At 41.4% G+C, this 57,671-nt stretch carries 47 protein-coding genes (2 of these 47 running past the window's edge); 28 read left to right on the top strand and 19 right to left on the bottom strand.

Features of this window, described 5'->3' with window-relative positions; translation table 11 throughout:
- From EO130_RS15715 to mobB, 5 genes are all read left to right on the top strand, one after another.
- On the top strand, nucleotides 1-239 hold the 3' portion of the coding sequence (locus EO130_RS15715) for a ubiquitination-like system serine protease family protein (RefSeq protein ID WP_417935510.1). 97 nt of this gene lie to the left of the window's left edge; 239 of the gene's 336 nt are visible here — the last part of the coding sequence; its start codon lies off the left edge, out of view; its stop codon occupies nucleotides 237-239.
- Nucleotides 240-413: 174 nt separating this feature from the next.
- Nucleotides 414-1,097, top strand: a complete 684-nt coding sequence (locus EO130_RS04550) for a hypothetical protein (RefSeq protein ID WP_127140341.1) — start codon at nucleotides 414-416, stop codon at nucleotides 1,095-1,097.
- Nucleotides 1,098-1,251: 154 nt separating this feature from the next.
- Nucleotides 1,252-1,545: a helix-turn-helix transcriptional regulator gene (locus tag EO130_RS04545; RefSeq protein WP_164732873.1), complete on the top strand. Its 294-nt coding sequence runs from the start codon at nucleotides 1,252-1,254 to the stop codon at nucleotides 1,543-1,545.
- A 286-nt stretch (nucleotides 1,546-1,831) separates the two neighbouring features.
- The gene (locus EO130_RS04540) at nucleotides 1,832-2,416 is read left to right on the top strand and encodes a BfmA/BtgA family mobilization protein (RefSeq protein ID WP_127140339.1); all 585 of its coding nucleotides are present in this window, start codon (nucleotides 1,832-1,834) and stop codon (nucleotides 2,414-2,416) included.
- A gap of 5 nt (nucleotides 2,417-2,421) precedes the next feature.
- A complete protein-coding gene (gene mobB, locus EO130_RS04535; protein ID WP_127140338.1) occupies nucleotides 2,422-3,444 on the top strand; it encodes a MobB family relaxase in 1,023 nt (340 codons plus the stop codon).
- A gap of 474 nt (nucleotides 3,445-3,918) precedes the next feature.
- Here the strand turns inward: mobB and EO130_RS04530 are convergent, their stop codons facing one another.
- From EO130_RS04530 to EO130_RS04520, 3 genes are all read right to left on the bottom strand, one after another.
- Nucleotides 3,919-4,410 carry a hypothetical protein gene (locus EO130_RS04530; protein ID WP_127140337.1) on the bottom strand — a complete coding sequence of 164 codons (492 nt, stop codon included), beginning with the start codon at nucleotides 4,408-4,410 and terminating at the stop codon, nucleotides 3,919-3,921.
- Between the two features lie 78 nt (nucleotides 4,411-4,488).
- Nucleotides 4,489-5,073 carry a hypothetical protein gene (locus EO130_RS04525; RefSeq protein WP_127140336.1) on the bottom strand — a complete coding sequence of 195 codons (585 nt, stop codon included), beginning with the start codon at nucleotides 5,071-5,073 and terminating at the stop codon, nucleotides 4,489-4,491.
- Nucleotides 5,074-5,252: 179 nt separating this feature from the next.
- Nucleotides 5,253-5,654: a helix-turn-helix domain-containing protein gene (locus tag EO130_RS04520; RefSeq protein WP_127140335.1), complete on the bottom strand. Its 402-nt coding sequence runs from the start codon at nucleotides 5,652-5,654 to the stop codon at nucleotides 5,253-5,255.
- A gap of 144 nt (nucleotides 5,655-5,798) precedes the next feature.
- Here EO130_RS04520 and EO130_RS04515 point away from each other — a divergent pair, with 144 nt between their 5' ends.
- The 3 genes from EO130_RS04515 to EO130_RS04505 are packed head-to-tail and all read left to right on the top strand — an operon-like array spanning nucleotide 5,799 to nucleotide 7,715.
- Nucleotides 5,799-7,010, top strand: coding sequence for a HEPN domain-containing protein (locus EO130_RS04515; RefSeq protein WP_127140334.1), 1,212 nt, complete (start codon nucleotides 5,799-5,801; stop codon nucleotides 7,008-7,010).
- Nucleotides 7,011-7,020: 10 nt separating this feature from the next.
- Nucleotides 7,021-7,392, top strand: coding sequence for a hypothetical protein (locus EO130_RS04510; protein ID WP_127140333.1), 372 nt, complete (start codon nucleotides 7,021-7,023; stop codon nucleotides 7,390-7,392).
- Nucleotides 7,389-7,715, top strand: coding sequence for a hypothetical protein (locus tag EO130_RS04505; protein ID WP_127140332.1), 327 nt, complete (start codon nucleotides 7,389-7,391; stop codon nucleotides 7,713-7,715). Before EO130_RS04510 ends, EO130_RS04505 begins: the two co-directional genes overlap by 4 nt.
- 334 nt (nucleotides 7,716-8,049) lie before the next feature.
- On the opposite strand, the gene EO130_RS04500 is transcribed toward EO130_RS04505, so the two are convergent.
- Nucleotides 8,050-9,141 carry a Fic family protein gene (locus EO130_RS04500; protein WP_127140331.1) on the bottom strand — a complete coding sequence of 364 codons (1,092 nt, stop codon included), beginning with the start codon at nucleotides 9,139-9,141 and terminating at the stop codon, nucleotides 8,050-8,052.
- A 220-nt stretch (nucleotides 9,142-9,361) separates the two neighbouring features.
- Between EO130_RS04500 and hsdR the strand changes: the two genes are divergently transcribed.
- The 8 genes from hsdR (at nucleotide 9,362) to EO130_RS04460 (ending at nucleotide 22,414) form a co-directional block, all read left to right on the top strand.
- Complete coding sequence (gene hsdR / locus EO130_RS04495) at nucleotides 9,362-12,577, top strand: type I restriction-modification system endonuclease (protein ID WP_127140330.1); 3,216 nt, start codon at nucleotides 9,362-9,364, stop codon at nucleotides 12,575-12,577.
- Between the two features lie 15 nt (nucleotides 12,578-12,592).
- Complete coding sequence (locus tag EO130_RS04490; protein WP_127140329.1) at nucleotides 12,593-14,062, top strand: class I SAM-dependent DNA methyltransferase; 1,470 nt, start codon at nucleotides 12,593-12,595, stop codon at nucleotides 14,060-14,062.
- Nucleotides 14,055-15,479 (top strand): restriction endonuclease subunit S, encoded by a 1,425-nt coding sequence (locus tag EO130_RS04485; protein ID WP_127140328.1) that lies wholly within the window; start codon nucleotides 14,055-14,057, stop codon nucleotides 15,477-15,479. Before EO130_RS04490 ends, EO130_RS04485 begins: the two co-directional genes overlap by 8 nt.
- Complete coding sequence (locus EO130_RS15585; protein ID WP_241244296.1) at nucleotides 15,479-17,476, top strand: cytidine/deoxycytidylate deaminase family protein; 1,998 nt, start codon at nucleotides 15,479-15,481, stop codon at nucleotides 17,474-17,476. The genes EO130_RS04485 and EO130_RS15585 overlap by 1 nt, the downstream gene beginning before the upstream one ends.
- Nucleotides 17,477-17,691: 215 nt before the next feature.
- The gene (locus EO130_RS04475; protein WP_127140327.1) at nucleotides 17,692-19,638 is read left to right on the top strand and encodes an AAA family ATPase; all 1,947 of its coding nucleotides are present in this window, start codon (nucleotides 17,692-17,694) and stop codon (nucleotides 19,636-19,638) included.
- The gene (locus EO130_RS04470) at nucleotides 19,638-20,636 is read left to right on the top strand and encodes a hypothetical protein (RefSeq protein ID WP_127140326.1); all 999 of its coding nucleotides are present in this window, start codon (nucleotides 19,638-19,640) and stop codon (nucleotides 20,634-20,636) included. The genes EO130_RS04475 and EO130_RS04470 overlap by 1 nt, the downstream gene beginning before the upstream one ends.
- Before the next feature lie 4 nt (nucleotides 20,637-20,640).
- Nucleotides 20,641-21,096, top strand: a complete 456-nt coding sequence (locus EO130_RS04465; protein ID WP_127140325.1) for a DUF6998 domain-containing protein — start codon at nucleotides 20,641-20,643, stop codon at nucleotides 21,094-21,096.
- Between the two features lie 226 nt (nucleotides 21,097-21,322).
- A complete protein-coding gene (locus EO130_RS04460) occupies nucleotides 21,323-22,414 on the top strand; it encodes a hypothetical protein (RefSeq protein WP_127140324.1) in 1,092 nt (363 codons plus the stop codon).
- Here the strand turns inward: EO130_RS04460 and EO130_RS04455 are convergent.
- The 6 genes from EO130_RS04455 to EO130_RS04430 form a co-directional block, all read right to left on the bottom strand.
- Entirely contained in the window at nucleotides 22,406-23,617 is a 1,212-nt protein-coding gene (locus EO130_RS04455) for a site-specific integrase (RefSeq protein WP_164732872.1), read from the bottom strand. The two genes, EO130_RS04460 and EO130_RS04455, sit on opposite strands and share 9 nt — an antisense overlap.
- Nucleotides 23,618-23,876: 259 nt before the next feature.
- Nucleotides 23,877-27,125 carry a type I restriction endonuclease subunit R gene (locus tag EO130_RS04450; RefSeq protein ID WP_127140322.1) on the bottom strand — a complete coding sequence of 1,083 codons (3,249 nt, stop codon included), beginning with the start codon at nucleotides 27,123-27,125 and terminating at the stop codon, nucleotides 23,877-23,879.
- 184 nt (nucleotides 27,126-27,309) lie between these two features.
- Nucleotides 27,310-27,771, bottom strand: a complete 462-nt coding sequence (gene tnpA / locus EO130_RS04445; protein WP_127140321.1) for an IS200/IS605 family transposase — start codon at nucleotides 27,769-27,771, stop codon at nucleotides 27,310-27,312.
- Nucleotides 27,764-28,942, bottom strand: a complete 1,179-nt coding sequence (locus tag EO130_RS04440; protein ID WP_206513126.1) for a restriction endonuclease subunit S — start codon at nucleotides 28,940-28,942, stop codon at nucleotides 27,764-27,766. Before EO130_RS04440 ends, tnpA begins: the two co-directional genes overlap by 8 nt.
- Nucleotides 28,935-29,777 carry a KilA-N domain-containing protein gene (locus EO130_RS04435; protein ID WP_127140319.1) on the bottom strand — a complete coding sequence of 281 codons (843 nt, stop codon included), beginning with the start codon at nucleotides 29,775-29,777 and terminating at the stop codon, nucleotides 28,935-28,937. The genes EO130_RS04440 and EO130_RS04435 overlap by 8 nt, the downstream gene beginning before the upstream one ends.
- Nucleotides 29,770-31,329, bottom strand: a complete 1,560-nt coding sequence (locus EO130_RS04430) for a type I restriction-modification system subunit M (protein WP_127140318.1) — start codon at nucleotides 31,327-31,329, stop codon at nucleotides 29,770-29,772. Before EO130_RS04430 ends, EO130_RS04435 begins: the two co-directional genes overlap by 8 nt.
- A 205-nt stretch (nucleotides 31,330-31,534) precedes the next feature.
- On the opposite strand from EO130_RS04430, the gene EO130_RS04425 reads away from it, so the two are divergent.
- The 4 genes from EO130_RS04425 (at nucleotide 31,535) to EO130_RS04410 (ending at nucleotide 35,439) form a co-directional block, all read left to right on the top strand.
- On the top strand, nucleotides 31,535-32,626 hold the full coding sequence (locus tag EO130_RS04425) for a sensor histidine kinase (protein ID WP_127140317.1): 1,092 nt from the start codon (nucleotides 31,535-31,537) through the stop codon (nucleotides 32,624-32,626).
- The gene (locus EO130_RS04420; protein WP_127140316.1) at nucleotides 32,623-33,957 is read left to right on the top strand and encodes a sigma-54-dependent transcriptional regulator; all 1,335 of its coding nucleotides are present in this window, start codon (nucleotides 32,623-32,625) and stop codon (nucleotides 33,955-33,957) included. The genes EO130_RS04425 and EO130_RS04420 overlap by 4 nt, the downstream gene beginning before the upstream one ends.
- A 204-nt stretch (nucleotides 33,958-34,161) precedes the next feature.
- Nucleotides 34,162-34,578, top strand: a complete 417-nt coding sequence (locus tag EO130_RS04415) for a GreA/GreB family elongation factor (RefSeq protein ID WP_164732871.1) — start codon at nucleotides 34,162-34,164, stop codon at nucleotides 34,576-34,578.
- A 243-nt stretch (nucleotides 34,579-34,821) separates the two neighbouring features.
- A complete protein-coding gene (locus EO130_RS04410; RefSeq protein ID WP_127140314.1) occupies nucleotides 34,822-35,439 on the top strand; it encodes an MCP four helix bundle domain-containing protein in 618 nt (205 codons plus the stop codon).
- 7 nt (nucleotides 35,440-35,446) lie between these two features.
- Here the strand turns inward: EO130_RS04410 and EO130_RS04405 are convergent, their stop codons facing one another.
- The 3 genes from EO130_RS04405 to EO130_RS04395 are packed head-to-tail and all read right to left on the bottom strand — an operon-like array spanning nucleotide 35,447 to nucleotide 38,617.
- Nucleotides 35,447-35,890: a 3-oxoacyl-ACP synthase gene (locus EO130_RS04405; RefSeq protein WP_127140313.1), complete on the bottom strand. Its 444-nt coding sequence runs from the start codon at nucleotides 35,888-35,890 to the stop codon at nucleotides 35,447-35,449.
- 10 nt (nucleotides 35,891-35,900) lie between these two features.
- A complete protein-coding gene (locus tag EO130_RS04400) occupies nucleotides 35,901-37,253 on the bottom strand; it encodes a sensor histidine kinase (protein WP_127140312.1) in 1,353 nt (450 codons plus the stop codon).
- Nucleotides 37,253-38,617 carry a sigma-54-dependent transcriptional regulator gene (locus tag EO130_RS04395; protein ID WP_127140311.1) on the bottom strand — a complete coding sequence of 455 codons (1,365 nt, stop codon included), beginning with the start codon at nucleotides 38,615-38,617 and terminating at the stop codon, nucleotides 37,253-37,255. The genes EO130_RS04400 and EO130_RS04395 overlap by 1 nt, the downstream gene beginning before the upstream one ends.
- Before the next feature lie 173 nt (nucleotides 38,618-38,790).
- Between EO130_RS04395 and EO130_RS04390 the strand changes: the two genes are divergently transcribed.
- From EO130_RS04390 to EO130_RS04355, 8 genes are all read left to right on the top strand, one after another.
- On the top strand, nucleotides 38,791-40,164 hold the full coding sequence (locus EO130_RS04390) for a TolC family protein (RefSeq protein WP_241244295.1): 1,374 nt from the start codon (nucleotides 38,791-38,793) through the stop codon (nucleotides 40,162-40,164).
- A gap of 8 nt (nucleotides 40,165-40,172) precedes the next feature.
- Entirely contained in the window at nucleotides 40,173-41,423 is a 1,251-nt protein-coding gene (locus EO130_RS04385; RefSeq protein WP_127140310.1) for an efflux RND transporter periplasmic adaptor subunit, read from the top strand.
- A gap of 59 nt (nucleotides 41,424-41,482) precedes the next feature.
- Nucleotides 41,483-42,178, top strand: coding sequence for an ABC transporter ATP-binding protein (locus EO130_RS04380; RefSeq protein WP_127140309.1), 696 nt, complete (start codon nucleotides 41,483-41,485; stop codon nucleotides 42,176-42,178).
- Between the two features lie 102 nt (nucleotides 42,179-42,280).
- Nucleotides 42,281-44,698 carry an ABC transporter permease gene (locus EO130_RS04375; RefSeq protein ID WP_127140308.1) on the top strand — a complete coding sequence of 806 codons (2,418 nt, stop codon included), beginning with the start codon at nucleotides 42,281-42,283 and terminating at the stop codon, nucleotides 44,696-44,698.
- Nucleotides 44,699-44,721: 23 nt separating this feature from the next.
- Nucleotides 44,722-47,121 (top strand): ABC transporter permease, encoded by a 2,400-nt coding sequence (locus tag EO130_RS04370; protein WP_127140307.1) that lies wholly within the window; start codon nucleotides 44,722-44,724, stop codon nucleotides 47,119-47,121.
- Between the two features lie 22 nt (nucleotides 47,122-47,143).
- Complete coding sequence (locus EO130_RS04365) at nucleotides 47,144-49,579, top strand: ABC transporter permease (protein ID WP_127140306.1); 2,436 nt, start codon at nucleotides 47,144-47,146, stop codon at nucleotides 49,577-49,579.
- 32 nt (nucleotides 49,580-49,611) lie between these two features.
- Nucleotides 49,612-52,023: an ABC transporter permease gene (locus EO130_RS04360; protein ID WP_127140305.1), complete on the top strand. Its 2,412-nt coding sequence runs from the start codon at nucleotides 49,612-49,614 to the stop codon at nucleotides 52,021-52,023.
- Nucleotides 52,024-52,032: 9 nt separating this feature from the next.
- On the top strand, nucleotides 52,033-52,695 hold the full coding sequence (locus EO130_RS04355; protein ID WP_127140304.1) for an ABC transporter ATP-binding protein: 663 nt from the start codon (nucleotides 52,033-52,035) through the stop codon (nucleotides 52,693-52,695).
- Between the two features lie 54 nt (nucleotides 52,696-52,749).
- Here the strand turns inward: EO130_RS04355 and EO130_RS04350 are convergent, their stop codons facing one another.
- The 6 genes from EO130_RS04350 to EO130_RS04325 form a co-directional block, all read right to left on the bottom strand.
- Entirely contained in the window at nucleotides 52,750-53,865 is a 1,116-nt protein-coding gene (locus EO130_RS04350; RefSeq protein ID WP_127140303.1) for an NAD(P)/FAD-dependent oxidoreductase, read from the bottom strand.
- A 32-nt stretch (nucleotides 53,866-53,897) separates the two neighbouring features.
- Nucleotides 53,898-55,256, bottom strand: coding sequence for an acetyl-CoA carboxylase biotin carboxylase subunit (gene accC / locus EO130_RS04345; RefSeq protein ID WP_127140302.1), 1,359 nt, complete (start codon nucleotides 55,254-55,256; stop codon nucleotides 53,898-53,900).
- Between the two features lie 81 nt (nucleotides 55,257-55,337).
- The gene (gene accB / locus EO130_RS04340; RefSeq protein WP_127140301.1) at nucleotides 55,338-55,835 is read right to left on the bottom strand and encodes an acetyl-CoA carboxylase biotin carboxyl carrier protein; all 498 of its coding nucleotides are present in this window, start codon (nucleotides 55,833-55,835) and stop codon (nucleotides 55,338-55,340) included.
- Between the two features lie 26 nt (nucleotides 55,836-55,861).
- Nucleotides 55,862-56,857: a beta-ketoacyl-ACP synthase III gene (locus EO130_RS04335; protein ID WP_127140300.1), complete on the bottom strand. Its 996-nt coding sequence runs from the start codon at nucleotides 56,855-56,857 to the stop codon at nucleotides 55,862-55,864.
- A 174-nt stretch (nucleotides 56,858-57,031) separates the two neighbouring features.
- Nucleotides 57,032-57,232 carry a 50S ribosomal protein L32 gene (gene rpmF / locus EO130_RS04330; protein ID WP_014032589.1) on the bottom strand — a complete coding sequence of 67 codons (201 nt, stop codon included), beginning with the start codon at nucleotides 57,230-57,232 and terminating at the stop codon, nucleotides 57,032-57,034.
- A gap of 7 nt (nucleotides 57,233-57,239) precedes the next feature.
- A protein-coding gene (locus tag EO130_RS04325) for a YceD family protein (protein WP_127140299.1) crosses the window boundary here: on the bottom strand, nucleotides 57,240-57,671 show its 3' portion. The gene runs 102 nt beyond the window's last position; the window shows 432 of its 534 coding nt (coding positions 103-534); the start codon falls outside the window, past its right edge; it ends in the stop codon at nucleotides 57,240-57,242.

Raw genomic sequence — 57,671 nt, 5'->3', positions numbered from 1 at the left:
CACAGAACGACATAGTTTATATAGAAGGTAATGCTCATGTTGAAGATTATTGGTATGCGTTATTTAAGTGTCCCTGCGGTTGCGGGGGCACAATAATGCTAAACCTGATTGAAGATTGTAAGCCAAGTTGGAAAATATACTTTAATAAAAAGCGATTTTCGATTTATCCTTCAATCTGGAGAACAAAAAAATGCAGGAGTCATTTTTGGTTAAAAAATGGTAAAGTGGTCTGGGCGTGAAAACCTTACCATAGTTCTGACTATAAAGAACCTTACTAACCTAAATCGCTGTAGCTCCAGGGCAATGTTATCAGAAATGAGTATCTCAATCGATTTGAGGTTGTCTCCTTTTTTTAAACGAACACTAAATAGTGTGAAAAACCCAAAAAAATACATTTGTTCTTATCTTAGAATATGGAAAAGTTAGGGAATATGTTGGCAATGTGGATACACGGACAACGGTCCATGCTCAAAAGGACTAATTCCTGGCTCAACCACCTTTCTCTAAATCAACTCTCCTCCCTTGTCATAATCCTTTTTGGGTTATTACCACTGACCACCTTTTTTATCATTGCCCATGATGATTATTACTGGACACAGATTATTGCAAGCTATCTTTTAGTAGTACTGCTTTTTATCTTGGTCCTTGTGGTGGTAATTGGGTGGTTCAAGGCCAAAGAAATGGCAAATGCCGATGTAGAAGGCTTCTCATTTATAGAGCTATCATTTAAAAAAATCGACAAAGAATATTTTGGGTTTGATGAATCCGATATTGAAAATTTAGAGCTTTTGACAAATCATTTGCCTTCCAAACATAGGATAGTAATCAGAGAAGTGCCGAAGAATAAGCAATCTGGGAATCTTAGATTTCTTTTTTCATTTTTAGATCATATAATTGAAGGGGGTATTCAAGGTATGGGAATGAAATCGAGAGACTCACTTTCCAGATTGGTTCAAAAAAGATTTTCCTTCGATGGTTCCCAAATCAACGAGAACACATTTGCATCCAGTTACTCCAAATGGTCGCAGAAGACCAAAGAAGGGGGCTACGATGATACTCGAAAAACTATAGCCAAAGCACTGGGCCTTTCCAATTAATTATAGATTTTTTGCCCAAATCCCGAAAACAAAAGGCAATTAAAGCGCAATCATCATTTCTCTATTTTTCACTTGCATCAGGTGATATATGTTTGTCCCGTACAAAAAAGTAAGCGGCCGTTTACATATTCTCAAATTCCAAAAATCAGAAGTTATGGAAGAGCAACAGAATGTGTTGACATTACTCAAAGAAATCAAAACCATTCTTGGCCATCAGAAGAAGGTTATGAACGTGGAAGATCTTGCCGCATACACAGGACTTTCCAAAAGCAAGATTTACAAGCTTACCTCCTTAAAGCTTATCCCTATGAGCAACAACAAACATATCCGACAAATATTCTTTGACAAGGATACGATAGATAAATGGCTAATGGGCGACCCCAACCTATCCGATGAGTTTCTGGAAGAGAAGTTCAATCAACAGCTTCAAAGGAACAAAAACCACTGAGTTTATTGATGCTCTTTACTCCAATGAAAAGTATTTGGGTTTTCACGCGTGCGTGAAAAAACGAATAGCAAGAGGGTGATGCGCAAATTGCGCCATCACGGTTGTTTTCGGGTCTTCAACAAGTTGAAAACCAGTGAATTGAACAGATTTTGAAATACTGTACAAAATCTGGGGCTACAGTAGACTTTTCCGAAATCTACAGTAAACCCTTTGGGAAGCCCTATAAACACTGGAAATTTTTGACGCAAAAATTGACGCAATTTCACTAAAAAACAAAATCGCACCTATGGAAAAGCAAAAAACAAATGACAGAACAAAGAAAGGGACAGGTGGTTATTCAAATATCACCGTAAAGAAAGAAACGGCCTTACGTTTTCGCAACTATTCAAAAAGGTTCAATAAACCCCATAGCGAGGTTTTGGATGGAATGATACAATACTTCAAGGAGAACAAGCTTGACCCTTTTGGAGAGGGAACAAAGATCATTCTCGACAGCATCAAAAAATTGGAGCGTCAGATGATGAAAAAATTCGATAGGATCATTGCCATTATCAAGAACATGGAAAAGACAAGTATCCGGCCCACCTATGAAATGGTGCTCATTCTTTACGAGGCCTATGTAAAAGATGGTAAGAAACTCAAACCGGAGCCAGTCAAGATACAGGAAGAGCGAATGGACTTTTTGGAGCCTAGAAACACCGTTCCAAAAGTGGAGCACGATAGAATATTGCAAGAATTCAAAGAATATAAAAAGCATTGCAATGAAATCCTCCATAATGTCGAGAAGGTTGAGCCAATGATGGGAAAGCCGTATCTCAAACTAAATATGGGCATCGGGGATTTTGAAAGCCTGAAATATCAATTAAAATAACGCTTATGTACCTTACCATCTCAGCACAGAAAATGGGCAGCACCTACAACTCCAGTGTAGGGAACTATGTGGACTATCTGGAAAAGGAGAACGAGGATAGGTTGCCCGGACAAAGAGAGGAATTCTTTGACCAAGAGAACGATAGCGTAAGCCCTCAAACGGTCATCGATGAAATAGATGCCAATACGGCCAAACTGAGGCAGAAAGACCCGAAATTCTATTCCATAGTGGTCAGTCCCAATAAAAGGGAACTGAAGGCCATCGGAAATGACCCAAATATACTCAGGGAATATACAAGGAAGCTCATGGAGGACTATGCCAAGAGTTTCCATAGGAACCAAGAGGTCAAGGCCGAGAACCTGAAATACTATGCCAAAATCGAACATGAACGCACCTATCGGGGCTTTGACAAACAGGTTCAGGAAAATGCACCCTACCGAGGTGAGATAGCAAGGCTAAGGAACGAGATACGGAAAGTGGAACGGGGCGAATCCATAGGAAATGTCAATGAGCTTGAAAAAAAGATTGCAGAGCAAACAAGATTGGCCCCACACAAACAGAACGGACAGTTGGTGGCCGCAGGGATGAAGAAAGAGGGGCCACAGACCCATATACATATCATAGTCAGCAGAAGGGACGTAACCAACACCTATACACTTTCCCCGATGGCCAAGCACAAGGCCTCAGAAGTGGAATTGAACGGAAAGACGGTAAAGAGAGGGTTTGACAGGGACAAGTTTTACCAAGCAGCCGAGAAGACCTTTGACAGGACAACGGGCTTCAAAAGAAACTATGTGGAATCCTATGTAGGGAGGAAGGCACATGCCAAGGAACCGGGAAAGTTCTTTGCCAAGGTCATGGGACTTCCCACCAAGGAAAAGGACATGGCCTTTAAACTACTTAAAACGATGGGTGTAAAAGCTCCCAGTATCCCGACCAATAAAGTACAGATAGCGGTCAAAATCATCAAAGCCCTTGGAAGGGGTATTGATAAGGCAAGGGGCACAGGTGAGGACATGGGGTATTGAAATCCAAAAAGTAGGTTGCGCCCTTTCGGGTTTTTGTTTTACGCTTATCTACCGGAACGCTACAAAAACCCGACAGGATCCATGCGCAAAAGTTGGGGTAAGAATTTGGGACGTTTGCAGCGCAAAACCACGTTTTGATTACCCTTTATTTTAATTTTTCCTGTTTGTTAAATATTGACCTACCAATAAAACGGTAGAAATCAATATCCCAATATGCGGCATATAATTAGGCCAAGCGCCAAGTAAAATAACTACCAGAATATATATTGATAAGACATTCAATCCACTAATCAACACGGTAAAAGTCCACTGATCAATAGTTCGCACAAGAACACTTAACTTAAGTGAAATTAGAATTTCAATTAGTGCGATGATAATCGGGAGATATCCCCAAAATATGGTTTCCAGATTCATTTACCCCATATTTAATTTAATCACCTATTAAAAAATACCTTTCCTTATTTTTCTGTATTGTTATTTTTTTAGTCCTTTTATTTTATCCCATTTCTCATTAATAATACTTTGGCTTTTGTTGAGAATATCCCACTGTAATCGTTCAAAGCTCGATGTCACGTCATCCCCGGTTGCGTAGAGTTCCAACCTATTAATGTCATAACTAATGTGCTCGGCGTCCATAATTTTACCTTCTTCTGAAAGTCCCATCAATGCTATCTTGTTTCTTAGGGTGATAAATCTTTCCAAGAGCTCGTTAGCATTGTCAGGTCTAGGTGGAGATGCCATATGAGCTACCGAAATAAGTTCTGAAATGGTGTTGCGGAAATCTGTAACCCATTCCATACGTTTATCTGCAACATGAATCCTCCTACTTCTTCTTGCCGTATAACCAGTTGATATGGCAACAACAATACCAAGTAAAAATGTTCCCGCCCCAATTGCTAGTTCACCATAATCTAAAATGGATGGTTCTGGTGAGGCAAACTTATGTATCCCATGAAATAAAATCATTCTTTCAATTTTTGAAAATTTGAAGGGTCTTATATTTTACCTGAATCCTTTGTTTTGAAATGTTAATTACAATTTATTTTATTCATTGCCAGTATTAACATTTGTTCTTTTTAATCTTTTCACAATAGAATCAATCGTAGCTTGTTTTATTTCATATCTTTCGAAGAATGAGGATTCAGCATCTTCCCACTCTCGTGTAGCGGCATTTATACCGAGAGCCTTTTCTTTTACCTCGACAGATAATACTTCTTCATTTCCTTTAATGGTATCTTTTAACGTTTGTAGAAATGGAGAAATGCTGGATTCAAGATCCAAGATTATTTTCAGGTATTTTTCAGTTGCTTTGTAAAATTCAATGTCATTGACATTTTCAGATTTTGTTTCAATCAATTGAATGTAATGTTTTATTTCCGAAGATAAATCAGTTGTCAAAGAATCAATATTGGCAAACCGTGATTTATCAATACCATATTTATCAATTTTGGCTTCGGCGACCAGTTCAGCGAGAGGTTTGTTCCTTTGATTAAATAACCTTGAGGTGATTTCTTTTGCTTTGAGACAAATTCTTACTTGTTCTAGATTATCCTTTCTATTATTTCCTTCGTTACAGGCAATAATTGAAAAACAGATAAAAGTCAGATATAGGATTTTATTAGATTTCAAATCTTCTTTAAAATTAAATGCAAACCTGCTTAAGTAGGTTTATATATGTTTCTGGAATGTTTATTTATTGATGTAAAGACAGAATTAATTTTCCTGTTTGAAATGAAAATCCTTAAGAGAAAGCGAAGTGCTATAAGCCCCAAATCCCTTAACTAATACTAGTGAGCGAGGTAAGGATTCTATTTGACCAGCTTTTCTAAATAAGCAACTTTGTCCTTTTCTGCCTGTAATAAACGCTCGTAAAGCTTCTTATTTTCATCATACGCATCAATCAACTTGTCTAGTGGATTGAAGGTGCAACCATAATTAACGGCTGAAGAGTTATCTACGTGGTAAGTGTTACCTATAATATTCAAGATTGCTTCTTCAGAGAAATTCTCTATTCCCTCTTTGGTAACCCCCAAAGCCCGTGCAATTTCTTCCAATTTGGCATCATCCACCTTTTCACTGTTCTCAATGTTGGAAACGGCCTGTTGACTAATGCCCAATTCCTCGGCAAGGGTCTCTTGTTTCATTCCACGTAGTTCCCTGATCCTACTGATCTTTCTGCCTATATGGTTGTTCTTGGTTTTTGTCTCCATAACTCAAATATAGGGTGTTTCCCACAATAATCCGATTGTAAAATACAAAACAGTTTCAATAAAGTACAAGTGTACATGGTGCGGTACATGGGAATGTGGCCTTAATATGGTCTGTGATTCTCGAACCCTTTAAACCACAATCTTATGAAACATGACACAAACATACCGGAAAACTTTGAAAAAGCGGAAGAGCTGTCCGAACTGCTCGATAGTATCTTGAACATCATAACCATTGACAGTGCCTTTTTGTCTAAAAAACAGAAAGAGGGCAATACCGAATATTATTTTCTTACCCTTTTTGTGGATGTCAACAATGATCCACTTCCCAATGAAATCCGTTCGCTAATTACAAAAAAGGGAAAGAAGCATCCGGATTTCAGGATTAGGGTCTACACGGAGAACCAATCCGAAACAGGTCTTGAAAGGGGATCACTTTATTTTTTGGAACATTGCTGTCTGGGAGAGAATGTTTTTGCTCGCTTAAAAGGAGGAAACATTATGGATTACCCCACAATGGCATATGAGACCCTTATCAAAAGGGCCATTCGATATCATAAATCGGAAATTGGAAAAGTAAATGCCTTTGCCAATACTGCGGACATCTTGATAAAAGAAGGGGATTATGCCATTGCCACCTTCAACATGCACCAGGCATTTGAACTTTCGTTCCGGTTCATCGAACAGATGTGCATAGGACGGAGCATGGTGACCCACAGTATCATCAGTCATATTAACTATTGCAAACAGTTCTTTCCCTCTCTACAACCCTTTTTAGAGTCCTCTGAGTTAAAAAGTAATGAACTGTTGCTTCTGTTGGAGCATGCCTATAGCGTTGCCCGATATGGCAATGAGTTTGAGATTACAAAGGTGCAGGCTAAGACCATACAATCAAAGATGAAGGAATTCATTCAAGAGGTTGAATCCATTTTCAATAGGCACCTTGACCAGTGCAAAGACCATATTGAAGGAAACGAAAAGGATTTTGAGAAAGCATTCCCAAAAGAAACCAAGAGCGTTGAAAACAATGATGAATCATCCCTATTAGGACAATTGAAGGAATTGGAAAAAATGCATTACCATGCTTTGAAACCCTATATCCCCGAAAAGGGACTCTATAGCTTAGAGCTTATTACCAAGGGATACCAAGAAACCTCCTTTATGATCTCCGACCTTATTAAGGTCTGTATCACTGCTTTGGAAAACGAAAATTTCTCGACACGTTCCGTTCCCCAACCCCACTACAACATAAGCGAGGTTCTCAGATATATACTAGATCTGATACCCCATGATGAAATGGAATTCTTGGACAAGGTGAGAAAACTCCTGTCAGAACAAAAGGCAGCAACAACTAAATAAAACCATTGACATGAAATCAAAGAAGCAAAGGTTAAAGACCTTGGAAGAGATTCAACAGTTGAGGAACAATCTCTCGGGATTATTGGGCAACGAAAACTCTATTGACTCCAATGGAAACTATGTTCACTTTGAGGTCAGGGACAACAACCAGCTTTTCATGCAGATCAAATGCCTTTTGGAAGTCTGTGTATTCGCTATGGATGGGGATGGGATGATGTTGTTCCCTACCAACCAAAATGCATCCAAAGAGGATAGTGTGACCCAAGTATTGGAAATGGTGCTTTCCATCCTTCCCGATAGCCAGATGTACTTTATGGACAAACTGGACGAAAAGCTATCGAAACTTGAAAAGGGAAAACAAAAAATAAAAGAGCAGCAATGAAAAAGAGCAAAAAGGAATTGAAAAAATTAAAGAAATCAGCAAGGAACAAGTTGGTTGTTCTTGGCTCTTCCAAGATTCAAAAGAATAAGTTTAGACCAACTTTTGTGATGTTGGATGGCTATCTGGATCTCTTTGTCACGATAGAAGCATTGATTAATGTATGCATCTTAGCGACCCAAGGGGACCCATATTCTCCACCGCATGTAAAACATCCAGGGGAGGATATACGCAAGACCTTGGAACTGGCCACACAACTTTTGCCTTTTGATGAAGGTGAGTTCTTGGATGAGGTAAACCGACTATTGAATAAAGAGAAGTCGTAAATCTCTTACCCGGTTAAGTTTTCAATTCAGGTTGGCCAGTAAAAACTAAAAATCACGGTATTTCAATAGGCGTTTGTTTTTAGTACATATAGGAGGTTATTGGCAATGATTACTAACAATCCTTTTTTACCATAAAACAGTAGTTCAATTCTTTGTTGGGCATCCAAACAACTTTCTATTTGACCATTTGTAATCTTTATAGCCTAAATTAATTACAAATAATTTAAAATAGATTACATTCTTCTATGGCAATCCAAGACTATGATTTACCTATACCATTATTGCTTGAATTTCAGGAAGCTTAAATTTAGAGCGGTCACCTACGCCCTTAAGTTTACTGGTTTACAATTTTTAACAGCCTTCGAAAAGCATATGTGGTAGGTCTTCTCCCCGCCCCTTTCTGAGCTATTGCAATAATTCCGTTATCCACCAAAGTGCTCAATAACCTGGCAACACTCGACCTTGGGATGTTTGAATTTTTTTCAAAATTTCGGGATGAAAAAATTGGTTGTACAAATAAGGAATCCAAACATTGTATTGCAAATTGTGAATGTGTGCTATCAACTATTTCACGCTTTACAGTTTCATATAAATTGATGATTTCTCTTGTCTTTTTTATATTTTTTTCTGATTGGACAACAATTGCATTTAAAAAAAATCGAATCCAATTGGTCCATTGACCGCTATCGGTTATTTCTTTTAGGGCGTCATAATAATCGGAACGGTGGCTTTCCAAATAGTCACTTAAATAGAATACAGGCTCTTGAATTATCTCTTTATGGTACAAGAACAAAGGTATCAAAATCCTTCCCATCCTTCCATTTCCGTCCAGAAACGGGTGTATGATTTCAAATTGGGCATGAACAACTGCCAATTGGACTAGGACATCCTTATCCTCAAAGTGAATGTACTTTTCCCAATTATCCAAAGCCTCTAGCATCACGGGAACGGAAGGAGGCACAAAACGGGCATTTTCAATTGTAGAGCCGGGAGAGCCGATAAAGTTCTGTATTCTACGAAAATTCCCTGGGTCTTTACTGTCTCCACGCACTCCCCACATCAGGACAGCGTGCATTTTCTTTATGGTATTAAGTGTCAATGGACGTTCCTTCATACTATCGCGCCCTTGTTTTAAAGCAATACGATAATTGAGAACCTCAAAAATATCTCCTTTAATATAATCATCCGCGTGCTCATCTGCCTCATACTCCAAAACTTCCTCTAAAGTGGCCTGTGTTCCTTCAATTTTTGAGGACAACACGGCCTCTTGCGTACGAAGGGGAGACAGAAGCACATCAGGATTTATAACAGATTGCAGCAAACCATCATAGCGGGCAATATATCGATTGGCTTTGCCCATCAAATCGATGAGTTGGTCCCAGTCAATGTTTTTTAAGGGTAGTGGTTTTGGTTGATATGGAATCATTTTTGTGTCTTATGTATGGGCTATAAATCATTTTGTGTCTCAAATGTACAAAAATATGAGGCGCAAACTTTTTTATATATAACTTATGAGACACAAAATCTGTAACCATTAGTTGATGATTTTGATGTCGTTGTTTCTAAGACAGACTATGGGAACACAGTTTTGTTAAACTTAGAGTTGTATATTTATTCTCACAAAACTAACCATTGTTATCAACTAAATGATTTCCAGTTTTAGCTTCCTTCAAGACCGGTACAACAACTTATTTGCCATAAGTGAGCTTACTGAAAAGTTAATCTACTTAGATCCAAGCTCGTCATTGGCCAAATCCAGGCTGTTTGCTGAAAAGCTAAGTCAACTTGTTTGGGAGTTTGAAGAAATGGGTGAATTTTTGGGTTCTCAAAATGATAGGATTTATCAACTTTCAGGCTCCAATATAGTTCCAGACATTATTATCAATATCCTGCATACGGTCAGAAAGTCGGGAAATAAAGCAAGCCATGATGGTACAGGTTCATTTCAAGAAGCGCATTTCATATTAAAAAAATGCTTTCAGCTCGCAAAGTGGTTTTATGAAACCTACGAACAGGATTATCTCGGAAGTTTATCATATACCCTGCCAGAAAAGGAAAATACAGTTCCAGATGAACTTACCGATAAGCTTGAAAAACTTTCCCAAGAACTTACTGATTATAAAAGTAAAATTGCAGTACTCAATAAAAGTAAGGAGGAAGTTGCTGCCCGTAAACAACGCAGCTATGTTCGTGCCAAAAATCTAGATTTAAGTGAAGAAGATACCCGGCTTACTTTAATTGACCCGAAACTTGTTGAAGCCGGTTGGGAATGTGACACCTTAAATTTAAATTTTAGAACCAATAAAACCCTGCCGCAAAAAGGCAGAAATATGGCAATTGCCGAATGGCCTTGCGATGGTAAATGGGCAGATTATGCGCTTTTTGTTGGAACAAAGCTTTATGGTATCGTTGAGGCCAAAAAATACGCTAGTGATATATCCACCGATTTAAGGCAATCTGATATCTACGCAAAACGTGTTGTTGAAAACGATGAATTTGAAACTTTAGGAGAATGGCAAGGGTATAAAGTTCCTTTTTTGTTCTCGACAAACGGACGTGATTTTCTAGAACAAATCAAGACCAAAAGTGGAATTTGGTTTCTCGATGTTCGCAAGAAACGCAACCATGCCTACCCCCTTAGAGGATGGTTTTCTCCCAAAGGACTAGTTGAACTGTTTGAAAGTGATGTAGAAGCGGAAAATCGAAAACTGGAGCTGAGTGATTATGATTACTTGCAAGACCCGAATGGGTTGAGCCTACGTGATTATCAAATAGAGGCAATAAAAAGTGTGGAGAAAAATATTCGAAACAACTACGATGAAAACCGCTCTTTATTGGTCATGGCTACGGGAACAGGGAAGACCAGAACCGTAATTGGCCTATCTTATCGATTAATCAAGGCCAATCGGTTTAAGCGCATTTTGTTCTTGACCGACCGCAGACTTTTGGCCAAACAGGCTTTTGGCAACTATCAGGACAACAAAGTGGAGGGCATCAACACGTTTTCTGAGGTATACCAAATCGATTATGTCAAAACCATTATTCCCGATTCCGAAACTCGTCTCCATTTCGCAACAGTCCAGAGTATGGTCAAAAGATTGTTCTATGGGGAAAATGAAGGGCTTTCGATTGACACCTATGACTGTATCATCATCGACGAGGCACACCGAGGGTATAACCTGGACAAGGAACTCGATGAAGATGAACTGGAATTCAAAAACCAGGACGATTATGTAAGTCAATATAAAAAGGTGATTGAGTATTTCAACGCCTATATTATCGGGCTTACGGCGACACCGGCGTTTCACACCTCTGAAATATTTGGCAAACCCGTGTTTTCCTATTCTTATCGCCAGGCCGTTATCGATGGCTTTTTGTCGGACCATGAACCGCCATACCGAATCAAAACACGATTAAGCGAAGAAGGTATTCTTTGGAAAAAGGGCGAACGCCCCAAGGTGTTCAATCCGGAGACCAATAAAATTGAAGAACTGGCAGAATTGGAGGACGACCTTTTGGTGGAAATCGAACAATTCAACAAATTGGTGATTACACCTGAATTCAACAGGGTGGTCATTAAGGAATTGGTAAAACACCTAGACCCGGATAGCGAGGAGAAAACATTGATTTTTGCCGTTCGCGATTCCCACGCCGATATGATTGTGGATATGCTTTTTGAAGAATTTGAACTCATTGGGCTTGATGTGCCGCAACATGCCATTCAAAAAATAACCGGAGCCGCTTACGACCCTGAACAACTCACCAAAGAATATAAAAACGAAAAGTTTCCGAATATAGCCGTTACGGTAGATTTATTGACCACAGGAATCGATGTGCCACAAATTTGCAATTTGGTTTTTATGCGCCGTGTAGGTTCCCGAATTTTGTACGAACAAATGATTGGTCGAGCCACCCGTTTGTGTCCTGAAATCGGTAAAGAGGACTTTAGAATATTTGATGCCGTTCGCGTACACGAAGCCTTGCAGGATTACACCCAAATGAAACCCGTGTCCAATCCATCCACCAGCTTCTCTCAATTGGTCAACGAACTGGATGCTATTGACTCTGAAGAACGCGTGAAAGTCCAAGGAGAGCAAATCATAGCCAAACTCCAACGCAAGAGACGAAAAATTGAGGAAAACAATCTGGAAGAATTCATTTATATGGCCGGCGGTAAGGATCCTCAAGAAGTGATTAAGGCCATTCAAGGAGCAAAATCGCAGGAAATCGCGGCCATCATCAAGGAATTTAAGGGGCTTTGGAACTATTTGGACAAAAAGGTATATCGTCTAAAGCATCAATTGGTTTCTGAACACAGGGACGAATATTTAAGTACGGAGCGTGATTACGGCAATACCAAAAAACCCGAAGATTATATCGAGAACTTTAAAAAGTTCCTGGAAGAAAATCAAAACAAAATTGCAGCCTTAAAAGTTATCGTTACCAAACCCAGTAGTTTGGATCGTAAATCGCTAAAGGAATTACGGCTGATGTTGGACCAGGAAGGTTTTAATGCCAAAACCTTGAACACCGCTTGGCATGATGCGAAAAACCAGGATATTGCAGCGGATATTATCGCCTACATCCGAACCCTGACATTGAATGTGGACTTGATAGGCCATGAGGACCGGGTGAACACAGCTTTTGAGAAGGTATTTGCCATGAAGGACTGGAACAAAATCCAGCAAAAATGGTTAACCCGGTTTCAAAAACAATTATTGGCCGAAACCATTTTGAAAAAGGAGGACTTGGATCAGGAACCATTTAAAAGTGAAGGTGGTTATGCAAGGATCAATAAACAATTTGAAAACCAATTGGACGATGTGTTGGAAACCATCAATGAAAATATGTATGTTGCCTAAAACGACCATGAATATATGAGTGCAGATGAAATAGCAAATAAATTGTGGAACCTTTGTAACGTGTTGCGCGATGACGGTGTTACTTATCACCAATACCTGAATGAACTTACGTACATTTTGTTTTTAAAATTAAGTGAGGTCAAGGGTTTTGAAGAGCATATTCCTGAGCTGTATCGCTGGAGTTATTTTGTAAATGAACCGGATAATGCAGAAGCTTTTCAGCGGTACAGGACCTTTTTGGCAGAAATCAGTAATGAAACTACCAGTGCGAGCATCACCGAAATTTATGCCAATGCCTCCACCAGTTTGCGCAAGCCTGTAAACTTTAACACCTTGGTACAGGCTATTGACGATTTGGACTGGTACGAGGAAAGCGACCGGGATATGATGGGCGATATTTATGAAAGCCTATTGGAAAAGAATGCAGGGGAAAAGAAAAGTGGGGCTGGGCAGTATTTTACTCCACGTCCTTTGATCAATGTGATGGTTGAGCTGCTTTCACCAAAATTGGGCGAAAAGTGGAACGATCCTGCAGCGGGGACTTTTGGGTTTATGATTTCTGCTGACGAATACTTGCGCAACAAGCACGACAATTATTTTGACCTTGATGAAAAGGAGCGCACATTTCAAATAGAAAAGGCTTTTAGTGGAGTGGAATTGGTAGGCGATGCCCATAGATTAGCCTTGATGAACGCCCGTCTCCATGGTATGGAAAGTAGCATTATTTTGGGCGATACCTTGACCGAAATGGGCAAGGAGCTTAAAAACTTTGATGGGGTACTAGCCAACCCGCCTTTTGGCACCAAAAAAGGTGGAGAACGTCCTACTAGGGATGATTTTACCTACCCAACTAGTAACAAACAGCTAAACTTTTTACAACATATATACCGAAGTTTAAAAAAGGATGGCAAGGCAAGAGCAGCTGTTGTATTGCCAGATAATGTTTTGTTCGAGGATGGAGATGGTCAAAAAATACGTCGTGACTTAATGGACAAATGTAATTTGCATACCATTTTGCGCTTGCCCACCGGAATTTTTTATGCAGCAGGAGTAAAGACCAACGTACTCTTTTTTACCCGTGGCACCACGGAAACAGGAAATACCAGAGGGATATGGTATTTCGATATGCGGACCAATGTGCCTAACTATGGTAAGCGAACCCCATTTACAAGAGAAGCCTTTAATGAGTTTATTGAAGCGTATACCGGAGGAATATCCCCAGAAAAGTTAGCTAAAGATTTTGAAGGGGTTATAGATGAATCAGCGCGCAAAAAAATAAACAATGAACGGTGGAATTATATTGATAGGCAAACCATAGCCAATAAAAATAATGATTCTTTGGATTTAGGTTTGATTGCCGATGAAAGTTTTGGTAATGGGGATAATCTAGGGGAACCCATTGAAATTGCTAAAGAAGCTTTAATTGAATTGGATTCTGTAGTAATGCAATTAAAGGAAATGATAAAGGAATTGGATAATGGATAAGAGACAGCTTCCAAAACATTGGACAAGTTATTCAATTAAAAGTCTATTATCATTTGTCTTAGGTGGAGATTGGGGCAAGGACCCATTAAAATTTAATGGTAATGAATATGAATTGGCAATCTGTATTCGTGGGAGTGAAATCAAAAACTGGAATATAAATAAGTCATCGACTGCAGTAGAGCGATTGATTAAAAAAACAAGTTTAGAAAAAAGGACTTTGTTTCCAGGAGATGTGGTTGTTGAAATTTCTGGGGGAGGACCAGAACAACCGGTAGGTCGAACTATTTACATTGATGAAGAAAGCCTGAAGAATGAAAAAGACCTTCCATCAGTTTGTACAAACTTTTTAAGATTAATGCGCTTTTACCCAGTGTTAAATTCAAAATTCATTCAACTTTATCTACAACTTTTCTATGATACTGGACAGATTATAAATTATCAAGGCGGAAGCAATAATTTAAGAAACTTGAAATTCAAGGAATTTGAAACCATTCAAATCCCTCTTCCTCCCCGTCCAGAGCAGGACCGTATTGTTACTAAAGTGGATATTTTAATGGCACAGGTGGAAACAATGCAAAAAAGCTTGGAGCGCATTCCTCAATTGCTTAATGATTTTAGGCAGCAGATATTGTCCCGAGCTGTTACTGGGAAGTTGACTGAGGATTGGAGGGTCGGGAAAAATTTGTCAAATATTCATAAGGAATTTAAAAATGATAATTTTCAGTTGGACTCTATACCACAAACATGGGTCCATACAGTTATAGAAAATATTGCATCTGTAAAAGGGGGCAAAAGAGTACCCAAAGGACATTCTCTGACAGAACAGAATACTGGTTTTCCCTACATAAGGGCAAGGGACTTAAAAGAAGGGACTGTGTTAGTGGACAATCTTTTATTTCTAGAACCAGAGACACAACAAATTATCAAAAGATATATCGTTAAGGAAAATGATTTATACATCACAGTTGTAGGAGCGAAAATTGGAGACGCAGGCATTGTTCCGAAAAGTATGGACGGAGCTAACCTTACAGAGAATGCAAACAAACTAACCGAGTTGGAAGAAGGAGTCGTGCCAAAATACCTTGATATCTGGTTAAGAAGTGATATCTGTCAAAATAATATTCAAGAATCAATTAAATCAGCTGCCCAAGGAAAGTTGGCTCTTGGAAGAATTAAAACATTACCTGTATATCTGCCAAGTGAGACAGAGCAAATTCAAATTGTAAAACAAACAGAAAGTCTCTTAAAAAAAGCTGATCAAATAGAGGAAGGATACAGTGTCTTAAAAAGCAAAATAGACAACCTTCCCCAAGCTGTTTTACATAAAGCATTTAAAGGAGAGCTCGTCGAGCCATTACCCGGCGATGGGGATGCCAAGGAGTTGTTGGAAGAGATAGAAAATCTAAAAATACCTTAATGAAAGAATTATACTCATTACGCAAAGATTTTACAATACTTGGGTTGACTGGCAAAACAGGAGCCGGATGTTCACAGATAGCAAAGTTGCTTTCAAATCCCAATTTCAACAAATCATTGAATGATTTGATTATTGAAGAAACATCCGATACAGATCAGTTAAAACTGAACATTTGTGTTAAGTATCTCCAAAACGATAATAATTGGAGTGAATTTAAAGTCCTTCACTATAAAGATGTTCTATTGTTTCATCTGTTTTATGAGGCAACTAAATTTACAGAGGATAAAAAGACTGCGATTGAGTACATAATCACCAATATAACTCAATGGGGAGGTATGGGTTATAAACTTAATAGGCTAAGTGATAAAGACTCAGTGATATTGGACAAATTAACTAAATATCTACGAGAAAGTGAATGGTATGATTACCTAAAGGAAAACCTAACCTGTGCAACTCTTAAAGAATGTCTCTCGGATAAAAAAGATTGTTCTGAATTAAACGGATTTTATTTTGGTGAGGGGTTTGAAAAATTATCTCAGGGCTTTTTTGATTTGATTAATGAATATGATTTAACCAAAAGATTGACCCTTACACATGATTTGGCAAATAATCTACGTCAATCCGGTTTTACGAAATATAGTGAAGAAACTAATGATCTTCAACATATCTACACGGTTGCAGAAACAATAAATAGATTAATAAAAAACTGGAAAAGACATCAGGGAAACCCTAAAAACAAAATTGTTATAGACTCTTTAAAGAACAGCCTTGAGCTAATGTTTTTTAAAGAGAAATATTCAGCGTTTTATACTATTGCAACCAATAAGTCTGATATCGAAAGAAAAGGCTATTTGTATGACAAAATCAAAGAAAAATATGGTGCTGATTTTGCTCAAGAACATGTGGAAAATCTTTTGACCTTAAGCAGTACAGAGTACAAAGGTAATGAAGTTAATAAAGGCAATTTCTCTTCTCCGGATATTGAAAATTGTATTCAAAAAAGTGACTACCATGTTTTTTTCTCAAATTATATCAAAGATGATAGAGATCTAGATAAAGAAGCTATTGACGGCTCTGAAAATTTGAATTCCATGCAAAGGAAACAATTGGTTAAGGAACTTGAATCCTATCCAGATTTAAGTATAATGCATCAGCTTGTTAAACTTATGGCATTGATACAGCAGCCTGGAATCATAATGCCTACCGCCCACGAACGCATTATGCAAATTGCCTATAATGCAAAATTAAATTCAGGATGTATTTCTAGACAAGTTGGTGCCGTTGTTACAGATCAAAGTTTTTCAATAAAAGCAGTTGGGTGGAATGATATTCCAAGATTTCAAATACCGTGTAGCTTACGAAATGCCCGTGATCTTATTTCGGGTAAAAACAAAAACCATTTTAGTGATTTTGAGAAGGGCGAAGATGGAAATTATGAAGACGGTAAAACATTTAAAACCAAGATCACAAAGGATTTTGATGAGGTAAAGCAAAAATTAAGTGCACTAGAAGGAAGAAATTGCTCATTTTGCTTTAAAACTTTTCATAATGCATATGAGGGCGAGAAAAATCAAGTACACACTAGATCTTTACATGCGGAAGAGAATGCAATGTTGCAAATTACTAAATATGGTGGTCAAGGGTTAAAAAACGGAAACTTATTTACTACCGCCAGTCCATGTGAACTATGCTCAAAAAAAGCTTTTCAACTGGGAGTAAAAAGAATTTATTATATAGACCCATATCCCGGTATAGCTACACAACATATTTTAAAAAACAGTAAAGAAGTTGACGTTAGACCTACACTTTTAATGTTTCAAGGAGCCGTGGGTAAAGCTTTTCATAAGCTGTTTGAACCTTTCATGGCTTACAAGGACGAACTTAATATCAGAATTGCCTTAAAACCAAGTGAAAATGTAAAATCTAAAGTAGAAAAGCTAACTGATGATAAAAAGAAGCAAGAAGAAATACTTAGCATATTGTCTAAGGACAATTAATTGGTATTAAGCTAATGAATGAAACTTAGCAATTAATGGATACAGCGAAATCCTCGAGCTAAAAATAGATAGCTCCTCCAAACCATATTGCAGAAGTCCTTTGTATAAATACAGGTGGAACAGTTGTCCACAGATGGGAACGCCAGGGCGTTGTTGGAGGAGATTGAAAAGCCACCCAACAAAGTGTCGGCCAAATAACAACTATAATCATATAAATGAATTTAGCTGCCATTTACTTTTTTGACCACTATTTGTTTGAAAATTCATTTACACTAAATTTTGGTGGTAAATACATTTATGATGTTCAAGAAACTCCTAGTGAAATTACATTTAGAAGGAAGCTCAATGATAAATTTATAGAAGAATTTTTTGACGATACTGGAACACTTCTAAACATCTCTTCTATTGTGGGTGCCAATGGGGCGGGTAAAACTACATTAATGTATGAGATTATTGAATCTGTAATTAATAATCAGGAAAACAATGTTATAATTTTCGAAGAAGGAGAAAAAATATACCTGCACAACTTCATGCGAACGGGAAAATCAATTGATTTTGGAAATCTTGGAGAGAAAGTTGTCAAAGATATTGATATAAGCACTATTTATTATAGTCCTTTTCTCGATTTCAAACCTAAATTGAAGGGAATAGATCTTAGTTTCGATACAATTTTAGCTAAGGATTTGGAAACCATCTTTGATTTCGAACCTCAATCCCATACTACAAGTCCTGCAGAGATTCTGAGACAAGCCAATTTTAAGAGGATTCGAAACTTAAAAACTTCAAATCTAGCTGAATCGATAAAAGAAATGTTCGATTTTCCCGATGACGATTTCCATCGCATAACTTTTACGCGGTACCGAATTGACGCTAATCGAAAAAACGTGAGCTTTGAGAATACTCCTACGGATTTTCGGTGGTTTTTAGAGCGACTTTATCAGAAGATAGAAGAAGAAGCGGATGCCATTAGAAACTCCAAAAGAGATACTGAAGAAGATCAATTCATTCTTCAAAAGAATTTAATGAAAAACTACATCTTATTGGACGTGTTTTGTATTCTTCATAGACTGATGGAAATTCATAATACTTATCTCAGGGAGGGGCATTTTGAAAGTATTAAATATAAACATTCAGATAACATTTTTGAAAAATTTGATGCACTGAGTCTCTTTAAACTTTGGTTTAAGGATTATTACTATACCCTAGGGAAACGAAAAAACTTACCAGATGAAGAAGTTTTAAGTCTATTAAAACACTTATTTGATTATATAGACAGCATAGTCTATGACAAGACTATCAGGGGTTCCGAATTTTTTGATTGGAGTTTAAAATCAATTTTTGTTTCATCAAAGCAGTTAGATGAACTATATAAACTGGAACAAAGTTTGATTAATTGCTTAGCCAAGTATTATGCTGTCAATGATACCAATGGAAAAATAAAGTATGAGGTAGTGGAAGAAATACCGCATTATATAAATATTCAGCCCTCAAGAAGAAGTTTAAGTTCGGGTGAAACTGCCATGCTTAACCTGTTTAGCCGAATTCATGAGTATTTTGACAATAACATAGACAAAATTCTTGTAGACAGAAAGTATGGTTTTTACCTATTATTATTGGATGAAGCAGATTTAGGTTTTCACCCGACATGGAAGAAAGGTTTTGTCAAAACAATGATTGATTTTTGTTCCAAATTTTTCTCCCAACTTGGAATTAAGGTTCAAATAATATTTACCACTCATGATCCATTGACACTAAGTGATTTGCCTTCAAATAATGTGGTTTATATCAACAAATCTTCTGATAATTCAGGAAGAACGATTATCTCAAATTCAGACCAAAACAGACCAAAACATTCATTTGGAGCCAATTTAACCGATTTGTTGGCAGACTCCTTCTTTTTAAATGACTCTCTTATGGGAGACTTTGCAAAGGAAAAAATTCAAGTTACTATTGATTGGTTGAGAAATGAAGCCAGGGATATGGATAAAAGGCAGCAGCATGAACGAATTATTTCTCTTGTTGATGAACCAATTCTCCGTGCTAATTTAGAGGAAATGTATTTTGAAGCTGTACAGGACGATTTTGATGAAAGTGAAAAAATCGCCTATTTAAAAAATATTGCAATTCGATTGGGTATTAATGATATAAACTTTAACCGGTAATGATTTTTTTAGGAGAACAAGAGGAAGCTTTAAAAAAGTACAGTGAAATAATTTTATGCTGGTTAAATATAAAACTACAGGGAAGGTATTCAGTGGCGAATCCAACAGGTTATTCATGTGATAAGGAAAATTGTCCTGTTTGTTCAAAGAAAATACAAAATAGGACAGACCTATGTCCAGATTTCATTAGGATTTTAAATGACGGAAAATTAAGCAGAATAGTATCATATAAACCAGGACTATTAATACTTTTTGAAGGTGTCATTCGAACAATGTATATGAACCTTGGGCATAGTGAAGAGGAATTTAAAGAGCAGTGCAAAAAGCTCTTTGTGAAATCTGGATATGAAGGGTTTTTTTATACAAATCTCAATTATAAGCTTGCTGAGTGGTTGGATATCCATACATGTACTTATTGTAATCGCCAGTATACTTTAGTTATGCGAAAACCAGGCGGAGAGAAGTGTATGGTGCCCCAATTTGATCATTGGTTGTCAAAAGGTGAGCACCCATTACTTGCACTCTCATTTTATAATTTGATTCCTTCTTGTTCAATTTGTAACAGTTCTATAAAGTCAACTGTAGCAATGAATTTGGATGAACATTTACATCCATATGTGGACAGAGATATCTCAAGGTCATTTAAATTTGATTATATAGCTATATCCCCTTCAGAATACCAAGTTAATTGTATTAATCTAAGAATGGAGGACAATAAATCTGAAAACACATTAGATATTTTGGAAACAAAGCTTCTATATAAAGGCCATTCGAAAAAGGAGCTTCAAGATTTAATAGACCTTCGGTATAAATACTCCGAGAATTATTTAGATATTCTGTTGAATAGGACCTTTAATCATCTGGAAGTGTCAAAGATTGATAAATATAGATTGATTTTTGGTGTAGAAATCGATGAAGAGCAATACCATAAAAGACCGTTCAGTAAGTTCAAAAAGGATATTATAGATAAACTGATAAGTGTGACTGGTAAATCTTGAATCTATGAAAGAAATTCAACAGTTATTGGATATCACTAAATCATTGAAGAGGCAATATGAAGGTAAACTGGACTTCTCTTTAGATGGTAGATTGGTAGGTGATATAGGAGAAGCTTTGGTGAGTGAAAAGTTTGATATAGAACTTTATGGTAAAAATGAACATAAATATGATGGATTTCACAGACCTACGGGCAAGAAGGTTCAAATAAAAGCCAGTATGGCTTATTACTTCAGTTACCCCTATAATTTAGACTTGGAGCATTTTATCGCAGTTCACATTGAACCAAATGGGGAACTTGAGGTTTTGTACAATGGTCCTGGAAAGTATATCAACAAATTCTTAAAGGATAGAAAGCGAAAATCATATAGGGGAATCTGGACAACTATTTCAGCAAATCATTTAAGAGAGCTAAACAGTAATCTGGATAAAGCGGAGAGATTACCGGAAAGCAGTATTTAAGATGAATGAGCAGGATAGCGGAGACCACCAAAAACGGAAGATTTGAGCAACCCACTATTTGATTTTAGTCATATGAAAGTCTGGTTTTTGTGTTAGTTTGGATGGTGCTCAATTTAATCCGGCAAGTGTGGTATACTCTGTCCGGCGTTTCCACTTTAGTATTTTTTCGAGATAATCACCATTTTTTGGTGATAAACTCGAATTTTTACTAAGAAATTTTGATTGAATGCAAGAAGTAACTTTTACAAGAGAAGAGTTATATAGTTTGGTATGGGAGCAATCTTTGAATGATTTGTCGGAGCAGCTTGAGGTAACGCAACAGCGATTGAAAGATGTTTGTCAAGAATACAATATCCCATTGCCCAAACGAGGTCATTGGACAAAGGTTAGGTTCAATAAAGAAATAATCAAAACACCTCTGCCTAAAATGGGAAATAGAAATATTAAGATAAACTTGGCCTTAGCCCCCAAAAAATTTAAAACGGATTACCATAAAAGAGCATATGAACTGGAGCAGCAAAGCAACTTAAACTTTAAAGTACCCAAGAGGATTGTGCAATATCATCCAACAATAAGGAAGAGCAAAAAACTATTGGAGCAATTAGATGAGAGCAAAGATGTCGGATTTTGGGAGTTATCTCAAGAGCATGAAATATTACCCATCCATACCGACACTAAAATGAGGCCCAGGGCATTTAGATTTATGAATACACTGATTTTGGCAATAGAGGCCATGAGTGGAAAAATCATCTTTGAGTATAGCCGTTGCCATATACAGATGTTTGGTCAAAAAACAGAAATAAATCTTCGCCAGAAGTACCATAGAATACGGGAGAAAGATAAGTCTGGCTGGAGTAGGGAATCATGGGAGAAAAGCGATAAGCTAGAATTTCAGGTCGGACCTTCCTTTAATCAAAAAAATTGGATAGATAGAAAAACTATCCGTTTAGAAGAATACCTTCCACAAATCGTAGCTTGGATTGAAAAAGATTGCAAGTATTGGCATGATTTACGGGCGCAACAAGCAGAGCAAAAAAGGAGGAGGGAACAAGAACTGATAAAAGAGAAAGAAAAACTAAAAAAAATAGCAGAGGAAAAATCCAAATTCAGGCAACTTATCTCAGATTCAGAGAACTGGTATAAGGCCAAACAAATAAGAAACTACCTGAGTGCCTATAAGAAAAAAGTAAAACTGGATAAATCTGCTTTAAATGAAGAAAATCAAGTTTATCTGAAATGGGCGAACCAAAAGGCGGATTGGTTAGACCCTTTAACTGAATTTGAAGACCCAATTCTAGGAAAATCAGATTTAGAGTAATACTTCTATGGCTTTATCAACAACAGATGAATCCAATTCTTTCAAATAAGCTTGAGTGATGGCCATGTTTTGATGGCCCAATGATTCGCTGATTACATCCGTTGCCACACCTTTTTGCTTAAGGCAATTGGCAAAACTATGCCGAGCCACATAACTGGTCACAGATTTTTCGATTTCGGCCAATTCAGCGATAGCCTTTAAATCCTTATTATAGTTTTTGAGCACTTTTGTTTTGCGGTTTTCAATCTGGTTCGGGGTAAGCTCGTCATGGAGCAAAATGGGAAAGACATATTTCGTGCCCAATGAATTTTTACGATAATAATCCAAGATTTCCTGAACCGGAGGGAGGATTTTAATGGTGAAGTTTCCCTTGGTCTTGGAACGGGTATAATATATGTTTCCCCCTTTGATGTCTTTCCATTTCAATTTCATCATATCGGCAAAGTTCATCCCTCGGGTGTAGAAGCTAAAAACAAAATAGCTTTTGCTGTTCAAAAGCTCTGGATTTTCAGATAGGTCAACATTGATTATTTGTTTTACCTCTTCAAAGGTAAGTGCCCTTTTGGCACCCCTTCCTTTCAATCTCGATACTTTGTATACGCGAAAGGGATAAAGGGATTCCTTTACGATATTTCTTCTGATGGCATGGTTGTACAACGCCCTTATGGAGCGCATCCTCACGCCAATACCGCCATCTGTGCCACCTCGTGAACGCAGATAGGCCTCATACTTTTCTAGAAATGCAGGGGTAATGTCCGTAAAGGAAAGGTCTTTGTCAAACTTTAAATATCTAAGGACGGATTTACTGGTATCGTTGTGGAAACGGGCATTGCCCATTCTGCCAGCTAGTTTCAACTCCTCCACTATTTCATCCCAAAAGTCAAAAACGTTTCTTCTAACAGGATTGAATGCCAGCCTAAAATTATGTTCAAATTCCCTCAAAGAGAAATCGTCTTTCTCCATTTCCAACTCTGCGATTACTTTTAATGCCCTGTCCCGAAACTTCAACAATAACCGATTGTCCTGAATAAAATTGCTATGGTTCTTATTGAAGGAGCCAGTGCGTTCGTCCCATTCTTTGGGAGATACATTGTAGATGGTCTTGAAGTATTTGGATCGCCTGTCTTTGGTCACACGAAGGCATACCGGATAAGTTCCATCGGAAAGCTGTTTTTTTCTTAAAACCGTTCGTACATTGATCATTTTCAGCGGTATTTTGGGTACAACATAGGTACAACAAATGGTCATTTAAAGGTAGTATTGATGCATCTAAATGAAAAGAAAAATTTCATAAAATATTGATAATCAACACATAAGAAACCAAATGAAAATTTATGACAGCTAAAAAAAGCTGCTCATAATCAGGTGGTCCCTGGTTCGAGCCCAGGTGGGACCACATCATTTAAAAAGCCCGTGCTGATTAAGTACGGGTTTTTTTGCTCTAAGCAAGAAAGAATCTTTTCTAAATCCCAGTCAACTCCTTCGCAATCATTTCCGCTTGTTTCAATACAGTTTCTGTCGCCAGTTTTTGCATGTCTGGTGGATAGCCGTATTGTCTTAAAGTCCGCTTGATGATTACTTTCAGTTTTGCTCTAACGCTTTCCTTGATTGTCCAGTCGATGGATGCGTTTTTCTTTACACGTTCGGTTAAAATCACAGCCAGTTCTCTCAGCTTGTCTTGCTGCATGAGTTGTTTCGCTGAATCATTATTGGCCACTGCGGTGTAGAAAGCATACTCAAAATCAGTCAATCCAAGTTTTTTGGCTTCACTGTCCATGTTTACGATTTCCTTACTCAGCTTAATGAGTTCGTCCATCACTTCAGCAGCTGTCAAAATCTTGTTGTGGTATTTCTTGATAGAATTTTCCAACATCTCTTTAAGCGACTTACTCTTGACCAAGTTCTTTTTGGAACGTGCTTTTATTTCGTCATTCAGTAGCTTTTTCAAAACTTCCAGAGCTACGTTCTTGTGTTCCATTCCTTTGAGCTCCATCAGGAAGTCTTCGGATAGAATGGAAATATCGGGTTTCTTGATTCCTGCGGCATCAAAAACGTCAATCACTTGCTCCGAAACCAAAGCTTGGTCTATGACTTGGCGAATGGTCGTCTCAATTTCTTCATCGGTTCTTCCTGAACCTGTACTGTCAAACTTGGCTAAACGTGCTTTAACTGCTTGAAAAAATGAAACTTCATCTTTCACGTCCATCGCTTGCTCATGCGGAACGGCAATCGCAAAGGCTTTGGACAAAGCGGTTACCTCATTAATGTATCGTTTCTTACCATCTTCTAAACCGAGAATGTGTTCTTCGGCTGCCAGAATCATGGAAAGTTTTTGTCCTGTTTCTGCTTGGAAGTAATCTTCATATGGAAAACCGCTGTACATTTGCGAAACCACTTCCAGTTTTTCCAGCATCAACTCTACGGCTTGTGCTTGAGCAATGGTTGGGTCGCCTTTTCCACCTGCATCGGAATAGAACGACAGTGCTTTTTTCAAATCAGAAGCAATTCCCAAATAATCTACCACCAATCCACCTGGCTTGTCTTTATACACTCGGTTTACCCGTGCAATGGCTTGCATCAGGTTGTGGCCTTTCATCGGTTTGTCGATGTAAAGCGTGTGCATACTTGGAGCATCAAAGCCTGTGAGCCACATATCCCGAACAATCACCAGTTTCAATTCATCGTCTGGGTCTTTCATTCGGTCGGCAAGGGTTCTTCTCTGTTGCTTAGTGGTATGATGTTTGGCAATTTTTGGTCCATCTGAAGAGGATGAAGTCATCACGACTTTAATCACACCTTTATCCAAATCGTCTGAATGCCATTCAGGTTTTAGTTTGATGATTTCATCGTACAAGTCAGCGGCAATTCTTCTAGACATAGCGACAATCATGCCTTTGCCTTCAAATACTTCTTGGCGTTGACCAAAATGCTGAATGATGTCGTTGGCTACATTCTTAATGCGGTTTTCACTTCCGATTAAGGCTTCCAACTGTGTCCATTTGGCTTTAGCCTTTTGGGTTTCGGTGAGTTCTTCTCCGTCCAGCTCATCATCCAGTTCCTCCACCAGCTTTTTCCCCTCTTCGCTCAGGTTCACTTTCGCCAAACGGCTTTCGTAGTAAATGCGAACGGTTGCCCCATCTTCTACCGCTTGAGCAATGTCATAGACATCAATGTAGTTCCCAAAAACGGCAGGAGTATTCACATCGGTGCTTTCAATGGGTGTTCCTGTAAAACCGATATAAGTGGCGTTTGGCAAAGCATCACGCATGTACTTGGCAAAGCCGTACACGGTTTTCTTTCCAATCACATTGCCATGCTCGTCTTTGTCATCCACTGTTTTGGCTTTGAAACCGTATTGGGTTCGGTGCGCTTCATCAGCAATCACCACAATGTTTTCACGTTCAGAAAGCGTTTCATATACATTGCCTTCTTCGGGTGAGAATTTTTGAATGGTGGTAAAAATCACACCGCCAGAAGCCACTTTTAGTTTTTCTTTTAAATCGTTTCGGTTTTCAATCTGTTTTGGTTCCTGCCTTAGCAACTGAGTGGAAGAAGCAAACGTGTCAAAGAGTTGGTCGTCCAAATCGTTACGGTCGGTGATAACTACAACGGTGGGATTGTCCAAAGCCAACACGATTTTACCCGTGAAGAACACCATGGAAAGGGATTTACCGCTTCCTTGGGTATGCCAAACCACACCACCTTTTCGGTCTCCTTTAGGTTGTGATTTTACACCAGCCACACCGTAGCTTTCTGGTGATTCCATCACCATACTTGTCGGGGTTTTCCCGCCAGGTCGGGACAGGCTTTTTTCTACCGTGTAACCCGTTGCTCTCATGGCGGATTCCACCGCTCGGTTTACGGCATAGTACTGATGATAAGCGGCTAATTTTTTAACCGTTGAAATGGTGGTAACGCCTGTTTTCGCATCTTCCTTTTTCGATTTTTCAAACACAATAAAATGCCGAATTAAATCCAGCAAGGTTTCTTTGTTGAGCATTCCATTAATGAGCGTTTCCATTTGGCTCACCAAGTGCGATGCTTCTTCTTTGCCGTCTGCCGATTTCCAAGCCATAAAACGGCTCATTCCCGATGAAAGCGTTCCTGCTCTTGCTTCCAATCCGTCTGAGATAATCGTAAACGCATTGTAAGTAAACAAACTTGGAATAACTGCTTTGTAGGTTTCTATCTGGCGGAAAGCTGATTTGATGGTGGCGTTTTCATCTGCTGCATTTTTGAGTTCGATGACCACCAAAGGAATACCGTTGACAAAGAGAATGACATCTGGGCGTTTGTTTACGCCATCTTCTACCACTGTAAACTGATTAGCAACAATAAAATCGTTGTTTTCGGGTGTGTTGAAGTCGACTAACCAAACTAAATCACCTCTTTGCTGGCCATCTTTTTGATAGCTGACTTTGATGCCTTCGGTCAATAAGCGATGAAAGCTTTCATTATTGGTCAATAATTCTGGCGAATGGATACGTTGAATCTCTTTGATGGCTTCCTCCTGTGCAGCAGGTGGCACGCTAGGGTTAATTCTTCGCACTGCTTCTGCCATGCGATGGGTGAGCAGGATTTCTTCGTACGAACTACGCTCTGGGTTTTCGCCATCATGAGCAATGCTTGGGGCATAAATGTATTCATAGCCTAAATGCTCCAATAATTTGATGGCAAAATCTTCTATACTATGTTCGGTTATTCTTGTCATAATCTCCTATAGGACAAATTGTCCTTTAAAATGTCCTTTACAGGATTCAACTCCTGTGATAATTAAAGTAAAGGAAATATTGTCTTTAAAAAAGTCCTTTAGATTCTTTAATAGCTCCGTAGGAGCAAAATCTTTGTAGCCTTTGGCATATATAAAAATACCAAGCCCCGTAGGGGTGACACCTTTAATCGTTGAATTCAAACATATATTTATCATCATATTGAATGTCAAATTTTTCTAAGAAGTCTATGTATTCCTCCTTAAATGTTTTCTTCTTGTGGTGTTCGGGTTGATTTCGTATGTATTGCACAACCTTATTTAATTGTGAACGGCTGTAGGTAAATGCGCCATAGCCCTCTTGCCAGGCAAATTTGCCCATTACCCATTTGTTCTCATTTATCCATTTGGATGAATTGGCTTTAATGTCGCGTGCCATTTCTGAGATGGAAACGGAAGGATGTAAACCCATCAAAATATGGCAATGGTCTGGGTTGCAATAGATGGCAAGGGCTTTGGATTTTTTATTGTTAACAATGCCGCAGATGTATTTTTCTACCTGCTCACGGTGTTTTTCCGTTATCAGGTTTTGGCGACCTTTTACCGCAAATACGATTTGAACCAATATTTGGGTGTAGGTATTAGCCATGGTTTTCATTTTGTATCGCTCCTACGGAACTGGGGTTGGTGGTGGTTTGTTTTTCTACAAAGGTTTCGTCCCGCTGGGACTGCACCCTCACCTCCCCGTTCATCAACTTCGGCAGCAGCGTATCGCGCAGGGCGGTAAGGGTGCGGATTTGGGTTTGGTTGGATTTGATTTTTTTAATCACTTCCTTGCAAAAAGACTCTGCTTCTAATAGTTTTTCATCAGAAGGTACATTAACTCTAAAGTCTTTTAGATTGTCAAATGTTATTTGGGGAAAAGTTCCAGAGCGAGACTCGGCAATTAATTGTAGTTCCTGAATTGTCTTAGGATTAATCAAATAGAAATAGATAAATTCTTGGCTAACAACATTTTTATTTCTTAAGACCATTAACTTAGTCGAAACCACATAATTCTCAGCTTCGAAATCAATGAAAGCGTAACGTCCATTAGCAGGACGTATTTCACTGAATAGAATATCGCCTTTTTTGATTGTTTTTTTTGCCTGACCAGGAAGCCCTATAACTTCGGTTGTTGAATGGGTTAGAACATCTCCTAAATAAATATCCGAAGTGTTAAGGAACACAATTTCTTTGTTTGGGAATTTATGAGTTATTGAAACTGATTCTATTAAGTCCCCAATTATAAGTTGTCTATCTGAAACAAATTCCGCTTCCTCCACAAACCACTGCCGAAACAGCGTCTCGGCCATTTGCTCCAGGGTTTGGTTTTGGCGGTGCAGCAGGTCTATTTTGTCGTCTAAGCTGGAAAGGACTTCTGCTATAGAGTTTTGTTCAGTTTCATCAATGCAAACTTCATATTCGAGAGAATTGAGTAATGTTTGGGTTACCAATGGGTGACTTGAACCTCCTGCATGTTGATTCAAGTTTGCATTCTTTAAAAAGTAATAGAGAAATTTTGTTGAATTACCATTTTTTGCCTTTGCCGCTAAAGCATTATCCGATACCCAAATAGGCTTGTTTTCATAATAAACTGACCCACAATAAGCACCAACGCGTCCAATAATTATCGTCTCATCTTCATAGTTTGAATCAGCAGAAAACCCCAAAATTCCATTTCCACCATAGATTGGAATGTCACCTTCAGACTCAGGTTTTTTCTTTCCATTTCCGAAATTAATAAGTTCGGAAAGCTCAACTTCTTTCCACTCACTCATCATCTTCACTTTTTGTGTTATTCAATAGGTTGGGGCTAGGCTGTTGCAGCAAAATTTGCATCTGGCCAATGGCGATTTGGTTCAGTTTTAGGAGTCGTTCGCTTTGAGGTATGTCGTCACCAATCAAAACGGCATTGAGGTTTTCTAAATTGGCCAAGCAGACCAGCTGCGAGACATTGGCATAGTCGCGGATGTTTCCCTTCTTGTCGGGATTTTCGTCTCGCCATTGTTTAGCGGTTTTACCAAATAAAGCTACGTTCAGCACATCGGCTTCATTGGCATATACATAGGAAATCTGCTGGGCGGTAAGACCTTGAGGAATGAGGTTTTCTTTAATGGCATCGGTATGGATGCGGTAGTTTATTTTGGTGAGTTGTCTTTTTACATTCCATTCCAAGTCTTTCGATTCTGCCTCTTTTAGGCGTTGGAATTCTTTGACCACATAGAGTTCAAACTCAACGGATATCCAACTGGCAAATTTAAACGCTATGTCTTTGTGTGCATAGGTCCCTCCATATCTGCCAGATTTAACGATTATCCCTAGTGCATTGGTGGCTTCTGCCCATTTTTTTGGCGAAAGGGTAAATGCATTTAACCCTGCCTGTTTTCTAAACCCCTCGAATTCGAGGGGTTTAAAGTCGGGGTTGTAAAGTGATTCCCAAATGCCTAAAAATTCTATGGTATTTCTATTGCGCATCCAATTTGCTATGACAGCACTGGGCTCATCAGATTTATGTTTGGCAATATCGGTTAAGGAGATGAAATCTTGTTCCTTATCATTAAAGATTGTTATTTCATGTCCTTTAACGGCAATGGTTTTATTCTTTTTACTCATTTTTCAGCTCAATTTTAGCAAGGTTCTTCGCAATGCGTTCGTTGAGTTCGGCTTCTTCTTTGAGTTGGGCTTCAAACTCCGCTTTTAGGCTGGTAAATCGTTCGGCAAAGTCAAAGTCATCCTCTTCCACGGCCAGACCCACATAGCGGCCCGGGGTGAGTACATAGTCCAGTTCGGCTACCCGTTCTTTGCTGGCGGAAGCACAAAAGCCTTTTACATCTTCGTAGTTACCATCGGTGTTACGCCAGTTATGGTAGGTACTCGTAATTTGGTCAATATCTTCTTTCGCAAGCTCTTTGGTTCTACGGTTTATCAAATGTCCCAAGTTGCGGGCATCAATAAAGAGAATTTCGCCTGCGCGGTTACGGAGTTTCTGACCTGAGACGCTTGTCAAAGCGGCTTTACTGCGGCTCATAAACCACAGCGAAGCAGGAATTTGGGTATTCAAAAACAATTTGGCAGGCAGGTTTACAATGCAGTCAATCAAATCGGCTTCCACCAGTTCTTTTCTGATGTCGCCTTCACCGCCACTTTTAGATGTCAAAGCTCCTTTTGCCAATACAAAACCCGCTTGTCCGCTGGGTGCCAAGTGGTACATAAAATGTTGTATCCAAGCGTAGTTGGCATTTCCGGTGGGGGGTGTGCCGTATTTCCAACGACCATCGGTACGCAGTAAATCACCGCTCCAATCGCTCACATTAAACGGTGGGTTGGCAATGATGTAATCCGCTTTCAGGTCTTTGTGGGCGTCATTTAAAAACGAGCCTTCGCTGTTCCATTTCACCTGCGAGCTGTCAATACCTCTAATGGCTAAGTTCATTTTCGCCAGTCGCCACGTGGTTTGATTGCTTTCCTGTCCGTAAATAGAAATGTCGTTGATTTTCCCTTGGTGTTCAGTTACAAATTCCTCAGACTGCACAAACATTCCACCAGAGCCACAGCAAGGGTCAAATACTCGGCCTTTGTAGGGTTCGAGCATTTCTACCAAAAGCTCAACAACGCTTCTTGGCGTGTAGAACTGTCCGCCCTTTTTACCTTCTGCCAAAGCAAATTCACCTAAAAAGTATTCAAACACATGACCCAGAATATCTGCACTTCGGGCTTTGGCATCACCCAAGGCAATGTTTCCAATCATGTCTATGAGTTCACCCAAACTGGTTGGGTCAAGGTTTTGTCTTGCGTACACCTTAGGCAAAACACCTTTCAGCGAAACGTTTTCCTTTTCGATGAAGTCCATGGCTTCATCAACTGATTTGCCAATAGTGGGTTGCTTGGCTTGTGAGAGTAGGTAAGACCAACGGGCTTTCTCTGGCACGAAGAAAACATTCTCGGCTTTGTATTCGTCTTTGTCCTCAGGGTCAGCACCTGCATATTCGCCTACTCCTGCTTTTAGTTTGTCGTAGAGTTCTTCAAACGCATCTGAGATGTATTTCAGGAATATTAGTCCGAGTACTACGTGTTTGTATTCCGCAGCATCAATATTTTTTCTCAGCTTGTCAGCCGATTTCCAGAGTTGTTTTTCTAAAGGTTCTTCAGTAGTTGTCTTTGCCATTAGGTGTATCTATTCAAATCATGTAATTCGTGGAGCCTTTCTCTTCCGGAAACGAAAGAAAAATTCCCATATTAAAATGAGTTTAGCGGAGGGAAATCAATATTACAAAAAATGTGGGAATAGTATCGCTAGAATTTTTTGCCAAAGTTGCCGAGGCAACCCCCAAATCCCAAGAATTCACTAATTTGCTACAAAGGACCAACGCATGTTCACCACCGAGCAAAAACTCAAGGAACGCATCAAGGAACTGACTTGTCTGTACGAGGTGACCTCGCTTATCGTCAACTGTGATTATGATGACATGGAAACGGCCCTGCTCGGAATCGTACAATGCCTGGAACGGGCCTGGCAGTTTGATACTGATACCTATGTGCAGCTATCCACCCCCGAATACCACATCAAAACAAAGGAAAAAGGAGAAGACTATGTGTTTTTGGAGTCCGCCATCACCGCGTTCAATAAACCTAAGGGCGTTATCAAGGTCGGGTATCCCTCGCCCAAATACCAGCTCAAGGACTTTTTGGATGAGGAGCAGCAGCTGTTGGACAATGTTTGCCTAAAGGTGGGCAACTTGTTGGAGCGGAAGGAAATCAAGGAAAAGGAAGAGCAGATACGCCGTCAGGTGGAACAATCCGATAGGCTCCGCATCTTAGGCGAGATTACGGCGGGGATTGCCCACGAGTTGAACACCCCGCTTGCCAATATTTTGGGCTTTACCGAGTTGTTGCAGGAACGTATCGGCGATGATACACAGGCACTCAAAGATTTGGACAAAATCATGACCAATGCCATATTTTCGCGCGAAGTGGTCAAAAAATTGATGTTTTTTGCCTGTGAAATGCCCGAAACCCGCGAAGTCATCAATGCGGTGGACGTCATCGAGGAGGCCATCCACATGCTCCGAACCACCCTCCGCCAGAACCAAGTGAGCTGCACATTTGAGCATTCGGAGGACATCTTGGAGCTGCGTATCGATAAAATCCAGCTCACCCAAGTGGTGTTTAATCTGATTATGAACGCTATTTACTTTTCGCCGCCTCAGCGCACCATTTCCGTTCTCTTGGAATCCGATACGGATAAGGTGGTATTAAGCATTGCAGATGAAGGCCCGGGCATCCCAAAGGAAGCCATAACCCATATTTTTGACCCCTTTTTTACCACCAAGCCCGTTGGGGAAGGTTCGGGATTGGGACTGAGTGTCGTGCATGGCATTGTACAGAACCATCAAGGAAGTATTCAGGTGGCCCCAAATACGCCAACAGGTACTATCTTTACCTTGCAATTCCCTAAAAAATGACCGCTTTGTTGCAAAAGGAAAACATATTGCTGGTAGATGACGATATCGATATTCTTGAGTTGTTGCAGCGTCATTTAAAATCCATGAACTATCATACTTACAAGGCCGTTTCGGTAAAGGAAGCGCTCTATATCCTAAAGGATACCGAAATCGATTTGTTGGTAACGGATATCAATATGCCAGAAATTGATGGGCTGGAATTGGTCAAATATGTGACCGAACATTATCCTGATATGCCCAAATTGGTGGTGACGGGCTTTCCGTCCGTAGAAGACGCTTCCAATGTCATAAAACATGGGGCAACGGATTATTTGACCAAGCCCTTTACCAAGGCAGAGCTCGAAATTGCTGTAAAAAAGGCATTTGCCAGTAAGCCGAACGGACAAACGTTCAAGAGGCCACCCAAACCAACCCAGGCGGCCAATGGGTTCGATGGCATGATCGGGACTTCACAAAGCTTCCAAAAAGTAACCCAAATTATCGAAAGGGTAAAGGACAACAGGGCCACGGTATTGGTGAGTGGCGAGAGTGGAACCGGAAAGGAACTGGTGGCAAGGGCCATACATTATTCGGGCAAGTTTGCACGGGCGCCTTTTATTGCGGTGAACTGCGGGGCCATCCCAGAGGGCCTGTTGGAAGCCGAACTTTTCGGCTATACCAAAGGCGCTTTTACCGGTGCCAATGAAAACAGGGATGGTTTTTTTCAAGCGGCAAACCAAGGCACCATTTTTTTGGATGAGATCGGGAACGCCCCTTTGGGTGTTCAAAACCGTTTGCTACGCGTACTCCAAGAAAAGGAAGTCACCAAAGTGGGTTCCCAAATGGCGGAGAAACTGGAAGTCCGAGTAATCGCTGCCACCAATAGCGATTTGGAGGAACTTATCCGAAAGAAGACCTTTAGGGAAGACCTTTTTTATCGGTTGTCGGTGGTGTCCATTGAGGTGCCGCCCCTGCGCGAGCGCCCCTCGGATATTCCCCTGTTGGTCGAGAAATTTCTCCAAAAGTACGGGGTAGAGTACAAAGACCGATTAGTTCGGATTTCGGATGAAGCCTTAGAGGTTTTGAAACGCTATTCGTGGCCGGGCAATATCCGGGAACTGGAAAATGTGGTGCAGCGGGCCGTGATCATGTGCGATGGCGAAATCACATTGCAGCATCTCCCCGATACGCTCAAGTACAAAATCGAATTCCCTAAACAGGGATTCAAGACACTGCAGGAAAAGGAAAGGGAATACATTGAAGAAGTGCTGCTGTCCACCCGAGGCAACAAGACCAAGGCAGCCGAAATTTTGGGCATCAACCGGAAAACTTTACGGGAAAAGCTCAAATAAAGGCGATACAAACTTACCCGACCGGTACAATCTCACCCGGTCCCTCTGCGGCACCTTTTCATTTCAAAGCCAAGCTTAATTTCTGAAAATCAATCAGTTGCTTCTTTGTATTCTAACGGATGACTTTCTATGGCACAGCATTTGCCTTACTGAGACAAAAATGACGGGACCATTGGTGAGCGTCCCTTCCGTTAAATGCTGAAAATGAAATACGGAAGCCTAATCATGGAAAAAAAAGATTACGTAACGCTGAAAAGAATACTGAATTTTCATAGGTATTACGATGATTATGCGCATCAAGATGCTTTGGAGCAGTTGGCGGAGCGGATAGAAAAGGCTTTGGTGGAAGATGCGAACGATGTTCCTGACGATGTGGTACGACTAAACTCCAAAGTGACCGTGGAGTTTATCAATGGATCTCGACAAACCTTCCAATTGCTCCCTTCGACTAAGGGGAACACCAAGGAAGGCACCGTTTCCGTAGTGAGTGTTTTAGGGGCCAACCTGGTAGGACTGGCCGTGGACGATCAAGTGAAAATGGGGAATCCATCCGATATGAAATCCTTTAGGATTGTTAAGGTAACACCATCACATCAGTTGGCGTGCGGCTTGGATTTATGAAACGACAGTATAAAAATGAATGGTAATTCCACCAGGAGAACACCATTTTTACGTGGGTCTTAGGCGCATAAAGGTCGATGTGACCCAAGTAATCGAACAAGAAGAATTAAGTTTTTATAGTTGATTTGATGATGATTTCCGCCCAGTCAAAAGCATTGAGGTTTGCTCCTTAATGAATGAATGGTTAGCTTACAGCTGGGCAGATGCATCAAACTGAGCATATGGCCATAAAACCCTAACATCATGCCAAATATTAAAACCATTAGACAACGTATCCATGCCGGCTTTGTACTTGCAATAGCATTTTTGCTGGTTTTGGCCTCCAACCGATTGAACAATAGAAACTTTTCCGCGGTAGAACACGGGGTGGATTCTGTTTTTGAAGACCGATTGGTTGTCCAAGAATACATTTATCGGTTGAGCAATTTGTTCCACAAAAAAGAACTGTTTTTGGCAAATGGTCAGTTGGGGAACCAAGAAATCCCGGAAACACCTACCATCGAAAGTATCTTGGCCGATTTTGGGAATACAGAGTTGACGCTGGAAGAATCCCGGTATTTGGAAAGCTTAAAGAAGAATTATACGACCCTACAAGGTTTGGAAGCCAATTATACGGAGTATGCAGAGCCCAAAAAGGACATGCTTACCGTATTGCACCGCATTGGTAAAAATTTGGATGCACTTTCCGAAGTACAGATTGATGAAGGAAAATTACTCACGGAACGATCCAAAAGATCGCTGGGCATGAACCAATTGCTTTCGACAATTGAAATTGTGTTTTTAATCATTATCGGAATCCTATTTCTGGTTATTGTCTTTAAGAAGGATAGACCAGAAATGGAAAGGGTGGAAGACGATTAGTAAAACGTCAGATGACCTCCAAAATGGAATGGGCAGCATCATTAAAAACAAAGGCATCACCTTTTTTCTTGCCCCACAAGGCTTGAGCTATCGGGGCATTAGCCGAAATACAATACACCTTTTCCTCCCCATAGGTAAAGAGTCCGGTTGAGATGGCAACAAAATAGTTTGCCATATCGGTCCTTACCAAGGAACCCAATCGAATGTAGTCCGTTTGTTTGTCAATATCTATTTTCCGCAGTACGCCGCGAATGGCATCCACTTCCTGTAGTTGCTGCCCCAATTTTTCCTGTTCCAATTGCACCATGGCCCTGCCCGTTTCGTGTTTGTCACCTGCCGTGTTCTTGGTTTCGGAATCCAGTGATTCATGGAGTTCATCGCTCTGCTTTTTGAGACGGGCAGCCCTATCGTCCACCTGTTTCCAACAAAATTGTAAAAGGTCCTTTTTCATCACGTTGCTATTAGGCAAAGGTAAGTCGGAAAACGGTTTCTTGATGAGGTATTGAACGTACCTGAATATTTCCGCCATGGAGTTGCATGACCCGTTTGGATAGGCTCAGCCCAATACCGGTCCCTTCACTTTTGGTCGTGAAGAAAGGAACAAAAATTTCGTCCATCACTTCAGGTGGTATACCTGGACCATTGTCGGTCACATCAATAAATTTGGAGCCATTTTCATCGGTGCCCGCCACTATCAGCACCCTACCGTTTTCAATACTTTCCACGGATTGCAATGCATTTTTGGCCAAATTGATCAATACTTGGGAAATTTGTTTCTCATCAATATAAAATTCAAGGTTTGCTGGGCTGCAAGCCGTCTTAAATTCCCTCCTTCCCTCGGTAAGTCTAGCGGACATGAGCACATCGATTTTTTCCAAAAGTGCTTTTCCCTTAACAATACTTTTGTTGGGGTCGGGCACATGCAGCAGACTACGGTACGATTGCACAAAATCCATTAAATCGCCACCTTGTTCTTTGATGACCTCCAATCCTTTTAACGTGTTTTTTATCTGGCTTTCTTCCAATTCCTCCAATGGCGTGATCTTGCCTCCCTTCCTGTAATATTTGATGATGGAATCCGATATCGAGGTAATCGGGGTGATGGTGTTCATAATTTCATGCGTGAGCACCCGGATAAGACGCACCCACGACTCGGTTTCCTTTTCGTCCAATTCTTTATGGATGTCTTGGGCCACCACCAATAAAAGTTCCTGTCCATCCAGTTTTAATGGCGAGGATTTCAAGGCCAATTGGGTCTGTTCCCTTTCGTTGGCCAGTTGGAAGAGCTTCCGCTGAAAAGGTTTAAAATCCCTAAAGATCTCGTAGAGCTTTTCATCCACTTGCTTTAGCTGTTTGATGTGGTTGAGGGGCGTGTAGTCCAACAATTGCTCCAAAGTGGGGTTGGCAAAAAGTATATGACCTTTCGAGTTGAAGGTCATGATGCCAATACTGGCCTGCTTCAATATTTCCTGATAGTACTGTTCCCGTATCTGCAACTGCAAATGAACCTCATGGATTAGGCCATTTACCCGGTTCAGGCTTCGGTTGAGTTCCTTAAAGGATTCAATGGTAACTCCCTCTGGAAAGCGAAGGGTGAAATCCTCGTTCTTGATGGCATCAAAAAAATAGGCTATTTTTCTGTTGGTACTGTTGATAAAGGTTATCAAGGAAAACACCTGTATGATTAGGGCTAGCGCACAAAGACCCATGGTGAAATACCATTGGTAGGCCAAGGAAAAGGCCATGGCGGTAGCTGTAAGTGCAAGAAACACCACGCGGACAATGAGCTGGATGTAAAAATTTCTACTCGCCATCAGTCGTTCTTTTTCTTCAACTTGTTGTACAGGGTCTGCCGCGAAATGCCCAATTGTTCAGCTGCCGCACTGTAATTGCCCTCATTTTGTTCCAAAGCCCTAAGAATCATCTGTTGCTCCATTTCGTTAAGGGTAATGGGTTCATTGTCCATCGATTGCATGGGCTTGGCGTGCAATAAAAAATCAGAAGGCTTCAGCACGCTACCGTCGGAGAGAATTACGGCTCGTTCCATGGTGTGCTGCAATTCCCTTATGTTTCCGGGCCAGGGATATTCCATCAGTTTTTCTTGGGCCAATTGGTTCATCCGCAAACCGGCTTTATCATATTTATGGGCGAATTTTTTGAGGAAAAAATCGGCTAGCACCAAAATATCATCATCTCGCTCCCGTAGCGGAGGCACTTCGATATGTATGGTGTTGATGCGGTACAGCAAATCTTCCCGGAACAATCCGTCGGCAACCATTTGCTCCAAATGGCAATTGGTGGCACAAATCAAACGGATATCCACGTTGATGGGCTTGTTCGACCCAACCCGCACCACGGACTTATTTTGGATGGAGGACAAGAGTTTGGCCTGCATTTGTAGGGAAAGGTTCCCGATTTCATCCAAGAATAAACTGCCTTGATGGGCGGCCTCAAATTTGCCCGCCCGATCCTCCTTGGCATCGGTGAAGGAACCTTTTGTATGCCCAAAAAGTTCACTTTCGAATAGATTTTCGGCAATGGAACCCATATCTACACCAATAAATACCTCATCTTTTCTGGTCGACAAACGATGTAGCTCCCGGGCAATCAATTCTTTTCCCGTACCGTTTTCCCCCGTGATCAAAACATTGACGTCCGTTTTTGCCACTTTTGCCACCAAGTTGAGCACGGAAGTCAGTGCTTTGGATTGGCCGATGATGTAATTTCTATCCTCGTTGATGACTTGCTTTAAATTGTTCTCCTTTTTCTTCAGGTTGTGGATTTCCTGTTTGGACTTTCTTAGTTCGTAAGCAGATTTTACGGTGGTCATCAAACGTTCGTTGTTCCATGGTTTCAGTACAAAATCGGAAGCTCCTTGTTTCAGCGCCCGCACGGCAAGGTCGACCGCTCCGTAGGCGGTCATCATGATCACGGACGTATTTGGGGATTTTTTCTTGATTTCGTTGAGCCAGTACAACCCTTCGTTTCCAGTATTCACCCCGGCAGAAAAATTCATGTCCAACAGCACAATATCGATATCCTCAAGATGCGGAAAAGAGGAAATCTGATTGGGGTTAAAAATCGTTTGCACACTTTTGTATTCAAACTGTAGTAGAATTTCCAGAGCGCTCAGAACACTCTTATTATCATCGACCACTAAAATATTGGCATCGACCATGGGTGTTTATCTTCTTGGTGATGGCTAAAGCTACTAATTGTATCGATATGATTAAACGCACTGTAAAATAATTGGACATTTTTTGTACAAAATTTTTACACCCATGGATGCTCTTTGTCAAAAGAAACATCATAAAACTCTGATAATCAGCTATAAAATAATTTGGCACAAGAATGGACAGTAGTTTGGCACAGGAAATCACTATGAATTTAAAAACATACATAACAACATTACTTTTATTTGCATCGATGGCCGGATCGGCACAGGAGGTTTGGACACTGGATGAGTGCGTGGCCTACGCAGTAAAAAACAACCTCCAAATCAATGACTTTGAGCTGAACACTGATTCAAACAAGGAGTCGTATCGCCAATCTGTCCGCAATATGTTGCCCATAATCAATGGGTTTGCCGATTACAGCATAAATTTTGGTCGATCGATCAACCCAGAGAACAACAGTTTTGTAAATACTGAGTTCTTCTCCAACAATTACTCCCTACAGTCATCCTTCGACCTTTTTCAGGGGTTTCAAAAAATAAACAACATCAAGGCTTCGAAGTTTTTGTACAAGGCGACCCTGGAAGAAAGTCTTCAGCAGAAGTATTTATTGGCTTTTCGGGTCATGTCTGCCTATTATGATATCCAATTTATCCAAGGGCTTATCGACATAGCGAAGGAACAGGTACAAATTTCCCAGACCAATTATGATTTGGTCAAAAAACAAGTGGAACTCGGGGTCATGGCAGGGGCCGATTTATATGAGGCGGAATCGTTGTTGTATGCAGACAGCTTAGCGTTGACCCAAAATGAAAATAGATTGAAGGCAGCAAAGCTTACGTTGTTGCAAGCCATGAACATTGAGGGCGAAAATGATATCACATTACAGCCTGAACTTATTGCGGCAGGTTCTTTTGAAAAGACTGAAGCAATGGTTTCGGATTCCATATTTGTTGCCGCCAAAGATTTTATGCCGTCGATAAAAGCACAAGAATTTCGTGTAAAGGCCGCAACAAAACAATTGTCGGCAACGCGAGGCGGCCTTTACCCTTCCATTAGCTTGCAGGGCGGTATCGGTACCGGATATTTTGAGACCATAAGGGACTCCTTGGGAACTACCATCCCTTTTAGGGACCAAATTCGCGACAACACCTTCAAATTTATTGGGGCATCCCTTAACGTTCCCATATTTGGTGGATGGGCCAGCCGATCCAGGGTAAAGCAACAGAAAATAGCGCTGGAAAGAGCAAAGAACAATGCCAAAATCACCGAGCAGGAGCTATATCAAATTATTCAACAATTGGTGCAAGAGCACGAAGCTTTGATGGCAGAGACGGTACAAACGCAAAAAGGAATGGAGTCGCAGGCCCTTGCCTTTGCCATAGCACAAAAACGCTATGAAAAAGGAATGATCAATGCCATCGAACTTAGACAGTCCAAAAACTTGTTCGCAACCGCACAAAATCAAAATTTACAGGCCCAGCTTCGATTACGGGTAAATAACAGCACACTGGATTTTTATAGGGGCCTGCCCATATTTAATATCAACTAACAACGACCATGGATATACAATTAGAAAAGAAAAAAGGACTCCAACCAAAACATTATGGATATATCGCACTAGGGATATTGCTGTTGTTTGTGGGCTACAAATTGATATTTGCCAGCTCGGTGTCCACTTTCAGAACGGAAAAGGAACGTTTGTCGATTTCCACGGTGACCGACGGAAAGTTTGATGACTATATCACCATCAACGGGAATGTGGCCCCGATTGCGACCATTTATATGGATGCTTACGAGGGCGGAAGGGTCTCCGAAAAATTGATAGAGGAAGGATCAATGGTCAAAAAAGGGGATATTATCCTCAAGCTGGAAAACATGGCCCTTTATGAGCAGATTTTGGCGAGTGAGAGTAATTTGGCACTTAAACAGAACGATTTGCGTTCCACTAAACTTACTTTCGATTCCCGACAAGTGGAGGGAAGACGGTCTTTGGCCACAGCCGAGTACGATCTGCAGCGTTTAAAGCGGAATTACGAACAGAACGAAGAGCTGTACCAGGACGAATTGATTTCCAAAGAGGCCTATCTACTGTCCAAGGAAAACTATGAACTGGCCAAAAAGCAATATGAAATTGTGAAACTGCAAACCGAGCAGGACGATGAGCTGCGGGAAACCTCACTCAAAGGCTTGGATGCCGACTTGGATAGAATGCAAAAAACCTTGTCCATGGTATACGAGCGTTTGGATCACTTGAACGTTCGGGCCCCTGCAGACGGACAGTTAGGCTTTTTGGACGCAGAAATTGGTCAAAACATATCACAAGGCCAACGTATTGGACAGATCAACGTATTGACTGATTTTAAGATCGAGGCCGACATCGATGAGCATTATATCGATAGGGTAAAAAGAGACCTTTCGGCGGTTTTGGAACGCAACGGCAACGAATATAAATTGCGATTGCGCAAAGTCTACCCCGAAGTAAGGAACGGTAGGTTCCGTGTGGATCTGGTTTTTGTGGACGATAGGCCCGAGACCATCCGTGCGGGTCAGAGTTACAACATTCGACTGCAGCTGGGGGAATCCAACGACGCTTTATTGCTGCCAAAAGGTGGATTTTTCCAGAGTACCGGGGGCCAATGGGTCTTTGTGGTCAATCCCAACGGGGACGAGGCCATTAAACGAAATGTACGTTTGGGCAAGCAAAACTCAAGATATTATGAGGTCCTGGAGGGCCTTCAACCCGGAGAACAGGTTATTACCAGCAACTACGACAGTTTTGGTGATGCGGAACGGATCGTACTCCAATGACCCGTACAATTGTAACAATCCTTAAAACAGAACAGTCTTTATAAAACAACCATCAAAAAATGATACAGATTACAAACCTTAAAAAAAGCTTCCGCACCGAGGAGGTAGAGACCTTGGCCCTCAACGGGGTGAGCCTTAAAGTGGAAGAAGGCGAATTCGTGGCCATTATGGGACCGTCCGGTTGCGGAAAATCCACCTTGTTGAACATTATCGGCATGCTGGACAACCCGACCGATGGCAGCTACAATTTTGCTGGCCACGAAGTAGGCGGACTCAAAGAGAGCCAACGCACCCAGCTGAGAAAAGGAAATTTGGGCTTTGTGTTCCAAAGCTTTAACCTGATCGATGAGCTCACGGTATTCGAGAATGTGGAACTGCCCTTGATCTACCTTAAAATGAACAAGGCGGAGCGCAGGGAAAAAGTGCAAAAAGTTTTGGAGCGCATGAAGATCGCCCATAGGGAAAAGCACTTTCCACAACAGCTATCTGGAGGTCAACAACAGAGAGTGGCCATTGCCAGAGCCGTGGTGACCAACCCAAAACTGATCTTGGCGGATGAGCCTACAGGTAACCTGGATTCCAAAAACGGTATCGAGGTAATGAACCTGTTAACGGAACTCAACCAAGAGGGAACAACCATTGTTATGGTGACCCACTCCGACCACGATTCGCATTACGCCCACAGGGTCATCAACCTGTTTGACGGGCAAATTGTAACGGAAAGCCAGAACAAACCATTGAAAAGTATGGTATAGGAGTTTATTCACTTGCCTTGGGCAAGTTTATGCTGAGCGCCCGCCTTCGGCAGGCAGGTAGTCTAAGCAAAAGGTCAATCAAAAAACAATCAAATCAATCACATGTTCAAAAACCACCTAAATATTGCCTGGAGGACCATTAAAAAGGACAAGCTCTTCACATTTATCAAGATTGGAGGCTTTGCCGTAGGTATTGCTGCCTGCCTTTTGATTGCTCTTTTTATCCGAAATGAAGTCAGTTATGACGAGCACTATGCGAATAAGGACCAGATCTACCGAGTGGTTTTTCAAGGAGAGGTCCAAGGGGAGGTGATGAAAAGCACACACTTTCAATTGCCCTTTGCCGATGCGCTCCAATCCGATTTTCCGGAAATCACCAAAGCGGGAAAGGTAAACACCATTGAGATTTTTGGTGCGGGCAAACGAGGAATGCGTGTGAACGGACAAAAAGAGAACACCTTTGAAGAGAACTTTGTTCTGGCGGACCAAGAGACCTTTGATATTTTGGAAATCCAGTTGCAAGAGGGCAATCCTCAAACCGCACTGTCACGACCCAGCAGTATCGTAATGTCGCGCTCAAAGGCGGATAAATACTTTCCAAACGGAGATGCGTTGCAGCAGACCATCTTTTTGGACAATGACACTTCCAAGCCATACACGGTTACGGGAATTATGGAAGATGTACCAGAGAATTCGCACTTGGACTTTGACTTTTTGTTGCCCATTGAGGACACCAATCAAAATTGGACCAACCAGAATTACTTTACTTATGTGCTGGTAAATCCGAATACGGATATCCCGGCGTTGGAGCAGAAAATGTCCTTGATCGTTGAAAAATATATCATTCCAGCCCAAATAAAAAGGGGACGTTCGGCCGACTTTATCGATGTGCTAAGAACGGCGGAATACAAGCTTCAACCGGTTACCGATATTTATTTGAAATCCGACCTGAAAATGCAGGATGGTCTAAAGCATGGTGACATTAAGTTTGTTTGGCTTTTTGCGGCCATTGCCATTTTTGTGCTGTTGTTGGCCGTCATCAACTTTATCAACCTATCCACGGCAAAATCAGCGAATCGGGCCAAGGAGGTTGGATTGCGTAAAACCATCGGGGCCTTTCGGAACAATTTGGTGGGGCAGTTTCTCACGGAATCGGTTATTTTCAGTATCATTTCGTTTGTATTGGGCGTTGTTTTGGCCTGGGCACTGCTCCCAACCTTTAACCAAATCGCCGCTAAAAACATGGAGTTGCCCTTGTCAGCATGGTGGTTTCTTCCCATTCTGTTTGCTGCCGGGGTTTTGGTCGGGATTTTGGCAGGACTCTACCCAGCGTTTTATCTGTCGGCCTTTAGGCCTGTAAATGTGTTAAAGGGAACCTTGAGCGTAGGAAGTAAAAGCGGAAGGTTGCGAAGTGGATTGGTCATATTTCAATTTACCACTTCTGTCATTTTGATTATCGGCACTTTGATCATTTATCGCCAGATGGATTTTATTGTTAGCAAAGAGCTAGGCTATGATAAGGAGCGTGTGGTCGTGTTGGAAGGAACCAACATCCTCGGGAACAAAATGGAAGCCTTTAAGGAGCAATTGGCCGAACTATCACAAGTAAAGAGCGTAACCGCCACCAATTATTTGCCCATTGATGGGGGAAGTAGAAATGGTAACACTTTTATGGTTGACGGTCAAGATGATGGTGGAAGAGGTGTCCCTGCGCAAAAATGGAGGGTCGATTACGATTATATCAACACCTTAGGCATTCAACTTAAAGCAGGAAGAGGTTTTTCCAAAGAGTTTGCATATGATTCCATCAATTCCATTGTAATCAACAGCAAAATGGCCTCCGAACTGGGATTGAAAGATCCCATCGGCAAGAAATTGGACAACAACAGCCAAATATTTACCATTATTGGGGTAATCGAGGATTTTCACTTTAAGTCCTTAAAGGAGGACATTTCTTCATTGTCGCTGGTCATTGGTAAAGATGTAGGGGCCGTTTCCGTAAAGTTGGAAAAAGGAAATCCTGCAGAAGCACTTGCTTCGGTGGAGCAGGTTTGGAACCGAACTATTCCCAACCAAGCATTGAATTATACTTTTTTAGAGGAAGAGTTCACCCAAATGCATGCCGATGTGCAACGCATGGGCAGCATCTTCAACAGTTTTGCCTTGTTCGCCATTCTTGTGGCCTGTTTGGGCCTTTTTGCCCTCTCGGCCTTTATGGTAGAGCAGCGTAGAAAGGAAATCAGCATACGCCGGGTTTTGGGAGCACCGTTCAAGAACATATACCAATTGCTGACCCTCGACTTTTTAAAGCTGGTTGTCATTTCCATTGGGATTGCAATTCCGATAGGATGGTATTTGATGAACCGGTGGTTGGAAGGCTTTGCATACCACATCAACATAGGCTGGGAAATATTTTCCTTGGCTGCACTCATAGCGCTAGGCGTAGCGATTGTAACCATTAGCTATCAATCCATAGGGGCTGCACTATTGAAGCCCACGAAAGGACTGCGTACGGAATAAATCAATCAAAAAAACAAAAAACCATGTTCAAGAATTATCTAAAAATAGCGTGGAGGAACCTTTCAAAAAATAAAGGGTACACCATTATCAACTTGGGCGGGCTGGCCATTGGCATGGCGGTAACCCTTATTATTGGTCTTTGGATCATGGACGAGCTTTCGCACAACAGCTACTTTTCCAATAAAAACCGGATAGCCCAAGTGTTCCAATCACAGACCTTCAATGGTGAAACCGGAACAGGTCCCGCTATACCACGTCCTTTGGAAATGGCATTTCGGGAAAGTTATATGGATAATTTTAAGCACATGGTGATGGCTTCCTGGACCACATCCCAATATCTAAAGTATAAAGAAACCAGTATTTCCAGAGAAGGGAACTTTACACAAAGGGAAGCGCCAGAAATGTTGGATCTTAATATTTTAAAGGGTGAAATGGACGGAATTCGGGAAATTAATTCCATTATGCTTTCCAAATCTACCGCCGAGGCACTTTTTGGAAATGAAGACCCCATTGGAAAAACTGTAGAGGTAAATAGCCAATATGATATGATGGTAACAGCGGTATTCGAGGATATTCCTTTCAACACATCCTTTAACGACACTCATTTTTTAATGCCATGGGATAAATACGTCTCCATCAACGAATGGATAAAAAATGCAGAAGATCAGTGGGGGAACAATTCGTTCCAAATGTTTGTCCAAATCTCGGACAATACCACTTTTGAGTCCGTTACCGCCAAAATTTTGAATGTAAAGCAGGAACTGAATGAAAATTCCAAGGAATTCAATGCACAGTTGTTTCTGCTGCCTATGGAAGACTGGCACTTACGATCTCGGTTCGAGAATGGAAAACAAGTGGGAGGTAGAATCAAATATGTGTGGTTATTTGGAATTATTGGAGCCTTCGTGCTCTTATTGGCCTGTATCAACTTTATGAATTTGAGCACTGCCCGTTCCGAAAAAAGGGCGAAAGAAGTAGGTATTAGAAAATCCATTGGTTCGCAACGAAGCCAATTGATCAATCAGTTTTTGGGAGAATCGTTTGTTGTGGTCTTGCTGGCATTTTTGATTGCGGTAGTTATTGTGGTGCTATCCCTCAATGGGTTCAATGAGTTGGCCAGAAAGGATATCGATTTTCCATGGTCTTCCATGGGTTTTTGGGCCGCATCCTTGGCATTTATACTGTTTACGGCGCTACTCGCAGGCAGCTATCCCGCGCTTTACTTGTCTTCATTTAGACCAGTTGAGGTATTAAAGGGAACTTTTAAAGCAGGAAGGCACTCGGGATTGCCCCGAAAAATATTGGTAGTACTACAATTTACCGTTTCCGTGGCCTTTATCATCGGTACTGTGATTGTAATGCAGCAAATCAACTACGCAAAGAACAGACCCATTGGATATGACAAAGAAGGACTGGTACAGATCCCTACCATGAGTCAGGATTTTCAAGGCAAGTTTGAATTGATGCGGGACGAATTCATCGCTTCCGGTGCCGTAGTGGAAATGTCCACATCCAGTGCGCCTACCACAAGTATCTGGTCCAACCGGAGTGGATTCGTCTGGGAAGGTAAACCAGAAGGTTTCCAAGAAGATTTGGCTTGGACCGAGGTATCTCCTGAATATGCCAAAAGCCTGAATCTGAAGATTGTGCAGGGCAGGGATTTTTCCAGGGAGTTTCCATCAGATTCCAATGCCGTGTTGCTGAACGAAACCGCGGTGAAGTATATGGGACTGGAGAATCCCATAGGAAAGTTTATAAAGGATGATGATGAGGAAGACCCTTCCCCGCCTTTGAAGATAATCGGGGTGGTGCAAGATATGATTGCGCAGTCGCCCTACGAACCCGTGAAACAGGGGATGTATGTTTTTGATAAATACGGAAACAGCTCCTATTACAATTTGAGATTGAACCCAGCACAGAGTGCCAGCCAGAATTTGGCGGTAATTGAACGAGTTTTCAAAGAACATTTTCCCGATATCCCATTTCAATACGATTTTGTGGATCAAGAATATGGTGAAAAGTTTGCTGCCGAAGAACGCATAGGAAGATTATCAGGAATATTTACCGCATTGGCCATTTTGATCAGCTGTTTGGGGCTGTTTGGACTTACTTCCTTTGTTGCCGAGCAGCGCACCAAGGAAATCGGTGTGCGAAAAGTGCTGGGAGCCTCGGTGTTCAACGTGTGGAACATGTTGTCCAAGGATTTTTTAAAGCTCGTAATCATTTCCTGTTTTATAGCGGTACCCATTGCTTATTATGTGATGAACGGCTGGCTTCAGGAATATCCCTACCGGGTGATACTCAAATGGTGGATTTTCGCCCTAGCTATGTTAGGAGCCATGGCCGTAACCATTCTCACGGTGAGCTTTCAGGCCATTCGGGCAGCAAAATCGAATCCCGCCCGAAGCCTAAGAACGGAATAGACTACATCAAAAAACAAAGACTATGTTTAAGAATAATATCAAGATAGCATGGAGAAGCCTTAAAAAGCAGCCATTCTTCACATTCCTCAACATATTTGGATTAGCAATCGGGATGGCTGGTGGGCTTTTGCTCGGACTTTACATTTACGACGATTTGAGCCACGACAAAATGTTTGTTGATGCAGATCGTATCTATCGGATAAATGCCGATATGAAATTTGGTGGGGCCGAAGAAAGAACAGCGGAAGTGTCTGCACCTATGGCCGAAGCCTTGGTAAACGATATTCCTGAGGTAGAAATGGCTACGCGCTTCAGGAATATAGGGAGCATTTCCATCCGTTTACAAGATGTGATGGACAATGTTCGCGAGCATCAGATAGCCTATGCCGACTCTACTTTTTTCAACATGTTTGGGATACAATTGTTGTATGGGGATGAACGCACGGCATTGGTGGAGCCTAACACTATGATCATGACGCGGACCGCTGCCGAAAAGCATTTTCCTGTGGATCAAGCCATCGGAAAAACATTAATCATCAACGACCAAGAGGTGTATACCGTAACGGGAGTGATCGAAGATCTGCCCAAAAACTCCATTTTCAGGGATAAGCCTATTTTCCTGGCAATGTCGGGCTATGAAGATGCCCAACTTGCCGAATGGGGAAACCATAATTACTACACCTTTGTAAAGCTGGTTCCAGGTACTTCGGGATCGGATATCCAAGACGAAATGCAGGCTATGGTCGGGAAATACTTGATTCCCTACGCACAACGATTTTTTCCAGGGATTACCGAACAACAATTTTTGGATTCCGGCAACTATGTAAACTACTCCTCCATTGCATTAACCGATATTCATTTGCATTCTGGACGAAGCCCTGAATTCAGTACGGTGAGTGACATCAAAAACGTGTACATTCTTGGAGCTATCGCCATTATCTTGTTGGTCTTGGCCAGTGTGAACTTTATGAACCTATCTACCGCGCACTCCCTAAAACGATCTAAAGAGGTCGGGATTCGAAAAACTTTGGGCTCGCAGCGAAGCGGATTAATTGGGCAGTTTTTAACGGAATCCGGGCTAATTGCCATAGGTTCTTTGTTATTCGCCATTGTTATTGCATCCGTCGCCATGCCCTTTTACAACAACCTTGCAGGGAAAGAGCTATCCATTCCCTATTCCAATCCATTTTTCTGGTTGATTTTACTTGTTGCAGCCTTGGTATTAGGACTGTTTTCGGGCAGCTATCCCGCATTTTTCATGTCCCGTTTTGTGGCAGCTAAAGTGCTCAAGGGCCAAGGGGACAATTTCATTGGAGGGGGCAGGGTGAGAAACGCCTTGGTAATTTTTCAATTTAGTATTTCTGTGTTTCTGATCATGGGTACGTTGACCGTATTTCAACAACTTCGTTTTATTCAGGGCAAGGACCTCGGATATGGAAAAAACCAAGTGTTGGTGATAGGAGGGGTTAACACGTTGGAGGGCAAAAAGCAGGCCTTCAAAGATGCCGTAGTTCGAATAAGCCAGGTGGACCACGCTACCTTGAGCAGTAATTTGCCAACACCCTCCGCAAGAAGCAGCGGGACCTATTTGTTGGCGGAAGACCGTAGCCAAGAGAAATCCATCAATATGCAACAATGGGAGGTGGATGAAGACTACCTATCCACAATGGACCTTTCCCTAATTTCAGGAAGAACTTTTGACTTGGATAAGTTTGCCACCGATTCTTCAGCCGTTATATTGAATGAAAAGGCAGTAGCTGTTTTGGGAAAAACTCCGGAGAGCGTCATCGGAACCCAATTTGTTGGGGGTCTGGAAGGTGGCGGGAATTTGTCAACGGTAATTGGCGTAGTGAAAAACTTTCATTACGAAACCCTTAGGGATGAGGTGGGCTCATTGGCACTCTTCCACGGCGGAGAGTTTGCCAGTAATTTGGCCATCAAACTAAATGGTGGAGACGTAGCTCAAACCATTGCCGAAATAGAGGGTATCTGGAGAGATATGGCCCCGACACAGCCTTTTGACCATTACTTTATGGATGATTCCTTCAACGCAAGCTACGAGGCTGAACAGCGGTTAGGAGAAATCTTTATGATTTTCACCTTGTTGTCCATCATCATAGCCTGTTTGGGCTTGTTGGGCCTTGCCACTTTCAACGCACAAAAACGCGTAAAGGAAATCGGGGTTCGAAAAGTACTGGGAGCCGGTGTAGGCCAAATTGTCTATCGGTTGTCTGTTGATTTTCTAAAATTAGTGGGATTGGCCGTGATCATTGCGCTGCCCTTGGGTTGGTACGCGATGGATAGATGGCTTCAGGATTTCTCGTACCGTATCGATATTCCATGGTGGATCTTTGCACTATCCGCATTAATGGCGGTGGGTGTAGCGCTTGTAACGGTGAGCTATCAGAGTATAAAAGCTGCCGTTGTAAATCCGGTCAAAAGTCTAAGAAACGAATAGCACGACATTTCATCAATCAAAAAAAGAAAGCCATGCTCAAAAACTATCTGAAAATTGCCTGGAGAAACCTAATCAAGAACAAAACATTCAGTATCGCCAATATTTTTGGACTGACCTGTGCTTTTGCGGTCGCCATTTTATTATCGATGACAGCCTTGTTCGAGCTCTCTTTCGATCAGTTTCATGAAAATAAGGACAACACCTATCAACTGTACCTCACCAGCCGGACGCCAAGAGGGGCCGAGGTGAGCACATCCAACCCGGTTCCGTTAGCTGCTGCCCTAAAAGATGAAGTGCCGGGGATAAAACGAATTGCAAGGTCTTTGAGCGAGGATGCACTGATATCCTACCAAGAGAAAGACTTGAGCTTGGATGCGGAATTTGTGGATGCGGACTTCTTCAAGATGTTCACTTATCCAATCGTAGCTGGCAATGCGGAAAACCCTTTGCCCAACAAGAATTCCGTTTCCATTACCGAGGAGACCGCTCAGAAAACATTTGGAACCCTCGATGCATTGGGCGAAACCATTCAAGTAAAAATAGGTGGTGAAGAGCACCCTTTTACCGTAGCAGCCATTTTGGAAGACACTCCCGCCAACAGCAGCATGGATTTTGATATCGTGATTCCGTTTGAGAACCATCCGGAATACGAAAGCAACAAGGACCAATGGAATTCGAATTTTTTCCCGGTGTACTTACAATTGGAGGAAGGAATGACCACGGAGCAATTCGAGCAGAACACAAGGAGCTTTGTCAACCTTCATTATGAGGGTAGCATAGAAAGTGCCAAAAGGGATGGGGCCACGCCCGATGTGAACGGCCGATTCAAACAATTGCACCTTTTGCCCATAACCGATATGCACTTCGTGAACTACAGAGAAGGACGGGCAGAGACAGCTCGTACGTTTCCCTACCTTATATTGGGAGTGGCATTTGTCATCATATTCATCGTTTGCGCCAATTTCATAAATATGAACATAGCGCTCAGCGAAAATAGATTAAAGGAAATAGGAATGCGAAAAACCCTTGGAGCGGTCAAAAAACAACTGTTTTTCCAGTTTTGGATGGAAAGCGTAATCGTATTTTTACTTTCCATAGGACTAGGCCTTGTAGTGAGCAATTTACTTATTGATCCATTCAAAACCTTGTTCAACACCAAGGCCACCTTTGCCGAAGTGACCCAACCGGCCATAATAGGAACCTTTACGCTGATAATTTTTGGAATCACCCTGATTGCAGGGGGATACCCGGCACTGCTCATGAGCAAACTGAGTACACTAAGGGCGCTAAAGGGCAAATTGGATTTGGGTAAAAATCGCTTACGAAATGGTCTAATCGTGCTTCAATTTGTGATTGCCATTATGTTGATCAGCGGAACGCTGGTCCTACACGGGCAATTGGATTTTATGCGAAACAAGGATTTGGGCTATAATAAGGAACAAGTCGTTTCCATTCCCTTGAATGGAAGAAAAGATAGCTACGATGTATTGGAACTCTTGCGTGACGAATTGTTGAAGAACCCCAATATTTTGAGTGTTTCCGGTGCGGACAATAACTTAGGTCTTGGTAAGGACGGAAGTCTTTCCAGCAGTGCCATGGGTTTTGATTACAAAGGAAAGGGAATAGTCACCAATGCCCTGACCGTGGATTATGACTATGCCGAAACCTTGGATATTGAGCTCAAGTCTGGCAGAATGTTCGACCGCGAATTCAGTACGGATAGCTTGAGCTTGGTGATTAACGAAAGTATGGCCGAACAGTTTGGGGAAGAAGACCCTTTGTCCATTCGTATTCCTATGGACGATTCCGTAACCTATTCGGTGATAGGAGTCATAAAGGATTACAACTTTCAAGATGTTAAAAAAGAGGTAGAGCCACTTACGTTATTCATGAACAAGAATTGGGATTTGTACTATGCCTATGTTAAAATTGCGCCGCAGAATCCCGCTAGTTCCTTTGATGCCATTAAATCGGCTTGGGAGAAAGTTGAGCCACAAGCTGAATTTTTAGGGTCTTTTTTGGATGAAAATGTAGATCGAACTTTTCGAAGGGAAAAAAACATGGCAACCATTATTACCGGTGGCAGTATATTGGGAATCATATTGAGTTGTTTGGGACTTTTTGCTATTTCCATGCTTGTAGTGGCCCAGCGTACCAAGGAAATAGGGGTTCGCAAGGTTGTAGGGGCAAGCGTTTCTTCTGTAACCTTATTGCTGACCAAGGATTTTTTAAAGCTGGTGGGGCTGGCTTTTATCATCGCAACGCCCATAGCCTGGTATTTTCTAAATGAATGGTTGCAGGATTATGCATCCCATGTCAGCCTAAGTCCATTGTTTTTTATTGGCTCAGGCCTCATGGTCGGTCTTATTGCCTTTGTCACCATTGGGTCTAGGACCGCGAAAGCTGCATCGGCAAATCCAGTCAACAGTTTACGAACCGAATAATAGTAGCAAATGCTTTTAGAACTCAACAACATATTCAAATGGGTCACCACTGGGGGCCAACGCATTTTTTTGCTAAAGGATATCAATTTACAAGTAGAACAAGGCGAATTTATCTCTGTGATGGGGCCGTCAGGTTCGGGAAAATCTACATTGCTCAACGTTATTGGGATGCTTGACACCTTTGATGAGGGGGAATATAATTTTATGGACGAATCGGTTTATTCCCTCAAAGAAAAGCACCGAGCAAATCTATATAAACAATACATCGGTTTTGTATTCCAATCCTATCACTTATTGGACGACCTTACCGTGCAGGAAAATTTGGAAATGCCTTTGATCTATAAAAAAGTCAAGGGTTCAGAACGAAAGGCCATGGTGGCCGATATGCTGGACCGTTTCAATATTGTTGGCAAAAAAGACCTCTTTCCCGCCCAGTTGAGTGGTGGACAGCAACAATTGGTGGGTGTTGCCCGAGCTTTGATTGCCAATCCAAAATTGATCTTGGCCGACGAACCTACGGGTAACTTGAATTCCAAACAGGGCGAGGAGATTATGGAGTTGTTCAAACAATTGAATGAAGAGGGGGTAACCATCATTCAGGTGACACACTCGGAAAAGAACGCGGAGTACGGTTCCAGAATCATTAATTTGTTGGACGGGAGAATGGTTTGACCAAGTTCAAGAACAATCATTGATAGTTGAACTTGATTTTGAAGCTTGGACCCGTTAGGCCAAATCAGCTAGTTCTTTGCCCACCAAACTACCTAGTGCGACACCCATGCCACCCAAGCGTACTCCACAGGCTATGGAATTGGAAATTTGCTTAACAATCGGTGATTTTTGCGCACCTACGCCCATAATGCCGCTCCAACGCAGCTCAATTTGAAAGGATTGATTTGGCAAGATCATTTCACGAAGGAGAGACTCCAATTTTTGTTGTATGATTTCGGTTTGCCCAAATGCTGTGGTTTCCTCGGTTTCAAAATCAAGATTTCTGCCTCCACCGAACAAAATCCGGTCGTCTATATTTCTAAAATAATAATAGCCTTCATCAAAATGGAAAGTTCCTTTTATGGACAAGTTTTTGATGGGCTCCGTGATCAAAACTTGGGCCCTCGCGGGTTTTACCGTTTCTGATTTTATAAGTTTTGATGCAAACCCATTGGTGGCAACGAACACTTTTTTGGTTACAAACTCAAAATCCGTTGTTCGAATCAAGGCGCTGTGGTTGAGTTCCACGATGTCCTCAACGGTAATCCCATTTAAAATGGGAATCCCCAAAGTGGTGCATTTTTGGATTAGGGAACGCATCATTTTACCCGTGTCCAATTGGCCTTCCAGTTGATGTGTGAGGTATTTCTCCTGAATGTTACCAAAGTGGAAGATATTCTGAGTAGCCTTAAAGGGCTTTTGCCCAAAAACAGGCTCCAATAGATTGTTGAGGTAAGGAAGAGCTTGCAAGCACTTTGTGTAGAAATCGGGTTGGTCCAATGGGAAGAGTTCGTGTCCCCCATTCATTTGGAAGTCTATAGCGGAATCACCCAGCAAATTCCGTAGCCGTTGGATGCCGTTCCAGCGTTTTTGGACCAGTTGTACCACCTCTTCTTCAGTATGATGATGAAGGTCGGACAAGATTTCAGAAACACTCCCAAAACAGGCGAAGCCCGCATTTTTGGTGCTGGCCCCTTGTGGCAAACTGCCTTTTTCCAGAATCAAAATATTGCTTTGGGGATATTTTTCTTTCAGGCTGATGGCACAATTGATGCCAACGATGCCACTTCCAACAACGGTAAAATCCACATGGGAAAACCAACTTTTATGTTCCCAATAGCTTAATTCCATAACTAAAAAACCCCGATAAATCGGGGCTCTATTTAATGTTCGTCTTTGTATTTAGGATCCATTTTAAAGTCCTCCATGAATTTGGTGGTGTAGTTGCCAGCCAAATAATCAGGGTGGTCCATCAATTGACGATGGAACGGAATGGTGGTCTTGATTCCCTCGATCACAAACTCGTCCAAAGCTCTTCTCATTTTATTGATGGCCTCTTCCCGGGTCTGTGCCGTAGTAATCAACTTGGCGATCATGGAATCGTAGTTCGGCGGAATCATATAGCCACTGTACACGTGCGTGTCCAAACGTACACCATGTCCACCCGGTGTGTGCAAGGTGGTAATCTTCCCTGGCGAAGGCCTGAAATCGTTATAAGGGTCTTCCGCGTTGATTCGGCACTCGATGGAGTGTAATTTGGGATAATAGTTTTTACCTGAAATGGGTACGCCTGCGGCCACTAAAATCTGTTCCCGAATCAAATCATAATCCACGACCTGCTCCGTAATGGGGTGCTCCACTTGGATACGGGTATTCATTTCCATAAAGTAGAAGTTACGATGTTTGTCCACCAAAAACTCGATGGTTCCCGCACCTTCGTACTTAATAAATTCTGCCGCTTTTACAGCAGCCTTTCCCATATCTTCTCGAAGTTTGTCCGTCATAAAGGGGGAAGGCGTCTCCTCGGTCAGCTTTTGGTGCCTTCGTTGAACGGAACAATCCCTTTCGGACAAGTGGCATGCTTTGCCATATTGATCTCCCACAACTTGGATTTCAATATGACGGGGCTCTTCAATCAGTTTTTCCATGTACATTCCACCATTTCCAAAAGCAGCTGTTGCTTCGGTAACGGCACTGTTGAAGTTTTTTTCCATTTGATCTTCAGACCAAATGGCCCGCATCCCTTTACCTCCACCTCCAGCGGTGGCTTTAATCATTACGGGATAGCCCATTTTTTTAGCCTCTTTTTTGGCGTGGGCAACGTCCTTCAATAGCCCTTCCGAACCGGGAACGGTGGGTACACCCGCTTTTCGCATGGTCTCCTTCGCCGTAGCCTTATCTCCCATTTTATCGATTTGTTCGCCGGAAGCACCAATAAATTTAATGTCGTGCTCGGCACAAATCTTGGAGAACTTGGAGTTTTCGGATAGGAACCCATACCCAGGGTGAATGGCATCGGCATTGGTGATTTCAGCAGCAGCGATGATGTTTGGAATCTTCAAATAGGATTCGCTACTGGGCGCCGGGCCTATGCATACCGCTTCATCGGCAAATCTCACGTGAAGACTTTCCTCGTCGGCCTTGGAGTAAACGGCAACCGTTTTTATGCCCATTTCCTTGCAGGTCCTAATGATCCGCAGGGCAATTTCACCCCTGTTTGCTATCAATATTTTTTTAAACATAGAACACAATCTTTAGTTAGGAATTCTAAATCTTAAATGATTTTGGGAACCATTGCCCCAAAAACGATCATTTAAAATTCACTACGATGGGTCTACCAAGAATAAAGGTTGGTCAAACTCCACTGGTGAGGAATCGTCAACCAATATTTTTACAATCTTTCCTGAAACTTCGGATTCGATGTCGTTGAAAAGTTTCATGGCCTCGATTACGCAGAGTACATCACCCTTGTTGATAGAAGTGCCTACCTCAACAAAAGGTGGTTTGTCCGGAGAAGGTTTTCTGTAGAATGTTCCAATAATCGGAGATTTGATGGTGATGTATTTGGAATCATCATCTGCCTTTTTGGTATCGGCCGGTGCTGGTGCAGCGGCTTCTTGAGCTGCTGGCGCCTGTGGTGCTGGAGCGGCTGCTGTGGCCTGGGGAACGGGAATCTGTTGAACAATGGTGGTTTCGGGTGAGCCGGAGCCCGTGCTTCCAGTCCGAATGGTGATTTTAATGTCCTCCATTTCCAACTTCACCTCGCTGGCGCCGGACTTGGCGACAAACTTGATTAAACTTTGAATTTCCTTAATGTCCATGGAATATAATTTAGTTAGTTGTGTGATTAAGAATTATAGGCCCATTTTAAATAGATGGAGCCCCATGTAAAACCACCACCAAAGGCGGCGAATATAATATTATCTCCTTTTTTAAGCTGTTTTTCGTAATCGTGGAGCAATAGGGGAAGCGTTGCGGAAGTTGTATTTCCGTAACGGTCGATGTTCATCATTACTTTATCGGCCTCCAATCCCATTCTGTTGGCCGTAGCGTCAATAATACGCTTATTGGCCTGATGGGGTGCCAACCAATGCACATCCTCCTTCGTCAAGTTGTTACGCTCCATAATCAAGGCCGATACATCGGCCATGTTTGAAACGGCAAATTTAAAGACCGATTTCCCGTCTTGGTACACGTAATGTTGTTTGTTTTTGATGGTTTCTTCGGATGCAGGCAATATCGAACCTCCGGCATCTATTTTAAGGAACTGACGCCCAATCCCATCGGAACGAAGGTACTCATCCTGAAGCCCAAGTCCTTCTTCATTAGGTTCGAACAGTACAGCTCCGGCACCATCACCGAAAATGATACAAGTAGTTCTATCGGTATAATCAATGATGGAAGACATTTTATCCGCCCCAATGAGCAGTACTTTTTTATATCTGCCAGATTCGATGTAGCTCGCAGCGGTGGACATTCCGTATAAAAAACTGGAACAGGCCGCTTGTAGATCGTATGCGAATGCGTTCACGGCCCCAATCTCGGAGGCTACGTAGGCCGCCGTAGCCGCAACGGGCATATCGGGGGTGGCGGTGGCCACCAATACAAAATCTATTTCTGAGGCTTCAATTCCCCGCTTTTCAAGAAGATCTTCAGCGGCTTTGATTGCCATAAAAGATGTTCCTGCATTCTCTTCTTTTAAGATTCTTCGCTCCTTGATTCCGGTTCGGGTAGTGATCCATTCGTCGTTGGTATCGACCATGGTTTCCAATACTTTATTGGAAAGCACAAAATCGGGAACGTATCCTCCTACAGCTGTTATTGCTGCCGTTGTTTTCTTCATTTTAGCCTCTCTTTATTGTCAAAAGGATTGAAATTTGACCCAAAAGCGGTGAAAATTAGTCATTTTATATGACTTTATGGGTAAAATTAACCGTTTTTGGGTGTTAAGAAGGGTCCATAAAAAAACTCCCGTTAAAAATTCAACGGGAGTTGCTTTATTACAAGGGATTTGCAGTTATGCTGCAGTTTCCTCTTCTGTTTTGTCAATCAAAACCTGACCTCTGTAGTACAATTTGCCTTCATGCCAGTGAGCTCTGTGGAACAAGTGCATTTCACCTGTTGTGGAGTCCTTGGCAATTGTTGGCGCAACTGCTTTGTAGTGGGTTCTTCTTTTGTCCCTTCTGGTTTTTGATGTTTTTCTTTTAGGATGTGCCATTATAAACCTATTTATCCGTTAGTAACTTTTTTAAATCGTCCCACCTTGGGTCTGTTTTTTCCGATGGTTCTTTTTGCTCTTTTGGCTGCAGCTCTTCCAGCTTTTCCAAGATGTCCGATTGCAAAGTTCCGTCCTCAACTCCGGGATGTACCCTTTTCTGGGGAACGGCCAGCACCAACATTTCATAAATGTATTGGGCTATGTTGAACTGGTGCTCTCCGTGCGGAATGATCAGGATTTCATCGTCTTCATCATTGTACTCTTCGCCAAACTTGACGACTAGTTTCAGATTCGAATCGATGGGCTGATCGTAAGACTCACCGGTAAGATCGCAATCCACATTTATGGTACCGCTCGCATCGAGCTGAAGTTCCATCATGGTGCTCATCTTTTCCAAGGTGGCATCTATGTTCACGGAAGCCCCGTTAAATTCTTGGTA

Origin of the sequence: Flagellimonas marinaquae (assembly GCF_003992675.1) — a bacterium.
Classification (GTDB): domain Bacteria; phylum Bacteroidota; class Bacteroidia; order Flavobacteriales; family Flavobacteriaceae; genus Flagellimonas; species Flagellimonas marinaquae.
This window is presented reverse-complemented; position numbering and strand designations above follow the sequence as displayed.

What these genes read in the sequence shown, in the direction of transcription:
- EO130_RS04550 (WP_127140341.1), top strand. Translation starts at nt 414, where the DNA reads ATGGAAAAGTTAGGGAATATGTTGGCAATGTGGATACACGGACAACGG.
- EO130_RS04545 (WP_164732873.1), top strand. Translation starts at nt 1,252, where the DNA reads ATGGAAGAGCAACAGAATGTGTTGACATTACTCAAAGAAATCAAAACC.
- EO130_RS04540 (WP_127140339.1), top strand. Translation starts at nt 1,832, where the DNA reads ATGGAAAAGCAAAAAACAAATGACAGAACAAAGAAAGGGACAGGTGGT.
- mobB (WP_127140338.1), top strand. Translation starts at nt 2,422, where the DNA reads ATGTACCTTACCATCTCAGCACAGAAAATGGGCAGCACCTACAACTCC.
- EO130_RS04530 (WP_127140337.1), bottom strand. Translation starts at nt 4,410, where the DNA reads ATGATTTTATTTCATGGGATACATAAGTTTGCCTCACCAGAACCATCC.
- EO130_RS04520 (WP_127140335.1), bottom strand. Translation starts at nt 5,654, where the DNA reads ATGGAGACAAAAACCAAGAACAACCATATAGGCAGAAAGATCAGTAGG.
- EO130_RS04515 (WP_127140334.1), top strand. Translation starts at nt 5,799, where the DNA reads ATGAAACATGACACAAACATACCGGAAAACTTTGAAAAAGCGGAAGAG.
- EO130_RS04510 (WP_127140333.1), top strand. Translation starts at nt 7,021, where the DNA reads ATGAAATCAAAGAAGCAAAGGTTAAAGACCTTGGAAGAGATTCAACAG.
- EO130_RS04505 (WP_127140332.1), top strand. Translation starts at nt 7,389, where the DNA reads ATGAAAAAGAGCAAAAAGGAATTGAAAAAATTAAAGAAATCAGCAAGG.
- EO130_RS04500 (WP_127140331.1), bottom strand. Translation starts at nt 9,141, where the DNA reads ATGATTCCATATCAACCAAAACCACTACCCTTAAAAAACATTGACTGG.
- hsdR (WP_127140330.1), top strand. Translation starts at nt 9,362, where the DNA reads ATGATTTCCAGTTTTAGCTTCCTTCAAGACCGGTACAACAACTTATTT.
- EO130_RS04490 (WP_127140329.1), top strand. Translation starts at nt 12,593, where the DNA reads ATGAGTGCAGATGAAATAGCAAATAAATTGTGGAACCTTTGTAACGTG.
- EO130_RS04485 (WP_127140328.1), top strand. Translation starts at nt 14,055, where the DNA reads ATGGATAAGAGACAGCTTCCAAAACATTGGACAAGTTATTCAATTAAA.
- EO130_RS15585 (WP_241244296.1), top strand. Translation starts at nt 15,479, where the DNA reads ATGAAAGAATTATACTCATTACGCAAAGATTTTACAATACTTGGGTTG.
- EO130_RS04475 (WP_127140327.1), top strand. Translation starts at nt 17,692, where the DNA reads ATGAATTTAGCTGCCATTTACTTTTTTGACCACTATTTGTTTGAAAAT.
- EO130_RS04470 (WP_127140326.1), top strand. Translation starts at nt 19,638, where the DNA reads ATGATTTTTTTAGGAGAACAAGAGGAAGCTTTAAAAAAGTACAGTGAA.
- EO130_RS04465 (WP_127140325.1), top strand. Translation starts at nt 20,641, where the DNA reads ATGAAAGAAATTCAACAGTTATTGGATATCACTAAATCATTGAAGAGG.
- EO130_RS04460 (WP_127140324.1), top strand. Translation starts at nt 21,323, where the DNA reads ATGCAAGAAGTAACTTTTACAAGAGAAGAGTTATATAGTTTGGTATGG.
- EO130_RS04455 (WP_164732872.1), bottom strand. Translation starts at nt 23,617, where the DNA reads ATGATCAATGTACGAACGGTTTTAAGAAAAAAACAGCTTTCCGATGGA.
- EO130_RS04450 (WP_127140322.1), bottom strand. Translation starts at nt 27,125, where the DNA reads ATGACAAGAATAACCGAACATAGTATAGAAGATTTTGCCATCAAATTA.
- tnpA (WP_127140321.1), bottom strand. Translation starts at nt 27,771, where the DNA reads ATGGCTAATACCTACACCCAAATATTGGTTCAAATCGTATTTGCGGTA.
- EO130_RS04440 (WP_206513126.1), bottom strand. Translation starts at nt 28,942, where the DNA reads ATGAGTGAGTGGAAAGAAGTTGAGCTTTCCGAACTTATTAATTTCGGA.
- EO130_RS04435 (WP_127140319.1), bottom strand. Translation starts at nt 29,777, where the DNA reads ATGAGTAAAAAGAATAAAACCATTGCCGTTAAAGGACATGAAATAACA.
- EO130_RS04430 (WP_127140318.1), bottom strand. Translation starts at nt 31,329, where the DNA reads ATGGCAAAGACAACTACTGAAGAACCTTTAGAAAAACAACTCTGGAAA.
- EO130_RS04425 (WP_127140317.1), top strand. Translation starts at nt 31,535, where the DNA reads ATGTTCACCACCGAGCAAAAACTCAAGGAACGCATCAAGGAACTGACT.
- EO130_RS04420 (WP_127140316.1), top strand. Translation starts at nt 32,623, where the DNA reads ATGACCGCTTTGTTGCAAAAGGAAAACATATTGCTGGTAGATGACGAT.
- EO130_RS04415 (WP_164732871.1), top strand. Translation starts at nt 34,162, where the DNA reads ATGAAATACGGAAGCCTAATCATGGAAAAAAAAGATTACGTAACGCTG.
- EO130_RS04410 (WP_127140314.1), top strand. Translation starts at nt 34,822, where the DNA reads ATGCCAAATATTAAAACCATTAGACAACGTATCCATGCCGGCTTTGTA.
- EO130_RS04405 (WP_127140313.1), bottom strand. Translation starts at nt 35,890, where the DNA reads ATGAAAAAGGACCTTTTACAATTTTGTTGGAAACAGGTGGACGATAGG.
- EO130_RS04400 (WP_127140312.1), bottom strand. Translation starts at nt 37,253, where the DNA reads ATGGCGAGTAGAAATTTTTACATCCAGCTCATTGTCCGCGTGGTGTTT.
- EO130_RS04395 (WP_127140311.1), bottom strand. Translation starts at nt 38,617, where the DNA reads ATGGTCGATGCCAATATTTTAGTGGTCGATGATAATAAGAGTGTTCTG.
- EO130_RS04390 (WP_241244295.1), top strand. Translation starts at nt 38,791, where the DNA reads ATGGACAGTAGTTTGGCACAGGAAATCACTATGAATTTAAAAACATAC.
- EO130_RS04385 (WP_127140310.1), top strand. Translation starts at nt 40,173, where the DNA reads ATGGATATACAATTAGAAAAGAAAAAAGGACTCCAACCAAAACATTAT.
- EO130_RS04380 (WP_127140309.1), top strand. Translation starts at nt 41,483, where the DNA reads ATGATACAGATTACAAACCTTAAAAAAAGCTTCCGCACCGAGGAGGTA.
- EO130_RS04375 (WP_127140308.1), top strand. Translation starts at nt 42,281, where the DNA reads ATGTTCAAAAACCACCTAAATATTGCCTGGAGGACCATTAAAAAGGAC.
- EO130_RS04370 (WP_127140307.1), top strand. Translation starts at nt 44,722, where the DNA reads ATGTTCAAGAATTATCTAAAAATAGCGTGGAGGAACCTTTCAAAAAAT.
- EO130_RS04365 (WP_127140306.1), top strand. Translation starts at nt 47,144, where the DNA reads ATGTTTAAGAATAATATCAAGATAGCATGGAGAAGCCTTAAAAAGCAG.
- EO130_RS04360 (WP_127140305.1), top strand. Translation starts at nt 49,612, where the DNA reads ATGCTCAAAAACTATCTGAAAATTGCCTGGAGAAACCTAATCAAGAAC.
- EO130_RS04355 (WP_127140304.1), top strand. Translation starts at nt 52,033, where the DNA reads ATGCTTTTAGAACTCAACAACATATTCAAATGGGTCACCACTGGGGGC.
- EO130_RS04350 (WP_127140303.1), bottom strand. Translation starts at nt 53,865, where the DNA reads ATGGAATTAAGCTATTGGGAACATAAAAGTTGGTTTTCCCATGTGGAT.
- accC (WP_127140302.1), bottom strand. Translation starts at nt 55,256, where the DNA reads ATGTTTAAAAAAATATTGATAGCAAACAGGGGTGAAATTGCCCTGCGG.
- accB (WP_127140301.1), bottom strand. Translation starts at nt 55,835, where the DNA reads ATGGACATTAAGGAAATTCAAAGTTTAATCAAGTTTGTCGCCAAGTCC.
- EO130_RS04335 (WP_127140300.1), bottom strand. Translation starts at nt 56,857, where the DNA reads ATGAAGAAAACAACGGCAGCAATAACAGCTGTAGGAGGATACGTTCCC.
- rpmF (WP_014032589.1), bottom strand. Translation starts at nt 57,232, where the DNA reads ATGGCACATCCTAAAAGAAAAACATCAAAAACCAGAAGGGACAAAAGA.